This is a genomic window from Nocardia sp. IBHARD005 (assembly GCF_052814245.1).
This window is the reverse complement of record NZ_CP199935.1, coordinates 1,885,686-1,942,383: the sequence shown is the minus strand read 5'-3', so window position 1 is coordinate 1,942,383 and position 56,698 is coordinate 1,885,686. Positions and strand designations below refer to the sequence as shown.

At 64.9% G+C, this 56,698-nt stretch carries 56 protein-coding genes and 1 pseudogene (2 of these 57 only partly in view); 26 read left to right on the top strand and 31 right to left on the bottom strand.

What is annotated here, in order from left to right:
- From ACTWPB_RS09100 to ACTWPB_RS09090, 3 genes are all read left to right on the top strand, one after another.
- Positions 1-156: the final stretch of a hypothetical protein gene (locus tag ACTWPB_RS09100; protein WP_446225228.1), read on the top strand. 459 nt of this gene lie to the left of the window's left edge; only the last 156 of its 615 coding nucleotides appear in the window; the start codon falls outside the window, past its left edge; the stop codon is at positions 154-156.
- Between the two features lie 272 nt (positions 157-428).
- Positions 429-2,057: an Rv0361 family membrane protein gene (locus ACTWPB_RS09095; RefSeq protein WP_446225227.1), complete on the top strand. Its 1,629-nt coding sequence runs from the start codon at positions 429-431 to the stop codon at positions 2,055-2,057.
- A 98-nt stretch (positions 2,058-2,155) separates the two neighbouring features.
- Positions 2,156-3,208 (top strand): fused (3R)-hydroxyacyl-ACP dehydratase subunits HadA/HadB, encoded by a 1,053-nt coding sequence (locus ACTWPB_RS09090; protein ID WP_446225226.1) that lies wholly within the window; start codon positions 2,156-2,158, stop codon positions 3,206-3,208.
- A gap of 30 nt (positions 3,209-3,238) precedes the next feature.
- On the opposite strand, the gene ACTWPB_RS09085 is transcribed toward ACTWPB_RS09090, so the two are convergent.
- From ACTWPB_RS09085 to ACTWPB_RS09070, 4 genes are read right to left on the bottom strand one after another with little or no spacing between them, the layout of a single operon-like run.
- Complete coding sequence (locus tag ACTWPB_RS09085; protein ID WP_446225225.1) at positions 3,239-4,357, bottom strand: BTAD domain-containing putative transcriptional regulator; 1,119 nt, start codon at positions 4,355-4,357, stop codon at positions 3,239-3,241.
- Positions 4,358-4,387: 30 nt separating this feature from the next.
- A complete protein-coding gene (gene fbaA, locus ACTWPB_RS09080) occupies positions 4,388-5,425 on the bottom strand; it encodes a class II fructose-bisphosphate aldolase (RefSeq protein ID WP_446225224.1) in 1,038 nt (345 codons plus the stop codon).
- 51 nt (positions 5,426-5,476) lie between these two features.
- Entirely contained in the window at positions 5,477-5,965 is a 489-nt protein-coding gene (locus ACTWPB_RS09075; RefSeq protein WP_446226278.1) for a zinc ribbon domain-containing protein, read from the bottom strand.
- Positions 5,966-5,979: 14 nt separating this feature from the next.
- Positions 5,980-6,576 carry a helix-turn-helix domain-containing protein gene (locus tag ACTWPB_RS09070; protein ID WP_446225223.1) on the bottom strand — a complete coding sequence of 199 codons (597 nt, stop codon included), beginning with the start codon at positions 6,574-6,576 and terminating at the stop codon, positions 5,980-5,982.
- Between the two features lie 260 nt (positions 6,577-6,836).
- On the opposite strand from ACTWPB_RS09070, the gene ACTWPB_RS09065 reads away from it, so the two are divergent.
- Positions 6,837-7,493 (top strand): DedA family protein, encoded by a 657-nt coding sequence (locus ACTWPB_RS09065; protein WP_446226277.1) that lies wholly within the window; start codon positions 6,837-6,839, stop codon positions 7,491-7,493.
- 33 nt (positions 7,494-7,526) lie between these two features.
- Positions 7,527-8,192: a DedA family protein gene (locus ACTWPB_RS09060; protein ID WP_446226276.1), complete on the top strand. Its 666-nt coding sequence runs from the start codon at positions 7,527-7,529 to the stop codon at positions 8,190-8,192.
- A 1-nt stretch (position 8,193) separates the two neighbouring features.
- On the opposite strand, the gene ACTWPB_RS09055 is transcribed toward ACTWPB_RS09060, so the two are convergent.
- The 3 genes from ACTWPB_RS09055 to ACTWPB_RS09045 all read right to left on the bottom strand — a co-directional run bounded on the left by ACTWPB_RS09055 (position 8,194) and on the right by ACTWPB_RS09045 (position 10,406).
- Positions 8,194-9,285, bottom strand: a complete 1,092-nt coding sequence (locus tag ACTWPB_RS09055) for a glycoside hydrolase family 76 protein (RefSeq protein WP_446226275.1) — start codon at positions 9,283-9,285, stop codon at positions 8,194-8,196.
- 131 nt (positions 9,286-9,416) lie between these two features.
- Positions 9,417-10,082, bottom strand: coding sequence for a TrmH family RNA methyltransferase (locus ACTWPB_RS09050; protein ID WP_446225222.1), 666 nt, complete (start codon positions 10,080-10,082; stop codon positions 9,417-9,419).
- A gap of 21 nt (positions 10,083-10,103) precedes the next feature.
- The gene (locus tag ACTWPB_RS09045) at positions 10,104-10,406 is read right to left on the bottom strand and encodes a DUF4190 domain-containing protein (protein WP_446225221.1); all 303 of its coding nucleotides are present in this window, start codon (positions 10,404-10,406) and stop codon (positions 10,104-10,106) included.
- Positions 10,407-10,478: 72 nt separating this feature from the next.
- Here ACTWPB_RS09045 and ACTWPB_RS09040 point away from each other — a divergent pair, with 72 nt between their 5' ends.
- Positions 10,479-10,925 carry a hypothetical protein gene (locus ACTWPB_RS09040; protein ID WP_446225220.1) on the top strand — a complete coding sequence of 149 codons (447 nt, stop codon included), beginning with the start codon at positions 10,479-10,481 and terminating at the stop codon, positions 10,923-10,925.
- Positions 10,926-10,997: 72 nt separating this feature from the next.
- On the opposite strand, the gene ACTWPB_RS09035 is transcribed toward ACTWPB_RS09040, so the two are convergent.
- The 8 genes from ACTWPB_RS09035 to clpB all read right to left on the bottom strand — a co-directional run bounded on the left by ACTWPB_RS09035 (position 10,998) and on the right by clpB (position 20,241).
- On the bottom strand, positions 10,998-11,996 hold the full coding sequence (locus ACTWPB_RS09035; protein ID WP_446225219.1) for an alpha/beta hydrolase: 999 nt from the start codon (positions 11,994-11,996) through the stop codon (positions 10,998-11,000).
- Positions 11,997-12,167: 171 nt separating this feature from the next.
- Positions 12,168-12,902 carry a lysoplasmalogenase gene (locus ACTWPB_RS09030; RefSeq protein WP_446225218.1) on the bottom strand — a complete coding sequence of 245 codons (735 nt, stop codon included), beginning with the start codon at positions 12,900-12,902 and terminating at the stop codon, positions 12,168-12,170.
- A 1-nt stretch (position 12,903) separates the two neighbouring features.
- Positions 12,904-13,962, bottom strand: coding sequence for a beta-ketoacyl-ACP synthase 3 (locus ACTWPB_RS09025; RefSeq protein WP_446225217.1), 1,059 nt, complete (start codon positions 13,960-13,962; stop codon positions 12,904-12,906).
- Between the two features lie 69 nt (positions 13,963-14,031).
- Positions 14,032-14,595, bottom strand: coding sequence for an orotate phosphoribosyltransferase (pyrE, locus tag ACTWPB_RS09020; protein WP_378764439.1), 564 nt, complete (start codon positions 14,593-14,595; stop codon positions 14,032-14,034).
- 5 nt (positions 14,596-14,600) lie between these two features.
- A complete protein-coding gene (locus ACTWPB_RS09015) occupies positions 14,601-15,359 on the bottom strand; it encodes an SDR family NAD(P)-dependent oxidoreductase (RefSeq protein ID WP_446226274.1) in 759 nt (252 codons plus the stop codon).
- A 171-nt stretch (positions 15,360-15,530) separates the two neighbouring features.
- Positions 15,531-16,733: a hypothetical protein gene (locus ACTWPB_RS09010; RefSeq protein ID WP_446225216.1), complete on the bottom strand. Its 1,203-nt coding sequence runs from the start codon at positions 16,731-16,733 to the stop codon at positions 15,531-15,533.
- Between the two features lie 68 nt (positions 16,734-16,801).
- On the bottom strand, positions 16,802-17,605 hold the full coding sequence (locus tag ACTWPB_RS09005; RefSeq protein ID WP_446225215.1) for a DUF5666 domain-containing protein: 804 nt from the start codon (positions 17,603-17,605) through the stop codon (positions 16,802-16,804).
- 62 nt (positions 17,606-17,667) lie between these two features.
- A complete protein-coding gene (clpB, locus tag ACTWPB_RS09000) occupies positions 17,668-20,241 on the bottom strand; it encodes an ATP-dependent chaperone ClpB (RefSeq protein ID WP_446225214.1) in 2,574 nt (857 codons plus the stop codon).
- Positions 20,242-20,453: 212 nt separating this feature from the next.
- Between clpB and ACTWPB_RS08995 the strand changes: the two genes are divergently transcribed.
- The 4 genes and pseudogenes from ACTWPB_RS08995 to ACTWPB_RS08980 all read left to right on the top strand — a co-directional run.
- Entirely contained in the window at positions 20,454-21,443 is a 990-nt protein-coding gene (locus ACTWPB_RS08995) for an NADP-dependent oxidoreductase (protein ID WP_446225213.1), read from the top strand.
- Positions 21,444-22,328: 885 nt separating this feature from the next.
- Entirely contained in the window at positions 22,329-23,042 is a 714-nt protein-coding gene (locus ACTWPB_RS08990; protein WP_446225212.1) for a DUF6882 domain-containing protein, read from the top strand.
- Between the two features lie 123 nt (positions 23,043-23,165).
- Positions 23,166-23,480, top strand: coding sequence for a WXG100 family type VII secretion target (locus ACTWPB_RS08985; RefSeq protein ID WP_446225211.1), 315 nt, complete (start codon positions 23,166-23,168; stop codon positions 23,478-23,480).
- Between the two features lie 3 nt (positions 23,481-23,483).
- A pseudogene (locus tag ACTWPB_RS08980) lies at positions 23,484-23,924 on the top strand (WXG100-like domain-containing protein); the annotation flags it as partial.
- Positions 23,925-24,322: 398 nt separating this feature from the next.
- Here the strand turns inward: ACTWPB_RS08980 and ACTWPB_RS08975 are convergent.
- The 3 genes from ACTWPB_RS08975 to ACTWPB_RS08965 all read right to left on the bottom strand — a co-directional run bounded on the left by ACTWPB_RS08975 (position 24,323) and on the right by ACTWPB_RS08965 (position 26,032).
- Complete coding sequence (locus ACTWPB_RS08975; protein ID WP_446226571.1) at positions 24,323-25,429, bottom strand: hypothetical protein; 1,107 nt, start codon at positions 25,427-25,429, stop codon at positions 24,323-24,325.
- 93 nt (positions 25,430-25,522) lie between these two features.
- Positions 25,523-25,798 carry a hypothetical protein gene (locus ACTWPB_RS08970; RefSeq protein WP_446226570.1) on the bottom strand — a complete coding sequence of 92 codons (276 nt, stop codon included), beginning with the start codon at positions 25,796-25,798 and terminating at the stop codon, positions 25,523-25,525.
- Between the two features lie 93 nt (positions 25,799-25,891).
- Entirely contained in the window at positions 25,892-26,032 is a 141-nt protein-coding gene (locus ACTWPB_RS08965; protein ID WP_446226569.1) for a hypothetical protein, read from the bottom strand.
- Between the two features lie 385 nt (positions 26,033-26,417).
- Between ACTWPB_RS08965 and ACTWPB_RS08960 the strand changes: the two genes are divergently transcribed.
- The 6 genes from ACTWPB_RS08960 to ACTWPB_RS08935 all read left to right on the top strand — a co-directional run bounded on the left by ACTWPB_RS08960 (position 26,418) and on the right by ACTWPB_RS08935 (position 31,712).
- On the top strand, positions 26,418-28,412 hold the full coding sequence (locus tag ACTWPB_RS08960; protein WP_446226568.1) for a hypothetical protein: 1,995 nt from the start codon (positions 26,418-26,420) through the stop codon (positions 28,410-28,412).
- Positions 28,381-28,839, top strand: a complete 459-nt coding sequence (locus ACTWPB_RS08955) for a hypothetical protein (protein ID WP_446225210.1) — start codon at positions 28,381-28,383, stop codon at positions 28,837-28,839. Before ACTWPB_RS08960 ends, ACTWPB_RS08955 begins: the two co-directional genes overlap by 32 nt.
- Positions 28,840-29,521: 682 nt before the next feature.
- The gene (locus ACTWPB_RS08950; protein WP_446225209.1) at positions 29,522-29,869 is read left to right on the top strand and encodes a toxin-antitoxin system YwqK family antitoxin; all 348 of its coding nucleotides are present in this window, start codon (positions 29,522-29,524) and stop codon (positions 29,867-29,869) included.
- Positions 29,870-29,961: 92 nt separating this feature from the next.
- The gene (locus tag ACTWPB_RS08945; RefSeq protein ID WP_446225208.1) at positions 29,962-30,279 is read left to right on the top strand and encodes an SUKH-3 domain-containing protein; all 318 of its coding nucleotides are present in this window, start codon (positions 29,962-29,964) and stop codon (positions 30,277-30,279) included.
- Entirely contained in the window at positions 30,221-30,481 is a 261-nt protein-coding gene (locus tag ACTWPB_RS08940) for an SUKH-3 domain-containing protein (protein WP_446226273.1), read from the top strand. Before ACTWPB_RS08945 ends, ACTWPB_RS08940 begins: the two co-directional genes overlap by 59 nt.
- A 976-nt stretch (positions 30,482-31,457) precedes the next feature.
- Positions 31,458-31,712, top strand: a complete 255-nt coding sequence (locus ACTWPB_RS08935) for a type II toxin-antitoxin system Phd/YefM family antitoxin (protein WP_446225207.1) — start codon at positions 31,458-31,460, stop codon at positions 31,710-31,712.
- A 121-nt stretch (positions 31,713-31,833) separates the two neighbouring features.
- On the opposite strand, the gene ACTWPB_RS08930 is transcribed toward ACTWPB_RS08935, so the two are convergent.
- The 4 genes from ACTWPB_RS08930 to ACTWPB_RS08915 are packed head-to-tail and all read right to left on the bottom strand — an operon-like array spanning position 31,834 to position 34,861.
- On the bottom strand, positions 31,834-32,610 hold the full coding sequence (locus tag ACTWPB_RS08930) for an ESX secretion-associated protein EspG (protein WP_446226272.1): 777 nt from the start codon (positions 32,608-32,610) through the stop codon (positions 31,834-31,836).
- Positions 32,611-32,622: 12 nt separating this feature from the next.
- Complete coding sequence (locus ACTWPB_RS08925; RefSeq protein WP_446225206.1) at positions 32,623-33,945, bottom strand: hypothetical protein; 1,323 nt, start codon at positions 33,943-33,945, stop codon at positions 32,623-32,625.
- Positions 33,945-34,322 carry a hypothetical protein gene (locus tag ACTWPB_RS08920; RefSeq protein WP_446225205.1) on the bottom strand — a complete coding sequence of 126 codons (378 nt, stop codon included), beginning with the start codon at positions 34,320-34,322 and terminating at the stop codon, positions 33,945-33,947. Before ACTWPB_RS08920 ends, ACTWPB_RS08925 begins: the two co-directional genes overlap by 1 nt.
- Before the next feature lie 14 nt (positions 34,323-34,336).
- Complete coding sequence (locus ACTWPB_RS08915) at positions 34,337-34,861, bottom strand: DUF3558 domain-containing protein (RefSeq protein ID WP_446225204.1); 525 nt, start codon at positions 34,859-34,861, stop codon at positions 34,337-34,339.
- 88 nt (positions 34,862-34,949) lie between these two features.
- Here ACTWPB_RS08915 and ACTWPB_RS08910 point away from each other — a divergent pair, with 88 nt between their 5' ends.
- From ACTWPB_RS08910 to ACTWPB_RS08885, 6 genes are all read left to right on the top strand, one after another.
- Positions 34,950-35,315: a hypothetical protein gene (locus ACTWPB_RS08910; RefSeq protein ID WP_446225203.1), complete on the top strand. Its 366-nt coding sequence runs from the start codon at positions 34,950-34,952 to the stop codon at positions 35,313-35,315.
- A gap of 346 nt (positions 35,316-35,661) precedes the next feature.
- Positions 35,662-37,866, top strand: a complete 2,205-nt coding sequence (locus tag ACTWPB_RS08905; RefSeq protein WP_446226271.1) for a protein kinase domain-containing protein — start codon at positions 35,662-35,664, stop codon at positions 37,864-37,866.
- Between the two features lie 233 nt (positions 37,867-38,099).
- A complete protein-coding gene (locus ACTWPB_RS08900) occupies positions 38,100-39,257 on the top strand; it encodes an FAD-binding oxidoreductase (RefSeq protein ID WP_446225202.1) in 1,158 nt (385 codons plus the stop codon).
- A 29-nt stretch (positions 39,258-39,286) separates the two neighbouring features.
- Entirely contained in the window at positions 39,287-40,045 is a 759-nt protein-coding gene (locus tag ACTWPB_RS08895; protein WP_446225201.1) for an FAD-binding oxidoreductase, read from the top strand.
- 90 nt (positions 40,046-40,135) lie between these two features.
- The gene (locus ACTWPB_RS08890; protein ID WP_446225200.1) at positions 40,136-40,402 is read left to right on the top strand and encodes a type II toxin-antitoxin system Phd/YefM family antitoxin; all 267 of its coding nucleotides are present in this window, start codon (positions 40,136-40,138) and stop codon (positions 40,400-40,402) included.
- On the top strand, positions 40,390-40,794 hold the full coding sequence (locus ACTWPB_RS08885) for a PIN domain-containing protein (RefSeq protein ID WP_446225199.1): 405 nt from the start codon (positions 40,390-40,392) through the stop codon (positions 40,792-40,794). Before ACTWPB_RS08890 ends, ACTWPB_RS08885 begins: the two co-directional genes overlap by 13 nt.
- Positions 40,795-40,797: 3 nt before the next feature.
- On the opposite strand, the gene ACTWPB_RS08880 is transcribed toward ACTWPB_RS08885, so the two are convergent.
- The 5 genes from ACTWPB_RS08880 to dnaK form a co-directional block, all read right to left on the bottom strand.
- Complete coding sequence (locus tag ACTWPB_RS08880) at positions 40,798-41,967, bottom strand: FAD-binding oxidoreductase (RefSeq protein WP_446225198.1); 1,170 nt, start codon at positions 41,965-41,967, stop codon at positions 40,798-40,800.
- Positions 41,968-42,584: 617 nt separating this feature from the next.
- Positions 42,585-42,986, bottom strand: a complete 402-nt coding sequence (locus ACTWPB_RS08875) for a heat shock protein transcriptional repressor HspR (protein WP_446225197.1) — start codon at positions 42,984-42,986, stop codon at positions 42,585-42,587.
- Positions 42,986-44,179: a molecular chaperone DnaJ gene (gene dnaJ / locus ACTWPB_RS08870; RefSeq protein ID WP_446225196.1), complete on the bottom strand. Its 1,194-nt coding sequence runs from the start codon at positions 44,177-44,179 to the stop codon at positions 42,986-42,988. The genes ACTWPB_RS08875 and dnaJ overlap by 1 nt, the downstream gene beginning before the upstream one ends.
- An 18-nt stretch (positions 44,180-44,197) precedes the next feature.
- Positions 44,198-44,764 carry a nucleotide exchange factor GrpE gene (gene grpE / locus ACTWPB_RS08865; protein ID WP_446225195.1) on the bottom strand — a complete coding sequence of 189 codons (567 nt, stop codon included), beginning with the start codon at positions 44,762-44,764 and terminating at the stop codon, positions 44,198-44,200.
- Entirely contained in the window at positions 44,761-46,626 is a 1,866-nt protein-coding gene (gene dnaK, locus ACTWPB_RS08860; RefSeq protein ID WP_446225194.1) for a molecular chaperone DnaK, read from the bottom strand. The genes grpE and dnaK overlap by 4 nt, the downstream gene beginning before the upstream one ends.
- A 208-nt stretch (positions 46,627-46,834) precedes the next feature.
- Here dnaK and ACTWPB_RS08855 point away from each other — a divergent pair, with 208 nt between their 5' ends.
- Both ACTWPB_RS08855 and ACTWPB_RS08850 read left to right on the top strand, forming a co-directional pair.
- The gene (locus ACTWPB_RS08855) at positions 46,835-47,905 is read left to right on the top strand and encodes an MFS transporter (RefSeq protein ID WP_446225193.1); all 1,071 of its coding nucleotides are present in this window, start codon (positions 46,835-46,837) and stop codon (positions 47,903-47,905) included.
- A complete protein-coding gene (locus tag ACTWPB_RS08850) occupies positions 47,790-48,887 on the top strand; it encodes an IS701 family transposase (protein WP_446226270.1) in 1,098 nt (365 codons plus the stop codon). Before ACTWPB_RS08855 ends, ACTWPB_RS08850 begins: the two co-directional genes overlap by 116 nt.
- A gap of 561 nt (positions 48,888-49,448) precedes the next feature.
- Here the strand turns inward: ACTWPB_RS08850 and ACTWPB_RS08845 are convergent.
- On the bottom strand, positions 49,449-49,736 hold the full coding sequence (locus tag ACTWPB_RS08845; protein ID WP_446225192.1) for a hypothetical protein: 288 nt from the start codon (positions 49,734-49,736) through the stop codon (positions 49,449-49,451).
- 288 nt (positions 49,737-50,024) lie between these two features.
- Here ACTWPB_RS08845 and lepB point away from each other — a divergent pair, with 288 nt between their 5' ends.
- Complete coding sequence (gene lepB / locus ACTWPB_RS08840; RefSeq protein WP_446226269.1) at positions 50,025-50,795, top strand: signal peptidase I; 771 nt, start codon at positions 50,025-50,027, stop codon at positions 50,793-50,795.
- Between the two features lie 43 nt (positions 50,796-50,838).
- On the opposite strand, the gene ACTWPB_RS08835 is transcribed toward lepB, so the two are convergent.
- Both ACTWPB_RS08835 and ACTWPB_RS08830 read right to left on the bottom strand, forming a co-directional pair.
- A complete protein-coding gene (locus tag ACTWPB_RS08835; protein ID WP_446225191.1) occupies positions 50,839-51,792 on the bottom strand; it encodes a hypothetical protein in 954 nt (317 codons plus the stop codon).
- A 142-nt stretch (positions 51,793-51,934) separates the two neighbouring features.
- Positions 51,935-53,239 (bottom strand): hypothetical protein, encoded by a 1,305-nt coding sequence (locus ACTWPB_RS08830; RefSeq protein ID WP_446225190.1) that lies wholly within the window; start codon positions 53,237-53,239, stop codon positions 51,935-51,937.
- Between the two features lie 1,090 nt (positions 53,240-54,329).
- Here ACTWPB_RS08830 and ACTWPB_RS08825 point away from each other — a divergent pair.
- A complete protein-coding gene (locus tag ACTWPB_RS08825) occupies positions 54,330-56,477 on the top strand; it encodes an ATP-binding protein (protein ID WP_446225189.1) in 2,148 nt (715 codons plus the stop codon).
- A gap of 23 nt (positions 56,478-56,500) precedes the next feature.
- Here ACTWPB_RS08825 and ACTWPB_RS08820 read toward each other — a convergent pair whose 3' ends face one another.
- On the bottom strand, positions 56,501-56,698 hold the 3' portion of the coding sequence (locus ACTWPB_RS08820; RefSeq protein ID WP_446223330.1) for an IS3 family transposase. Its footprint extends 408 nt past the window's final position; the window shows 198 of its 606 coding nt (coding positions 409-606); its start codon lies off the right edge, out of view — the gene reads right to left on this strand; its stop codon occupies positions 56,501-56,503.

The following is a 56,698-nucleotide window of genomic DNA, read 5'->3' as shown; positions in this document are numbered from 1 at the left end:
AAGCGGGACACGGACCGAGCGGCCGACCCGGTCCGCAGCAGGTGGGTGGACCGCAAGCGGGCCGCGGACCAGGTTCGCAGCAAGCCGGTGGACCCCGAGCCGGGGAAAATGCCGGTACGCCCGGCGCTCGGCCGACCGGCGGACCGGGCACTGTGAGTGGTGGACCGCGACCTGCCGGGCCGGGTGGTGCTCCGCGAGTGAGCGTGCCCGGTGGTGGATCGCCATCCGCCGGTCGGCAAGCAAACGCGCCCGCGAGTCCGGGTGGGCAAGGCGCGGAACAGGATTCAGCTGGTGCCGGGTCGCCGTTGGCTGGGTTGGTGCAAGGGCTGCCCGGCGGGAACCGGGACGACCAGGCGGATTCTTCGTGGCCGAGGCCTCATGACGAGCAGGGCCCCGACCTCGCCGGACCGGACGCAGCGACGACCGCGATGTCGATTCCTGGGCGGAATCCGGCAGCGGGGCGTGGCGGTTCGGCCGATGACCAAACGGTGAAGTTCGGTGGCGCCAAGGCGAAGTCGGCGCAGGCGGATGTGCCGACCGCTGGGATGGACAAGGCCGATCTAGCCGAGGCCTCGGAGGCGAAGTCCGACAAGGCATCCACGCCGAGCGACACGACCGCGCGCGGCTCGATCGCCGGCGCAGCGGCAGCGGGCAGCGGATCCGACGATCCGTCAGATCCGCGGAGCTCGATGTCGACCGCCGATCGCGGCCCTGGCACGCGCGCACACGACGGTGACAGCCACACAAACGGCACGGAAGCTACCGCAGCCGAAGCTGTTTCGAGTGTGTCTGCCGCCGCCGGTCCGAAGGGTGATCCGACTGCCGCTGTAGACGCGGGGTCCGAGGCCGGCTCGGCCACGGCCGCACAATCAGGGGCCGCTTGGTCCGAGGTCGCGGGAGCGGGTGACCCGCGGGGCGACAAACCGGTCGACGTCGACGCGACCGAGAAGTTCCAAACGGCTGGGCCGAAGGTCGGCGGTCCCGCTTCCGAGGATCAGACCGTGGCGATGCGCGTGGCGAACTCGGCGGATGCGCCGACCACCGCCATGCCGGTGCAGCCGAAGACCGCCGGTCCGGGCGGAACCGATCGGGTGGTGCCGCCTGCCGGTGGACGGCCCGCGATGACCCCGCCGCCGAATACGCCGCGTGGTCCGGCAGGGCCACGCCAGGCCGGCCAACAAGGGCCTGCCGGGCCCGGCCAGTTCGGGCAGGGCCAGCCCCCGGCTGGTCCGGCCCAGCACGGGCAGGCAGGCCTCGGCCAGCACGGGCCAGCGGGTCCGGGTCAGCTCGGACCGGCGGCGCGCAATCAGCAAGGACCCCGTCCCGGTGGACCGGAGCAGCTTGGACCTGCCGTTCCCGGACAACAGGGCCCCGACCGGGCGGGGCCGACGGGCCCCGGTCCACAAGGCCCCCGCGGTGCAGCGCAGCAGGGCGTCGAGGAGACGCAGCCTTCGCCGCCGCGCGGACCGGGTGCCCCGCAGCGCACGGGTGGATCGGCACCTTCGCCCGCGGATATCCAGCCGACTCGCCCCGCACAGCAGTTGGCGGAGGGGCAGCGACAGGTGGCAGCGCCCCAGCGAATCGGGACGCCGGGTGAGGCACCCGCGGAACCCGGTGCGAAGCGGTCACAGAAGTGGCTGCTCACCGCCGGTGGCGCCGCGGTGCTGGTGGTCGCCCTGATCGCGGCAGTGGTGGTGTTGATAGGCGGTGCCGACAATTCGCCTGAAGGACAGGTGAAGGCGGTCATCGGGGACTACACCGACGCACTGCGCAGCGGTGATCTCGAGGACCTGCGGGCCAGCACGTGTGGCGAGCTGCACGCGTTCTATCAGGACATCACTGCCGAACAGTTCAAGGGCGTGCACGAGGTCTCGACCGAGCGCGGTTCCATTCCGGTGGTCGACAGCGTGGACGCGGTGCGGATCACCGGCGACACCGCGCTGGCCCAGGCCACGGTGTACACCACGGCGGATCCGTCGAAGCGGACCGCGCGGACGTTCGACCTGCAGCGCACCGACGGTAGCTGGAAGGTGTGCGACCCCGCGGGTACCCCCTGATCGTGCGTTGACCCGTCGTAGCGGACACATCTGACTGCTATGACGGGTCACACATAACTGGTGATCCAGATGGGTAAACAAGTAAAGTTTTCCGGATCATGAGCAGGGAACAGACAGTGGAGCAGCCGGACATCGACGCTGTGGTCCCGGATGCGACGCTGGTTGGTCAGCGCTTCGGGTTCCGCGATCACTACGAAATCGGCCGCGAGAAGATCCGGGAATTCGCCAGGGCGGTGCAGAATCTGCACCCCGCCCATCAGCAGGAAGTCGACGCGCGCAAGCTCGGCTATGACGGGGTGATCGCCCCGCCGACCTTCGCCTCGGTGATCGGCATGACCGCCACCCGCGCCCTGCTCGACACCGTGCTCACCGAGTACGACCTGTCGCAGGTGCTGCAGACCGACCAGGTCTTCGAGCTGTTCCACCCGATGCTGGCCGGCGACCGGATCAGCACCGAGATCGAGATCGAGTCGATCCGTCAGTTCGGCGACAACGACTTCATCAACGTCGGCTTCAAGCTGCGCAACCAGCACGACCAGGTCGCCGTGCAGGGCACCACCACGATCGTGGCCCGCCGCGGCATCGAGGTCGACGCCAATATCGTCGAGGCCGTCGAGAACATCAGCATGCAGCCCCGCCCCGACACCGTCACCGACACCGGCGACGTGCTGATCCGCCGCACCGGCCCCGCCCCCGAGCTGCTCGCGCGCGAACCCGTCGCGGTCAACACCACCCCCGAATTCGACACCCTGGCAAAGGGAACCGAGCTCCCGCCCGCCACCGCCCGCCTGACCCGCGGCGACCTGGCCAACTACGCGGGCGTCTCCGGCGACCCCAACCCGATCCACTACAGCGACCGCGCCGCCGAGCTGGCCGGGCTGCCCACCGTGGTGGCCCACGGCCTGCTCACCATGGGCCTGGCCGCGCAGTACCTGACCGATTGGCTGGGCGACCCGACTGCCATCGAGAAGCTGAGCGTCCGGTTCTCGGGGTTCGTTCCGGTTCCGCCCGCCGAAGCCGGCGTGATCGAGTTCTCCGGAAAGATCAAGTCGGTCGATCCCGGTCGCCGCGCGGCGACGGTGCTGTTGAGCGGAGTTTCCGAGGGCCGCAAGCTCTTCGGCCGGGCAGTGGCTGAGATCCGGCTGACCTGACCGCCGCCCCGGGAATTCAGCGGGCAGCCGCTACGCCACGGCGATAAAGATCAAAACGGTTCCGCCGATACGGATTACGTCCCCATCGGCCAACAGCGCGCCATTGTCGATCGGCACCTCGTTCACATAAACCCCGTTGGCGGAGTGCAGATCCTTGATCAGCAGACCGGCCCGGCTCGGCATGATGTGCGCGTGATACCGGCTGGCCTTCGGATCATCGAGGACCAGTTCGTTATCGGTCATGCGGCCGATCCTGATGCCGCCGTGGGGAATCGGCAGCGTGCGGCCGTCGGCGAAACGCAGATTGCCGTTGCGGATCGACTGCGGCACCTCGGTGACGGTCTCGGTCATCGCCGCGGCCACCTGATCAGATCGCCTGGACGCCAACACATTCAACGGTTCCTGCCGCAGAACCCGCTGCTCCAGCTCGATCAAGGCCGCGCCGGGATCGATCCCCAGTTCCTCGGCCAGCACCCCACGCACCCGCCGGCACGCCTCCAGAGCGTCCGCCTGCCGCCCGGACAGAGACAGCGCGGTGATCAACTGTCCCCACAGCGGCTCGCGCAGCGGATGCTCGTTGGTCATCGACACCAACTCGCCGATCACCGAAGACGCCCGACCGCAGGCGATCTCAGCGTCCACGCGGGCGGAAACGGCGAGTAGCCGTTCCTCGTTCATCGCGGTGGCAAAACCGTCGGCGAACTGCAATCCGGCCAGGTCGGCCAGCGCCCGCCCGGTCCATTCCCGCAGTGCCGCGCCGAAGAGATTGGCGGCACCGGGGTGGTCACCCACGTCGAGACACCTCGAACCCGCTTCGCGCGCGCTCTCGAACCGTCCGAGATCACAGGCGGTATCCGGGATTTCGAGCCGATACCCCGCACCCTCGGTCCGCAATACCTGCGCCGAATCGATCCCCGCATTGCGCAGCGCTTTGCGGATGTTCGACACGAACACCTGCAGACTGGCGGCGTAGGAATCCGGTGGATCCTCGTTCCAGACCATCTCGGCAAGCACAGCAGAAGACACCGCGCGCCGCCTGTTGACGGTGAGCGCGGCAAGAAGAGCGCGCGGCTTGGGCCCGCCGACCGCTACCGGCTCACCGCCGACGAGCAATCGGACGGGCCCGAGCACACGGACATCAAGACTCATGAGCTCGGGCCCCGTTTGCTGGTGCGAAAATCAGGAACCGCTGACGGAGCGACCGGCCGACTTCAGGTCGTTGCAGGCCTCGGCCACGCGCTCGGCCATCGAGGTCTCGGCCTTCTTGAGGTAGCTGCGCGGGTCGTAGACCTTCTTGTTGCCGACCTCACCGTCGATCTTCAGCACACCGTCGTAGTTGGCGAACAAGTGACCGGCGATCGGGCGGGTGAAGGCGTACTGGGTGTCGGTGTCGACGTTCATCTTCACCACGCCGTAGCGCAGCGAGTCCTCGATCTCGGACTTCAGCGAGCCCGAGCCACCGTGGAAGACGAAGTCGAACGGCTGCGCACCCGCGGCCAGGCCGAGCTTGGCGGCCGCGACGCGCTGGCCCTCGGCCAGCACCTCGGGCTTGAGCACCACGTTGCCCGGCTTGTACACACCGTGCACATTGCCGAAGGTGGCCGCGAGCAGGTACTTGCCGTTCTCGCCACCGCCCAGCGCGTCGATGGTCTTCTCGAAGTCCTCGGGCGAGGTGTAGAGCTTGTCGTTGATCTCGGCCTCGACGCCGTCTTCCTCGCCGCCGACGACACCGATCTCGACCTCGAGAATGATGTTGGCCGACTGACAGGCCTTCAGCAGTTCCTTGGCGATTTCGAGGTTCTCGTCGATCGGGATGGCCGAGCCGTCCCACATGTGCGACTGGAACAGCGGGTTCAGGCCGTTGTTCACGCGCTCCTGCGAGATCGCGATCAGCGGACGCACGTAGGTGTCCAGCTTGTCCTTGGGGCAGTGATCGGTGTGCAGCGCGATCGTCACGTCGTAGCGCGCGGCGACGATGTGCGCGAACTCGGCCAGTGCCACCGCGCCGGTGACCATGTCCTTCACACCGAGGCCCGAACCGAACTCGGCGCCACCGGTGGAGAACTGGATGATGCCGTCACTGCCCGCGTCGGCGAAGCCCTTGATGGCGGCGTTGATCGTCTCCGACGAAGTGCAGTTGATAGCCGGGAACGCGAACGAGTGCGCCTTGGCCCGGCCGAGCATCTCGGCGTAGACCTCCGGGGTCGCGATAGGCACAGCAGTGACCTCCGTCTTGTGGGGAACATAAACATTCTGTCAGGCCACACCCTAAATTACAGCGTGTCCGAACACTTGTTTGCATCCGGACACCGCCCTTCCCGGGCGTCCGCAGCTCACACCAGGCGTGGTGTGAGTATCGGTTCCCGCGTCGACCGGGACGGTTTCACCGATGCCCAGAGGGTTTCGGTCAGCGCCTTCCCGTCGGCGGACATTGGTGACCCGGCCCCCTGCGCGGGGGTCCGGGGATCGTGGAAAGCTCTGGTCAGTCGTCGGCCACACGGCAAGATTGATCGCCGCGTTGTGGTCACGGTCGGCTCGAAACCCACACCCGCAGACGAATATCCGATCCGCTAACGTCAGGGTGGGGTTGATCGTCGCGCAGGCCGAACACCGCTTGCTCGACGGATACCACCGGTCCGCGGTGACGACCGTGCCGCTACGCCACGCCTGTTTGTAGGTCAACAGCCGGGCGAAGTCGGCCCATCCGGCGTCGCTGATCGCGCGAGCCACATGATGATTGCCGAGCGCCCCCGCCACGTTCAAATCTTCGATCACAAGCCGGTCGTGGGTTTTGACCAGCCTGTTGGCGACGGGATCACACCGATTCCGGGCAGGGTCACCGACCGGGCGGTGTCGTTGTCGCCGACCCGGACCGTCGACCGTCCGCCTTTGGGGTGTTTGTTGCGGATCCGGAACGATGGCGTGGTCTTGTGCTTCTTCTTGAAGCGGGGGAACCCGACCCGTTGACCCGCGCGCCTACCGGTACGGGAGTCCGAGAACGCCGCCAGGCCGCGTCCGCAGTCCACGGCGGCCTCTTCGAATACTTGCTGGCACACCTGGGTGCGCCACTTCAACCCGGTTACCTGGATCTCTGCGACTCCGTCGGGGCAGACGGCGAAGACTCGTCCAGCGGCTTCGGTCTTCTTCCAGGCGTTGAATGCGTTGATCAGGTCGAACCGGTTCCAGGGGACCGGGTGTTGCGGGTTGGTTTTGCGGTGGTCGAGGGCGGTTCTGACGAAGTGGAGACTTTGGTTGAACGCGAACCGGGACGCACCGGCATGCCGCGCGAGCACGTCGGACTGCTCGACGGTGGGGTCGAGGCAGTATCGGAAAGTGGTGTGGCGGCCCATCATCGAGGAGTGTGACACAGGCCACTGTCGTGATTGAACGCGGACAGCCAGACGGAACCCAGGCTCTCGATCGGTAGGATTCAGGCTCGGGCTGGACGCGGCGGGCACAGTGTCTCGGTGGTGCTCTCAGGAAGGCGAGAGCGGTATCACCGGGTGGCGAGGTTCACCCGCAGGGCACTCATGTCACAGATCGGACCGGTACTGTGGGGGCCGTGACTTTGCTGGCGGTATCCGATGCGGTGACGAACAACCTTGCGTTGACCCAGTTGCTGGACCCGATGTATCTACTCCAGCAAACCTGGCTGAAGAACGCGGTGCTACCGGCCATCCTGGCGATTGTGTTCATCGAGACGGGTTTGCTGTTCCCGTTGCTGCCCGGTGACTCGCTGCTGTTCACCGGCGGCATGCTCGCGGCGCAGCCGGGCTCGACCCTCTCGATCTGGGTGCTCGTGCCGCTGGTGATTCTCACCGCATTCGCCGGCGACCAGTGTGCGTATTGGATCGGCCGCAAGATCGGTCCGGCCATCTTCAAGAAGGAAGACAGCCGCTTCTTCAAGAAGCACTACGTCACCGAGACGCACGAGTTCTTCGAGAAGCACGGCCCCAAGACCATCATCCTGGCCAGGTTCGTGCCGATCGTGCGCACGTTCATGCCGGTGCTGGCCGGTGTGTCGCAGATGAGCTACCGCAAGTATGTGGCGTTCGACATCGTCGGCGCGGTGCTGTGGGGTGGCGGCGTCACGGTGATCGGCTACTTCCTCGGCAATGTGCCGTTCATCCGCGACCACGTCGAAGCGATCTTCCTGCTGATCGTGTTCGTCTCGATCCTGCCCGCGATCATCACGGTCGGTAAGAAGGTGCTCGAGCGCCGCAACGCACCGGCCACGCCGGCGCAGAGCGGCGAGCTGGCGGCTTCGACGAACGAGACGCACTGATCCGGCGTGACCGCAGTACCGTCGACCCTCGCTATGGGTAGCTTCGATCCGCTGATCTCGGCAGGCCCCGCTGTGGTCTGCACGGTGGTGCTCGTTTTCGTCTTTCTCGAATGTGCGTTCATCATCGGACTGTTCCTGCCCGGCGATTCGATGCTGATCACCGCAGGCATCGTGCTGGCCTCGCACGCCAATGGCGAAGCGCAGGTCTGGGCGTTGTCGGTGGGCACAATGCTCGCGGCGATCGCGGGTAATCAAGTGGGTTATGTCGTCGGGGCGCGTACCGGGCATCGCGTGGTGGCGCGCAAGAACGGCCGCTACATCAACACCAGGAATCTGGCCAAGGTCACCGATCTGCTCGAACGGCACGGGTTCCTCGCGGTGCTCGTGGCCCGCTGGATTCCGTGGGTGCGCACACTGTGCCCGATGGTGGCGGGCGCGGCCGGGATGGATCATCGGCGCTACACCGTCGCCAGCACGCTGGGCGCGATCATCTGGGCGCCGGTGCTGTTGTTGATCGGGTATTACGCGGGCGAGTTCCTCGAGCAAGTGCCGTGGCTCATGCCCGCCGTGATCGGCACGCTGATCGTCGGTCTGATCATCGGCACCGTGCTCGGTATCCGGCACTACCGCCAGGAGATGGCGAAGCCGGTCGAGGATTACGACCTCGAGCCCAGCATCACGGCCGACGCCGAGCGCTGAGTTACAGTCCGGCCGCGCTGACCTGGTAGGCCGCTTCCATCAGCATCCAGCCGGACAGCTGCACGGATAAGTCGCGTTCCGGCACAGCCGAGGCCGTCACCGAACCGCCCGCGGTGAACTTGCCCGCGCCCGCGGTGCCGCCGGGAAGCCGGGCCGGTTTGCTCCAGTCGTGCCCGAACAGCGGCTCGCCCTCCACCTCTAGCCGATTGGCCCAGGCGGCCGTGGCCGAGGCTTTGACGATGGCCGCGGCGGTGCGCCGATCGGTGTCGGCCTGCTTGCCCTCGCCCGGCAACATCAGGGCGACCACCGCGAGATAGCGCGCCAGCACGCCGTTGAACAGACCACCGTCACCGCCGCCGCCACCATTGATCACCAGGCGGGTGGTCATGTGTTCTTCCACGGCGGACAGCAGGGTGCTCACCCGTGCGATGTGCCGGGCGTCGTCGTCGGTATGCACGGCCAGCTCGGCCTCCAAACCGAGGACGACACCCTGGCAGTAGCTGAACACGGGGCGTTCGATCTCACCGGAGGGTAGGTGGATACCGTCGAGGATCAGGCCGGATTCGGGGTCACGGAGGGTGGCGTCGAGCCAGTCGGCCATCTCTCGCGCGCGCTCCACGCGGCCGAGGCGTAAGAGCGCGATGCCCGCCGGGCCGTTGGCGGGCGCGTTGAAGAAGTCCGATTTGATCCGCCACGGAATGCCGCCGCCGACCTCTGGTTCCCAGGCGCCATAAAGCTTCTGTTCGAGGGCGAGGAGTCCACTGCGGGCCGAGGTGAGCTCCTGGGTGCGCTCGGCGCGTTCCAGGGCGATGGCCAGCCAGGCCATGTCGTCGTAGTAGCGGTTGGTCCAGCCGGTGATGTTGCGCAGCCGGATGCCGCGGGCGATAGCGCCGATGCGCCTGCGCCGTGCGGGGGTCGGGACGCGGTTGGCGGCGTCGACCGCCACGTCGAGCAGGTGGGCCTGCCACCAGTAGTGCCAGCCCGCGAAGGCCCGTTCGCGGCGGGTCGCCGGCCAGCCGACAACACCCAATTCCGTTCCCGGACAACCCCACAGCATGCGCAGGTGCCGCGAGACGATCGCGGACTCGGCCATATCGGCACGCTCGGACCACAGCGCCGGGGTGGGCACGGATCCGGCACGATCAGAGGGCTGGGGGCGCCGGCCGCTGCGCGAGGTCATGGCTCCATGGTGCCAGGTGGTACCGACAATCCGTGCCCATTCCGTTACCAGGCCGCGGACAGATCGGCGTGTTGACGGATCCAGGCGTGCATGGCGATGCCCGCGGCGACACCGGCGTTGATGCTGCGGGTGGAGCCGAACTGGGCAATCGAAACAGTCAGCGCCGCTGCGTCTTTCGCGTCGTCGCTGACGCCGGGGCCCTCCTGCCCGAACAGCAGCAGGCACTCGCGTGGCAGGTCGGCGGTTTCGAGTGGGACCGCGCCGGGCACGTTGTCGACGGCTACCACCGTCAGCCCCTCGCGCGCGGCGAACTCCCGCAGTTCGGCGAGGTCGCTGTGGTGGACGAGGTGCTGGTAGCGATCGGTGACCATGGCGCCGCGGCGGTTCCAGCGCCGCCTGCCGACGATGTGCACCGCCGCGGCGGCGAAGGCGTTGGCGGTGCGCACAACGGTGCCGATATTGGCGTCGTGGCCGAAGTTCTCGATGGCCACGTGGAACGGGAACCGGCGGGCGTCGATGTCGGCGACGATCGCCTCGCGGGTCCAGTAGCGGTAGGCGTCGACGACATTGCGGCGGTCGCCCTCGGCCAGCAGGACGGGGTCGTAGCGGGCGTCGGTGGGGACCGGGGTGTCGTATTCCTGCGCCCACGGACCGAGGCCGTGCGGGTGCTCGCCCCACTCGGTCGGGCCCGCGACCTCTTGTTCATTCACCCGGCCATGCTAGGTGGGGGCTCAGTAGGTCGAGGAATCGGCCGTCGCCGCCAGGAGGATCACGACACCGATCGTCAGCACGACGTACAGGCCGAGGACAGAGGTCCCGACGATGCCCATGATGTAACCCGCGTTGGCCTGCGAGCGGCCGCCGAACTGTCCGCCGGAGCCATCGATCTCGGCCACGACCTTGCGACCCTTCAGCCAGGCGAATGGGGCGCAGAAGCCGCACAGGGCAAGTCCGAGGATGCCGAGAATGAGGACCGTGTTCGACTCGGGATGCTCGGGCGGGCGTGGGTAATAGCCCTGGGGCGGATAGCTCATCGGCCAAGCGTAATCGCGGCGGCCGCGCGACGCTTACCCTGGAGGAACACCGACTTGCGGGTGGTGAGCGAGATGGATCATGAGCGGGTATTCCGGGCGCTGATCGGCGTCGTGGCGGGGTATCTGATCGCGCTCGCGGTGTGGCTGGCGTGGTTGGCACCGCACGCACCGCCGGGCACGGCGCCGTATCAGGTGATGATCATGGTCGGGTTGTTCGGCTCGGCGTGCGGGATCGCGATGACGTGGGCTTCGATGCCGACGCGGGCGGATCGGCGGTTGCGCAAGCACGGGCTGGAGGGGTGGGCGCGGATCGACGGGGTGCATCCGTTGAGCCGGACCGATCACGCGAGCGAGCTGACCGAGTTCGATGTGGAGCTCACCGTGCCGGGGGCCGAGAGCTATCACGGGACGATCGTGGTGGATGTGATGCCGGTGCACAAGCCGAGAATGGTTGTGGGAGAGACGGTTCCGATTCGCGTCGACCCGCAGGACCGAGATCGGATCATCCTGGTGCTGTGAGGATGGGCCTTGCCCGACCGCACCCTGGCAGCACAGCCCGAATCGAGCGGGAACGGTGCGCGCGTCCAGACGCTATGCGGGTGCGGACCCCGCCGTCTGGACGGATGCGCGTTCAACCGATGGCACGGGCGCTGATTCGAGCTTGGGCTCGGGCGAGGGGAGGCCGACGATGGGACGGCCGCGGCGGAGGGTGCGCTGCCAGCGGAGAGGGTCGAAGACAGCCGGGGCAGTTTCTTCGATAAAGGCGCGGATCAGTTCGACGAAGCGGTTGGGGTCGAAGTGGTGAGGGAAATGGCCTGCGCCCGCGAAGATCTCGATGCGGCTGCCGGGAAAGGCCCGGTGCGCGCGAGCGGCGTGGCCCGACGGGATGACGGTGTCGCGGGTGCCGCCGATGACCAGCGTCGGGAGGTGGGCGGCGAGGTAGCCGCGGTCGAGCATGGTGATCGTCTGGCCGCGGCGGTCGGCGGCAGCGCGGATGGTGCGCAGGAAGGCGTTGCGGGCGCCCGGTTCGGCGAGATGACCGTAGAGGCGGAGCACGTATTCGGCGTCGGGACCGAGGCCGAGTCCACCCGCCGCCGTCACCACCGGAATCGCGGCGCGCACGGCGGTGCGGACCGGCCAGCTGGTGATCGCCATCAGCGCGGGGCCCGCACCCGCCAGGGTCGCGAGCCGGAACGCGGGGTGCACGCCCGCGCCCATCCCCGCCGGGCAGACCAGCGCGATCCGCTCCACCTTCTCGGGGAACTGATAGGCGAACTGCATCGCGACCCCGCCGCCCAGCGAATGCCCGACCACGGTGATCCGCTCGATGCCGAGGATGCTGAGTAGGTCACGCATGCCGTTGGCGTAAGCCGCCACGGCGTAATCGGCGCGCGGTTTGGCCGATTCACCATGACCGAGCAGGTCGGGCGCGATCACGGTGTAGTGCTCGGCAAGCGCGTCGAACACCGGCGCCCAGGTCCCCGAACTGTCGGTGATCCCATGGATCAGCAGCAGCGGCGGCCCGGTTCCCGCCATCCGGAACGCCCGGCGATACCCGTGCACCTCGATGAACTGCGATTCCCCGGTCATCTTGGAAGCGTGCGCGCGGGCTGTTGCATGGTGACGACACCCAGGTAAGCGCCATGTGACGCATACCCGCCTCTCCGCGATATATGGCTCGGAATACGTGGGGTTGGCGTCTTGCGATCGTGATCGGGTCGGTTGGCTCGTGCCCGATGAGTTACCCATGTGCCGGCGAAATCAGTGGTTGCGGTCTCGAAAGGGGCCCGTGAGCAGATATTGCGCCGCGATGTAGGTTGCCAGGATTACGCCTTCGGTGACTCTGCGGGTGCAGTCGTCATTGGCGAAGAGGCGGCGTAGGACGATCAGACCGTCGGAGACGGTGAACAGTAGGGCACCGGCACCGAGCCGACTACGGGGGTCCGAGTTCGGAATGTTCAGGCCCGCGATATTTTTCGCGTCCGGCGCAAGGGCAGGATCCGAAGCGAGGGTCGCAGCGGTGCCAAGGGTCGCGCCGTACGCGGTGAGCGGGATCGTGAGGCTGGGGGCTTTCGCGCGCAGCAGACCAGCCGCGCCCGCCCACGCCACCACTCTGGGCAGGGCGATCTCGGGGCGGGGGCGGGCGCCTCGTTTCCACCACAGCAGCGAGTAGCCGGTTTGCATGACCGCGAACGATGACGCGCCCGCGATGAGGCGGCGGTCGTCGTCGGGGTGCAGGAGCAGCACGTCGCCGACGGTGGCCGCGGCCAGCGAGCCGAGCAGGATCCGGCGTTCGGCCGGATCGAACTCGACACCGCTGGTCACCGCGTCGGCGGCGAGCAGCGGCATCAGCAGCGGCTTGGCGACCCATTGCAGGCGGTCGCGGCCGGTGACGGCACCGAACACAGTGACCGCCCCCGCCGCCAGGTAGGCGTACCTCCACCTTCGTTGCGGCCGTGCGCGGCTGCGCCCATCAGCGGCGCGCAGCTTTCGCATGTCAGAAGCTCGGTTCCTTCGGGGCGGGCGGCAGGGTAACGACCTGGCCCGCGTAGCTCAGGCCGGCGCCGAAGCCGAGCAGCAGCGCGACCTGACCGCCCTTCGCCTTGCCGGTGACCAGCATTTCCTCGATCGCCAGCGGCACCGAGGCGGCAGAGGTGTTGCCGGAGTTCTCGATGTCGTTGGCGATCGGGACGCCTTCGGCCAGGCCGAGGTTCTTCTTCATCAGTTCGTTGATCCGGGCGTTGGCCTGGTGCGGGACGAACACCTCGATGTCCTCCTTGGCCACGCCGGAGGTCTCGAGTGCCGCCGAGAGCGCGCGCGGCAGGGTGATCGCGGCCCAGCGGAAGACCTTCGGGCCTTGCATGCGCAGCGACATCCTGCCGACCGCCTCGACCGCGGGATCGGTGCCCTGCATGGCCTGAGCCTTGTTCATGTACTCGAAGAAATCGACGTTCTGTGCGATGGCTTCGGCGTTCTCACCGTCGCTGCCCCAGACCGTCGGGGAGATGCCGTTGTCCTCGGCCGGACCGACGACGACAGCGCCCGCGCCGTCACCGAAGATCATCGCGGTGCCGCGGTCGGTGGGGTCGAGGCCGACGGTCATCGTCTCGGCGCCGATCACCAGCACGTAGTCGAAGGAACCGGCGCGGATCAGGTCGGCGGCGACGCCGAGCCCGTAGCAGAAACCACCGCAGCCGGAGGTGAGGTCGAAGGCGGCGACGCCGTTGAGCCCCAGGTCGAAGGCCACCGAAGGGGCGCCGTGCGGGGTGAGCTTGAGCCAGCTCGAGGTGCACAGGACGACCGCGCCGATCTTGGATCGATCGATCGGGGTGTTGTTCAGCGCGCGCTCACCCGCGGCCGCGGCGATCGACCGGATCGTCTCGTCGCCACTGATCCAGCGCCGGTTGTGGATACCGGTGCGCTCGAAGATCCAGTCGGGCGTCGAGTCGAGGGTCTCGCACACTTCGGCGTTGGTGACGATGCGCTGGGGACGGTAGGCACCGATCCCGAGCATCGCAACGTTGTCGCGACCTTTGTTAACTGCAATGCTCACCACAGGTGACTCACACGTCCTTCAGACTTTCCGGACAGACCACGTCGTCGTCCGGGTTCGGCGTTGTTCAGGCTAACCCAGGGCGAGATCGTCGAGGCCGAGGATGGATCGATATTCCAGCCCCTCCTCGGCGATCACCTGGTCAGCGCCGGTTTCCCGGTCGACAACGGTGGCTACGCCGACCACGATCGCACCGGCATCGCGCAGCGCGCGCACCGCGGTGAGCGGCGAATTGCCCGTCGTGGTGGTGTCCTCGACGACGAGCACCCGCTTGCCGACGATGTTGGGGCCCTCGATCTGGCGCTGCATGCCGTGCGCCTTGGCCGCCTTGCGGACCACGAACGCGTCGATCGGGCGGCCCGGCGCGTGCATCACGGCCATCGCGACCGGGTCGGCGCCCATGGTGAGCCCGCCGACGGCGTCGAAGTCCCAGTCTGCGACGAGTTCGCGCAGCAGCGAACCGATCAGCGGGGCGGCCTGGTGGTGCAGGGTCGCGCGGCGCAGGTCGACGTAGTAGTCGGCTTCCTTGCCCGAGGACAGCGTCACCTTGCCGTGCACGACCGCGAGCTCGCGCACGAGGGCGGCCAGCTGGTCGCGATCGGCCTTCGTGAGCGCCTGACGTGCTTGGTCGATCATCTAAGTCATGTCCTTCCGCGTGCGTTGAAGAGTCCGCGATTCATGCGGGCCACCAGGGTGCGCGGGATGAAGCCCGCGACCGCGGTGAGCACCTTGTACTGCACGCCGGGCACGCTGATCACCCGGCCGGAGTCCAGATCATGCAGGCACCCGTCGACGACCTGATCGACGTCGAGCCACAGGCGTTTGGGCAGCGAACTCATCTCGATGCCCGCGCGCTGGTGGAACTCGGTCTGCACGAATCCGGGGCACAGCGCTTGGATGCGGACACCGGTGCCCGCTAATCCACCCGCCAAACCCTCCGTGAAGGATACGACGTAGGCCTTGGAGGCCGAGTAGGTCGACCCCCGTCCGGGGATCAACCCGGCCACACTGGCCACATTCACGATCGACCCGGCGGCCGCCGCGACCATCGACGGCAGCGCGGCCCTGGTGAGCTGAAGGACCGAGGTGACGTTGACGTCGAGCTGGGCCTGCAGCTCCGCTGGCGCGAGCGTCCAGAACTCCCCCGAATGCGCGAAACCCGCGTTGTTGACGAGGAATTGGATGCCTTGGGCGGCACGGTCGGCAACGCGGGCGCGGTCGGCGTCATCGGCCAGATCGGCGACGAGAACCTCGGCCGAGGTGGCGAATCGGCGGGCCAGCTCGTCAGCGAGTCCACGCAGCCGTTCCTCGTTTCTGGCGACGAGAACCAGGTCGTAGCCGAGGGCGGCGAGGCGGTGGGCGAAGCCCTGCCCGATGCCGGACGTCGGTCCGGTGATCATGGCGACGGGGCGGTGTACGCCGGGCAGGGGGACCGGCGACTTCGCTGCGTCCGTGCCCGAGAGACTGTCGAACGCGGGCGAGGCTGTGCCGTCTGAGCGCAGGGGACTATCGGTCATCGCGGATCGATTCCGGTCGAGGAGGGTGCCGCGACGGCTATCACGGCAGGTGGATCACTTCGGAACAGGGCCCTGGTACGGGCGGAAACCGGGGTGGAACGGTCCGCCGGCCTGACCCGGTTCCGCGTTGTCGAGCGGTGGCTCGGTGCGGGGACGTGGCTCGGGAACGACGGCCAGCGACGGGCGCTTCGGCGGTTCGCCGAGCGGGCGGCGGCCGGGCGCGGGCTGGTCTTCGAAGTCGGGGTCGTCGAGATCGGGGTCGTAGTCGGCGGGCAGCGCGGGTGCGCGACCACCGATCGGGGCGCGATCGTCTCCGTCGCGGGGTCCACGGGGCGTGGCGGGCTCGTCGTCTTCGAAGAAGCGGGCCGCCGTGCCGCGCGGGGCATAGGGGTCGTCGTCTTCGGTGGGGCGGGCGCCACGATAGGGCTCGTCGTTATCGGGCAGGCGGGCCGCGGCGCCACGATAGGGCTCGTCATCGGAATCGAGTTCGTCGGGGCCGGGGAAACGGGCCCGGCCACGCTCCTCGGCGTCGCCGTATTCCGCACGCCCCGAATCGAATTCGCGATCGTCGTCTTCTTCGTCGTACTCGGGGCGGAAGCCCGGCGCGAGATTGGCACTCGACCGCGGCCGGGTGAATTCGTTCGGCTCGGCCACCGGCGGCAGCACGTGCAGCAGGCCGGACAGGCGGAGCACCACGTCGATCGCGGTCTCCCAGTCCTTGGATCCGCTACCGACGGGAAGCATGCCGAGAGTCCAGTTGCCCTCGCTCCACAGCATCTGCACGGTGTCGGACAGCGACTCGATGAAGCCGACCATCCGCTGATCTACGGCGTGGCGCGCGATCTCCGGATCGGTGGCGAATACCACCCGGTCGCCGATGGCGCCGAGCAGTTCCAGATCATGGTCCTTCGGCGGCGCGGCGGTCTTGAGCCGCATGTCGACGTCGATCTCGGAGCCGATCTGGCGTCGCACGGCCACCAGCGTCGCCGCGTCCTCCAGGTCGAAGAGCACGAACTTCTCGCCCTTGCGAATACCGGAGACCACGTCGACCGCCGAGAGGTAACCGAGCTTGGCCAGCGCGCCACGACGCCACGTCGAGGCGAGCGCGGGCTCCACCGACACGTAGGTATAGCCCTGGGACTTCGCCCACATCTGTCTCGCGTGTCCGGTGCGCTGCCGCTGGACCCGATCGAAATACAGCAGGACTATCGCACCCACGAGTGCGATCGCTGCTAACCCGAACCACATAGCCGTCATCGTCGCCTAGCCTATCCAGCCGTCGCCGTGATTGCCCGGTAGCACCGGGGATTCGACGCGCGGGTCGCTCATCGGGGGCCGCCCGGCAACGCCGTACTGATAATGATCTTGGCGTGGATCGACCCGTCTGGGTTCTTGTCGCCCTGCACCATAACCATGTCGCCGACGGGAAGCTCGCTCGCCTTCGTGCTGGTCAGCGAGATCACCTGGGTGGCATCGTCGATCAGCACCCGCACATCGGATCCGCCGAGGGTGCTCATGGTGATCTCGGTGCCGGTATTGGCGGTGATACTGCCCATGGTGGCGCCGAGATCTTCGCCGCCACCCAGACCGGGCAAACCGGGGAGCCCGCTCGTGCTCGGCGGCACGCCCGGAGTGGTCTGTTTCAGTGTCGGCGGGACGAACAGCTGGGTGGTCGTCGGTGCCGAAGCAGTGTTGTCATCGGAGTTGTTGCCGCTCAGCACGAGCCCGGCCAGCACCCCACCGACCGCGATCAGCGCCAGCACACCCACGCCGAGCGCGATCCACAATCCGGTGTGCCGTTTGGGCGGTTCTTGCTGGTCACCGTCCTGCGGACGCGGCGGATAACCCGGTGGCGGCCCGGCGGGATAGCCCTGGTCATAGCCGGGTGGCGGCGCCTGGTAACCCTGGCCGTAGCCGGGCGGCGAGGGTTGAGCTGCGGGATAGCCGCTTTCGTAGGCACCCCATTGCGCATCGTGCGGTGGCAACGCCTGCGTCGGGTTCGACGGTTGCCCCCACTCGTCGAACGAATTGCCTCCGTACGGCGTGGTCGAGTCGGTGCCCGGCGAACCCAGCCGTTCGGTCGGCGAATCCTCCGGGCGTTGCCCCCACGGATCGTTCGGGTTCGTCATGGGCTCCAGGGTAGGACAGCCCGGTGCGTTTGGGAGGTCCCTACGCACCGGGTGTGGATAAATCACGGGCTGTGGATAACTTCGCGTTCGACGACGAGCTTGTCGGTGGCGTCGTCCACACTCACCGTCACGGTGTCACCGTCGGCGACCGAACCGGAGAGGAGTTCCTTGGCCAGACTGTCGCCGATGGCCTGCTGGATCAGCCTGCGCAGCGGTCGCGCGCCGTAGGCCGGGTCGTAGCCGCGCACGGCGAGCCACTGCTTGGCCTCGTCGGTGACGTCGAGGGTCAGCCTGCGCTGTGAGAGCCGTTTCTGCAGCTGACGCAGGTTGATGTCGACGATCGACTCCAATTGCTCGGCATCGAGCGCGTGGAACATCACCACGTCGTCGAGCCGGTTGATGAATTCCGGCTTGAACGCGCGCCGCACCGCCGCCATCACCTGATCGCGGTCGCCGCCGGCGCCGAGATTGGAGGTGAGGATGAGGATCGTGTTGCGGAAGTCGACCGTGCGACCCTGGCTGTCGGTGAGCCTGCCCTCGTCGAGAACTTGCAACAAAATGTCGAAGACGTCCGGGTGCGCCTTCTCGATCTCGTCGAACAGCACCACCGAATACGGCCGCCTGCGCACCGCTTCGGTGAGCTGGCCGCCCTGGTCGTAGCCGACGTATCCGGGCGGTGCGCCCACGAGCCGGGCCACCGAGTGCTTCTCGCTGTACTCGCTCATGTCGATGCGCACCATGGCGCGCTCGTCGGCGAACAGGAAGTCGGCGAGAGACTTCGCCAGCTCGGTCTTGCCGACGCCGGTCGGGCCGACGAACAGGAACGAGCCCGTCGGCCGGTTCGGATCGGCGACACCGGCACGTGCCCTGCGCACCGCGTCGGAGACCGCCTGCACCGCTTCTTCCTGCCCGACGACGCGCCCCGCGACCTCGGTTTCCATCCGCAGCAGCTTGGCGGTCTCGCCTTCGAGCATCCGGCCGACCGGCACCCCGGTCCACGCCGAAACAACGTCGGCGATGTCGTCGGGAGTCACCTCCTCGTTGAGCATCACGTCACCGTCGGACGCTGCGGCACTGGCCTTTTCGGCGTCGGCGAGCTCCTTCTCCAGGTCGGGAATGCGCTTGTAGCGCAGCTCGGCGACCTTGCCGAGGTCACCGTCACGTTCGGCCCGCTCGGACTCCCCGCGCAGCGCCTCCAGCTGCTCCTTGAGCCCGCGCGCCGAATCGAGGGCGTTCTTCTCGTTCTGCCAGCGGGTGGTGAGCTGGCTGAGCTTCTCGCGGTCGTCAGCCAATTCCTGGCGCAGCTTCTCCAGCCGCTGTTTCGACGCGGCGTCGGTCTCCTTCTCCAGCGCCACCTCTTCGATCTCGAGGCGTCGCACCGCTCGCTCGATCTGATCGATCTCGACAGGACGCGAGTCGATCTCCATCCGTAGGCGCGAAGCCGATTCGTCGATCAGGTCGATCGCCTTGTCGGGTAGGAACCGCGAGGTGATGTAGCGGTCCGACAGCGTCGCGGCCGCCACCAGCGCGGAGTCGGTGATCCGCACGCCGTGGTGCACCTCGTAGCGTTCCTTGATGCCGCGCAGGATGCCGATGGTGTCGGCCACCGACGGCTCGCCGACCAGCACCTGCTGGAATCGCCGTTCGAGCGCCGCGTCCTTCTCGATGTACTTGCGGTACTCGTCGAGGGTGGTCGCGCCGACCAGGCGCAGCTCGCCGCGGGCCAGCAGCGGCTTGATCATGTTGCCCGCGTCCATCGCCGAGTCGCCGGTGCCGCCCGCGCCGACGATGGTGTGCAGCTCGTCGATGAAGGTGATGATCTCGCCCGCGCTGTTCTTGATGTCGTCGAGCACGGCCTTGAGCCGCTCCTCGAATTCACCGCGATACTTCGCGCCGGCCACCATCGCGCCGAGGTCGAGCGAGACAACCTTCTTGTTGCGCAACGACTCCGGGACGTCGCCTTCGATGATGCGCCGGGCCAGACCTTCGACGATGGCGGTCTTGCCGACGCCGGGTTCGCCGATGAGGACCGGGTTGTTCTTGGTGCGCCTGCTCAGCACCTGCACCACGCGCCGGATCTCGGTGTCGCGCCCGATCACCGGGTCGAGTTTGCCCGCGCGGGCCAGCTCGGTGAGGTCGGTGGAGTACTTCTCGAGTGCCTGGTAGCTCGCTTCCGGATCGGCACTGGTGACCCGGCCGCTGCCGCGTACCGCGGTGAACGCGTCGCGCAGGGCTTCCGGGGTGGCGCCGTGCTTACGCAGCAGCTGGGCGATGTCCGAAGCACCTTCGGCCAACCCGACCAGCAGGTTTTCGGTGGAGACGAATTCGTCGCCGAGCTCGGTGGCGAGGCGTTGGGCAGCGGTCATCGCGGCGAGGACCTCGCGGCCGAGTTGTGGTGTGGTGGTGGCGCCGGTAGCACGCGGCAGGCGGTCGACGAGGGCGCCTGCCTCACGTTCGACTGTCGCCGGATCGACGCCGATGGCCTTGAGCAACGGTGCGGCGATGCCATCGGTTTGATCAAGCAACGCCACCAGCAAGTGCGCCGGACGGATCTCCGGATTGCCCGCCGCCGCGGCGGCCTGAAGGGCGGCGTTGAATGCCGCCTGCGTCTTGGTGGTGGGATTGAACGAGTCCACGAATCTCCCTTGTGTGTGTCCGGTATCGACTTGTTCAACGCTCACAAAGTTGAGTCTGTTCCGCTCAACTCTAAGAACTTTCAGCGGACTTCGAAGCCGCGCTTCACGGTACGCCGCGACACCACCGAAGACGATCAATCACTGCATGTCGAACGGCTATCCGCCTAGGATTGCGGTGCCCGGCTCACCCCCGATGCAAGGAGTTCACCCCCATGCGCGCGATCGTGGTTCAGAAGTTCGGTGCCACACCGGAGCTCGCCGATGTGCCGGTGCCGGGCGTAGGTCCCGGTGAGGTTCAAGTGGCGCTCGACGCGGCCGGGGTCAACCCGTTCGACCTGAAAATGGCCGACGGCATCCTGGAGGGCAAGATGCCCACCGACTTCCCGATGATCCTCGGCGTCGACGGCGCGGGCACCGTCTCGGCGATCGGCACCGGTGTCACCAAATTCAAGGTCGGCGACAAGGTGGTCGGCAAGTTCCTGACCGCACCGGCAGGACACGGCAGTTGGGCGCAGTACGCCACCGTCCCCGAGGACGCGACCCTCGTCCCGATCCCCGACGGGGTCACCACAGTGGCCGCCGCGGCACTGCCGGTCGCCGGCATGACAGCCCAGGATCTGGTCGACGCCGCGCACATCCAGCCCGGCCAGACGGTACTGATCGTCGGTGCGACCGGCGGTGTGGGTTCGTTCCTCGTCCAGCTGGCCAATATCGCGGGCGCGCATGTGATCGCCACCGCCCGCGCCGACGCCACCGACCAGGTCGCCCGCCTCGGCGCCGCCGAAACCGTCGACTACACCCAGATCCGCCCCACCGACCCGAATGTCGTCGATCCCGACCCGGCCACCCGACAGGACTCGAGCGTCACCGACGCCGTCCGTTTCACCCATCCCGACGGCATCGATGTGCTCTTCGACGTGATCAGCTCACCGGCAGATTTCGCCTCCCACGCCACTCTGGTCCGTCGAGGCGGCCATGCCTACTCGACGACCTGGGCGGCCGATGAAGCGGCACTGCGCGAAAACGACATCACCGGCGGCAACTTCGAATCCAAAGGGCGTTCAACGGAATTGAGCCGCTTGTTGTCGCGGGTCGCCGCAGGTGACGTGGTGGTTCCGGTGCAGATGACGGTGCCGCTCGAGGCCGCGCCCGCCGTACTCGGCGCGGGCAGTGCACGCGGAAAGACCGTTCTCGCCATCTGATTTCGAGCTCGGCCTGCGACCCCTGGGTCACCGCAATCAGCAGACCAGAGTGGGCGGAACATCTGCGCATCCGCCATTCGGAGCAGGCGACATCCGAGCTAGAGGCGCGGCTTGCCCGCTTCGCTGGAATGGGGAGCGCGGCAGAGGAGCAGGTTGAGATCGATGCGGCGTTCGGCAGCGATCGCCTCGACGACTGACTAGCGACACCCGGTCGGACTACTCGACCCGTGCGTTCCCGCGGACCGGGCTTCGCCCGCACTGCGTTGGACCGAATGGAGCACCCAAGGGTGCCGGTGTCGTAACCATCCCTGCCCGCTTCCCCGCACCGAACCCCGATTTGCGTCCTCGGCCAACACAAGTGGCCCCACGCCTGTTTCGGCGTGTGGCAAGTTGGACCCGGTCGAAGGTGTGCACTCCCGAACCGACCAGGTGCGTACGTGCGAGGCGTACGACGAAGGTTCTCGCAGGAGGCTGGGTGTCAGGGTTGTCTGTCCCTCGGTCGGGCTCTCCGATAACGACCGACAGGAGCGGCCAGGCCCAGGACACGACACAGGTAGCCGGTCGTCCGGGCAGACTTCACCCAGGAAACGACGAAAGCCCGACGCAAGGTGCGCCGAGCCGTTGCATGTAGGATTTCATCCCACGGTGCGAACAGGCTGGTTCTGTTTCGTACCCAGGCCGTTCGGTGAGTTGGCGCTCGCCGGGCGGCCGTTCTTGTTCGTGTGACGCTACACACTCCCGCGCGCACTAGCAACTCGCGAGTTTCCGCCCTGGCCAGTAACTTCCGCGAGAACCTTGTGACTGGTTCACATCGAGTTTCGACAGGGCTGCAGGGGCGGAAAGACCGTTCTCGCGATCCGAATCGCGCTCGGTACGCTCGCCGTCATGTCTGACGTGACTTTGGCGAACCTGCTCGACGATGCCGCTCTGTATTCCTTCGAGCATCAGCTCCATCTCGCCGATGTCGCCGGCGACCGTGGGTGGAGTGTCGACTTGGCGGTCGGCCGGTTCACTTTGACCGGGGACCAGCCGATCGAATGCGAGCGGATGCATCTGCTCGGGTCGGCGGCTCCTGGACCACAGTCCTGGTTGTGGGCGTGGGCTAACCCGACCGGCTACCCGGATTTGGTCACCGGGCTCGCGCGGTCCGTGCGCGACGTCGGAATCCGTTATGGGATCAGTGAACTCGCTGATGCAGAAGTGCCGTTCGCCGTGCTTCCTGGTTCGCCCGATCGGGCCGAGGGCGTGGTGAATGTGTTCATGGACGCGGCCAAGGCGATCTCTGGGGTGTGGACTGCCTACAGCGGGCCGGTCGGTGGCGGGACCAGGGCCGCGTTTCTGATCGAGCATCCGTCGTTCGTGCTGCCCGCGCCCTTCGCGCCGCGCATCGCCCGGGTTATCCAGGAGGGGCTCACCGAGTTCCCTCTCACCGACCGACGCCGCGCGCTCCACGCCTACGCCAATCATCGCGGACTCGGCATCCAGTGGTCTGGCGATCACTCCTTGGCGACGGTCACCGGGCCGGGTCTCACCGGGGAGATCGCCTTCGACGAATTGGCCAGGATGAAGAGCATGGACTTGCGGATGAGCAACGGATAACCCTGTCTCGCAGAACAATAGCCTTAGCCTCGCTAATGAGACATAGCGCACAATAGGGATCCGGTGCGCGGCCTCGTGCGTCCAATATCTCGACAGCATTGTTGGGCGAGGTTGGGATGCGCGATGAGTTCGATCAAGGCCGATCCCGATGCGCTGCGTAGTACGCAGTCCTCGTTCGATTCCGTCGCTTCGACGCTGACTGCGGCGTTGACCACGCTCACCGCCGCGTTGGCTGCTGAGGGTGAGTGCTGGGGTGGCGACGAGATCGGGCAGGCGTTCGCGGGTAACTACACACCGGGTGTGGAGCAGGGCAAGACCTCGGTCGGCAATCTCGCGAAGTCGATGACCCAGCTCGGCACGAACATGGTGACCGTCGCGGACAAATTGGCGGAACAGGACACGGCCAGTGCGGCCGCGTTGAAATCGACAGGGATCTAGTTCGTGGGTATCGAGATCCCCGATTCCCTGCAGTGGGTCGCGAAATACATTCTCGGTGCTGGTGATTGGCCCGAGGGTGACGAGACCGCGATGCGGCGCCTCGCTGATGCGTGGACAACTACGGCGAACACGCTCAACACTATCGATGAGGATGCGGCGCGGGCGCTGAATGCGGCATTGTCGGCGTTGTCGGAGGGCGAGACGCACGATGCGATCGCGGCCTATCGCGACAAACTCTTGGCCGGTGATGAGGCGGCGTTTACCGCGATTCGTAAGTGGTGTGAGAAGCAGGCTGAGCTGCTCGAAGACGGTGCCAACGATATCGAGCACACCAAGCTGGTGATCATCGGCACGATGATCGTGGCGGCGGTCGAGATCGGTGTCGCGCTGGCGACGGCGTGGACCGGTATCGGTGCGGCGGCGGGTGTGGCTGCGCGGGTTGCGGCGCAGTTCGCGGTGAAGCTCGCGATGAAACAGCTGCTGACCAGGATGATCGCGCGGGGCATCGCTAAAGCGGCTGCGAGGGCGGCGTTGCGTGGGGCGGCGTTCGAGGCGTTGGAAGAGGGCGGGATCGACGCACTCGCCCGGACCATCCAGGTCGCCAAGGGTGATCGTTCGATGGATAAGTTCGGTTGGGCCGATCTGGGATTAGCGACCTTCGGTGGTGCTGTCGGTGGCGCTGTCGGTGGTTCGCTGGGTGACAAGCTGGGTGGTGTCGGCGACAACATCAGCTCCGGGCTGGGCAAGCTGGCGGCCAAGTCCGCGGCAGGCGCGGCGACCGAGCTCGGTGCCGATCTGTCCGCGCAGGTCGCGTCGGCCAGTGCGGCGTCTTTGCTGATGGGTCAGGAATTCACACTCGATATCGGTGTGGACACGTTTACCAGTGCTGGTGCGGGTGGGCTGCAGAGCGGGTTGCAGTCCAGCTTGGGCGGCAACGGGGACTCTCCGGCGCCAACGGTTCCCGAGTTGGGCGATACCGATTCGCCGACCAGTCCTGCCGGTACCGACGATCCAGGTTCGTCTACCCCGGGCCAACCGAACAGCACTACTCCCCAGTCGACTTCGCCCGCGTCGACGGGTGCTCCCGGTTCCACCGCACCGGCGTCGGAGGGCGCCCCGTCAACTCCTAATGGGGACAACGCAACCCAACCCTCGGGGGCAGGTTCGCCTTCATCTCCTGGAGACGGCTCGTCATCGAATGACAGCCCAACCGGGGATGGGGGTCCGTCCACTCCATCCGGGGACGGTTCGCCGAGCCCGAGCCCGAGCCCGAGTGCGCCGGGCGACAGTTCGCCAAGCCCCAACTCACCCAGCAACAGTTCACCCAGCGACAACTCGCCTAGTCCGAGCTCACCTGGCGACAATTCGCCGAGTTCCAACTCGCCCGGCGACAGTTCCCCTACCTCGCCAGGCGGCAGCACGCCCAACCCCAGCTCCCCCGGTGAGACCTCTCCCGGCCCGACGTCGCCCGACGACAGCGGAAACCCTTCCAGCACAAATTCACCGGACTCCCCGAGCAACCCGAGCCCTGCGGAGACCAACCCCTCGACACCCGCCGACAACGGAAACCCTTCCAGCACAGGTTCACCGGACTCGCCGAGCAGCCCCAGCCCAGCGTCGACCAACCCCGCGGCACCCACCGGCAACGGCACGCCCTCATCGCCGAGCGACACCGGTACCACGAATCCGAACCCAACCGGATCCCCCAACGGCACAAACCCAACCACTCCGGGCAACACCTCCAACCCCACCAACCAAACCAGTCCGTCGGCGCCCCCCGCGTCCTCGCTCGACCTCCCATCGGTCGATGCGCCCGCGACACCACCTGCGGCGCCTGCCGATTCATCCGCAGCCCAACCAAATCCATCGAGCCCGGCCACCACCCAGGCACCGACCACCGACGACCAGGCACCGACCAGCAGCAACCCGACTGCCTCCACGCCGTCCACGCCCGGGACGATGCCGCAACCAGGCGCCCCGGCGACAACCACACCAACAACGTCCCCGAACATCCAGTCCCCCAGCGACACCACCCGCCAGCCTCAACAAACCGAGGCATCGACAACCAGCGCGGCGACCACCGCCACAGCACCCAGCACCGCCCCCACCGCGACGCCGACCACCACACCACCCACCGCCACAACGCCTCCCAACGCGACACCGTCGACCCCACCCATCAGCGCACCGATCACCCCGGCCACGCACCAATCGCCGACATCGAACACTCCCCAACCATCCACAACCACCAGGCCGACAACCCCCACCGCCCAACCGTCCGCCACCCAGCCGACAACCCCGAACAATCCCGGGTTATCCACAGGCCGCACACCTACACCGAGCGCCCCACCATCCGCTGCGAACCCGGCGACGCCGAACACTCCCCACTCGTCCACAGGCACCAGCCCGACGACTCACACGACACCGCCGTCCACTGCTCGACCGACAACCCCGAGCACCCCACCGGCCAGCCGCACCCCGAACGCACCGAACACGGCCCCCAACTCGCCGACCCCCACAGCGAACGGAACCCACAGCGAGGTTCCGTCGACCACAACAACTCCCGCTGACACGCCCCGACCCACGAACCCCGCGACTCCCACCAACACCACCCCAACGACGCCGCCAACAGACCCACAACTCACCCCACAACACCGCGAAGCCGCCACCCAAGCCCGCCGAGCCCGCGAATCCCTACGCCCCATCACCCCCGCCAACAACCAAGCCCTCCAAGTCAACCCACCCACCGGCCGCCCCTACCAAGCCGCCGACTACCCCAACACCTTCGCCCAACCAGTCCGAGTAGTCCGCCTCACCGTCGCCGTAACCGGCTCCCCCACAACCCCACCCACCACCATCGACACCGTCGCCAACAACGCCCAAACAGCCACCGACCTCGCCTTCAACCAAGGCCACCAATTCCCCCTCGGCGACTGGCTCATGGTCGACACCGTCCCCACCACCAACCCATCCACAGCCGACCTCACCATCAACGCCGACACCACCCCCACCCTGACCGACCTCGCCAACACAGTCCGCACCAGCCTCGGCCTACCCCCACGCGACAACCCCACCCTCACCCCCGACGACATGCACCGCCTCGGCTCCGACATCTCCCGAGCCGACCTCGCCCGCGCAACAATCCCCTCCTGGGCAGACCAACACGCAACCCCCACAACCCAACCCGACAACACAGTAACGACGACCCCCGACACAAACCCCGATACCACCCCTGACCTCGACACCACTGTCGACCTAGACGCAATCCACAACAACCACGCCGAACAAACCCCAGCCGGCCTCTCCCACCACCGCGGCGACCCCACCATGGGCGACCTCCCCCACCGAGTCCCCACCGACCCCAACCGCTTCACCGCCGACACCCACATCACCCCCGACGGCCACGCCGCCATCGGCAACCAAACCCTCACCCCCGAGCAATACGGCGACCTCCTCCGCCGCTCCAACTGGGACGGCGTAACTCCCATCCGCCTCATCGGCTGCGACGCCTCAACCAACGGCTTCGCCAACCGACTCGCCCAACACCTCGGGGTCGAGGTACTCGCGCCGACCCAGCGCGCATGGACCGACGCCAACGGAAACGTCTTCAGCACCAGTGCAGTCAACAATCCCGACGGAACCCGCAGCCCCCGAATTCCACCCGACGGACAGTGGCAGTCACATCACGCCGACGCGACTACTACGCCCCATGGCAACAACCCGAACCCACCGGGCGCCGCCGCATCAAACCTCTCTACCGACACAGCGATCGACCGCAGCGGCGAACCCGCTCCTGACGCGAGCCGGAGCGACGGCCGTCGTGCAGATCCTGAATTCGCACCCACCCCGCGAGACCGCATCATCCATCCGGATGACCCCACATTCAATGAACGTTTCGTCGAGTGGAATCGGCCAACACACCAACCGATCGACCCCGATAATCCGCAAGCACCGCCGAGGCCGATCGACATCCACCCAGAGATATACGCACCACACCGCGACCGTGAACGTGTGCCAGACGGCAATACCCAGCCAGACCAACTCCAGCCGATCGAGAATCCCGATCCCGTACCCGACCCTCTACGCGGTCTACCAGGGCATGACCCGCTACAACCGTGGACGGCGTACCCCGTGCGCAACGAGAACGGGACCCGGACGGTCTTCTTTACCGACGGTGAGGGCAATGTGAAGTGGGTGGAAGCCATTCCGGGCTCACGAAACAACGCCCTTTCCGGTATGGGGAGGTGGTCTGGGTTCAACCCCGATATCAGCTACCCGCTATTGCCTGATGCTCAGTACCGGGTACCAAACTTCCACAACAGCGCAAAATTCCTGGACTTTCACACGGATCAACACGGCCAGACCGATTCGATGTCGGGAGACATCGAGGCGGGTGGACAGAATCCACAGTACCGCGACGATGACAGTAAGCGTGGCGCACAACAACGCGCATATCAGGAAGGCGAGGCCGCATATCCGAGCAACCCGCCGAATCGAATCCTGACTCCCGAAGAAGCTGAGAATGCCCGCGTCAAATGGGCGGGCGGCCACTTGGTCGCAAACGAACTCGGCGGGTTCGGCGAATATTTGAACATGCACGGACAGATGGCAGCATCCAATTCCGGGAATATGCGAGACGGCTGGGTACACGAAGCATCATGGCGCGCCAAAGAAGTCGAGTTGGCCGAATTTTCCTCGGCGGATCATCAAGACGTCCGAAACTACCAAGTCAGGACAGTTCGAGATGCAGATGGAGTGCCCAGCGAAGTCGTAATGCGCTGGCAAGAGGTAACATACGCACGAGACCCCGATGGCAGCGTACGCATGGGACCCGGTAATGAACCAGTTGTAGAGTCCGTGGTGACGAAGGAACGCGCGTATCCGAATAGACCAGAGGTGAATTATGGACCACAAGATCGATACAAAGGTCGCTAGTATCTGCGACGCTGCCAAGCTAGCCGCCCCACCAACTTGGGCCAGTATCAAAATTGATATCTGGGCCAATGTCATGACATACGAGATCGCTTTGTCAGCAAAGAATGAAAAAGGCCTATTCGGTGGCGAGATGCGTCACGTCGACCTTGGCGATCAGGTGCGGGCCTTGCGCGCAGACATGTACGAACAAGAGCGTGGTACGTGGCTATCCGCACAGTTCCTCGTATTCCGCAACCAAGAGCCTGAAGTGTCGTTCAATTACGACAACGACCCAAACTGGTCTCCGGCGCTTCATCCGATGATGCTCGTCCGGGACTTGGAGGCATATCCTCGCATCCCCGAGCACACTCCGCAGTGGCTGCGCGACACGGTCGCCCTCGGCCTAGAACTAGAGCGCGAACATCAAACTCGTCCAGGCAATCAGTAGTCTGGCTGCGATCGACAAATCACGAGGAGGAACCAACGTATGGCGAACTGGCCACTACTCAGCCCGACGGAACAACAGGAAAAGCTCGCCGACATCACCAGAGAGATAGTTCCGACTCTTCCTGTCGGCTGGACGCGGCTAGTCCTCCGTGTCAAAACAATCGGCCTACATTCCGAGTCGGAATCCGGCGTCAAGATGCCCGATGGTTCCGTTCGAGGCTGGTCGTTTCCACCAGAGGTATGGCGAAAGTTCCAGCAACTCCGCAAGGGAATGTATACAGAAGGATACGGCTCATGGGTCGAATTCGAATACGTCGTGGACCCACCCGGCCGATTCACAATAAATTACAACCGGGACGAGGAGCCCCGATTTGAAGCACCGCCTACCGGCCTAGAATTTCAGACCGAGAATGATTGGTTTCCACGAGCAGCCGCCAATATGCCCGAGTGGTTCCGGCGAGGACTGAATGCGAATGGGCACGAGTAGCCCATATTACGGAAAAAATTAGCGCCCAACGACGACTGTTCTCTATTGCCAATCAGTACGGAATGGTTCTCGCGAATTGCGCCGAAACGCAAAACGCTACCGCAGCCAACTCGCAATGTTTCGTAAAATCGGGAAGGACCCCCTTCGTCGCTAACCAAGAATTTCAGCGTCGACTAGAGCCGATAGACGGGGCGCGATGAAGCGAATCGATTGGAATCTTGATGGTAGCGGGATTGATTCTGATGACGACTTATGCATCACATACCAGGGAGAGGTCTTCACCGGTGAAATAGTCGAAACGGGCGTCGACAAGTTGTTGTCACAGCAGTTCTACGTCAACGGAATTCAAGAAGGCCCGGACAGGGAATGGTGGAGCAACGGGAGCCTGAAGTCCGAGGGAGTAATGAAGAACGGCAGGGCGTGCGGAAGCTTTCGCCGCTGGCATGAGAATGGCCTCCTAGCACAGGAGCAGCGATTTAACGACTGCGGCGCCCTCTTTTCTGTCAGCGAATGGGCTGAAAACGGAAACCCCATTGACAAATGATCAGGCGAAATGACTTCTGAAAATCCACGGCATTTCACTTCCCGACTGGGTCATAAATCCGCAAATCAAACTTCTCCCAGTTTCTGCCTCAGATGAACCGGCCAGAGGTGAATTGCATACCGCAAACCCGATACAAAGATCGCTGCGAGAGCAGTACTGAATTACTGGACTGGTTGACAAAATACGGTTGGTCGACCAATCGGGATATTGGAAGTGACGCCGATGAAATGGTTGAACGTTTTACAGGCTACGCTTTTGACGAACGATCCCCGCTTGTTCCAACTCCAGCAGCGCGAGCCGTAATTCACAGCTTGGGGAAACTGAAGTTCAGGCGCGGTTCAGGTATGGAAGATTTTTGGAATTTCGACCTCCCATTTCTTCGCCCTGGAGAGGCTGAGAAATTTCGCTGAACTCAGCGAAAATCTCGGCGAACAGGTCTTCCCCGTAGGCTATGAGCAGCCCGAGCACTCCATACTACTCGTCGATGGGCGGGGTCGATTCTTTCGGTATCACCATACCGGTGCCTATTATTTCGGGAAGGATCAGCTCGAATCTTTGGACAACTATCGGCGATGCATTTCCCCAACCGATGCGGAGGATCTCTTTGCGTGAGGAATATCCAGCTACTGTTGCATCTCTGCTCAACGAGCGGGTTTCCGTGCTTCGACTCCCGCAGAACTCCCACGGAGGAATACCAATGGCTAACTGGCCACCACTCAGTCCGGTCGAACAACAGGAGAAGCTGGCTGATATAACTGAGGGAATCGTTGAATCCCTCCTTGTCGGCTGGACGCGACTGGTTGTTCGAGCCAAAACGGTGGGCCCACACTCCGAATCGGAGACCGGAGTCAAGATGGCCGATGGTTCGGTACGGCGATGGCTGTTTCCACAGGAAGTGTGGCGGAAATTTCAGCAACTCCGCAAAGGTATGTCTATCGAAGACCGAGGCTCTTGGATCGAGTTCGAGTATATTGTCGACCCTCCTGGACGATCTTCTATCAGATACAATCGCGACGAAGATCCACGATTTGAGACGCCACCTACCGCACGACAGTTTGCAACTGAGAATACATGGTTTCCGCGTTCGCCCGACACCATTCCGGACTGGTTTCGACGCGGGTTGGAACAATGACAATGGCGAGCGAGACAAACCGGCGAGACATGGAGGTTTTCAGCCGGGATATAATCGGTTCCGGATTTGCCACGAAAGAATCAATAGCAGGATGCGCCGCAGTGGAGATTGCATAGGTTTGTTCCATTGCGCCCAGCAATTTTCCTATCCCCGACGAGTACCTAGCATTTTTGGAGATTATAGGAAAGGGGGCTGGCACTCTATTCAGAGGAACCGATCTTTTCTTTCCGCGGATTCTTGATTCACGAGACGCGGCCTTGGACACGGCGCAGCGCACGATCGGCCCCGACACGGCCGACCGAAACGGCCCGAACCCAGCTCGGATGTCCCTGACGCCACGGGAGCCTTGGGTGCCCCGACCCTGACCGGTGGCGGTGTCCACGCTGCATTCGGTTCGGAATTTCCGGCCACCTCTATGACATCGCCATACGTAGCATCGGACGCCATCCTTGGGGTATGACCAAGACGATCACCCAGGCTGACCTGAGCAACGGCAGTGTGGGCGTTATGGATGCGCTCGAGGCCGGCGAAGATTTCATCATCACCCGCAACGGGCATCCGGTCGGAGAACTGCGTCCAATCCGCGCGCAGCGGAACGTGACAACAGCGGACCTCAAGGCGCGGCTCGCGCGCTTCGCCGGGACAGGGGACGCTGCGGCGGAGCGGACTGAGATCGATGCGGCGTTCGGTGAGGATCGCCTCGATGACTGAACAGCGACACCCGGTCGGGCTACTGGACAGGTCGGCAGGGGCATCCGGCGGAAAGCCCGTGCTCTCCCGCAGCATCGTGGACATGTCGCCAGTCCGGCGCTATTCGAAAGAATGAAAGCATTCAGTGGGGGAGGTAGGTGCCGGTGCGGGCTTTGGTGGCTGTGGTGGTGAGGATGGTGGCGAGGGTGGCTTGGATTCGGGGTGGGGTGGTGGGTTTGGCTATGAAGGTGGTTTCGCCGTAGAAGACGTAGCGGCCGTCGCCGGGGATGTCGTGGAGCTGGAAGTCGTCGCGGCCTTCGGTGTGGCGGTTGTCGACGCTGGCGTGGGCGTAGACGCCGATGTGGGTGAGGGTGGTGGTGGGTTTGGCCAGGAAGGATTCGAGTTGTTCGCGGGGGGTGGGGTTCCAGTGGTCGCGGACGTGGGGGCGGGGGGCGGCGAGTTCTGCTGCGGTGACGCGGATTTCGCGGCCTCTGCCGGGGGCGACCTTCGGGAGGGTGGAGAGGACGGCAGCGGCCAGGGCTTCGGGAGCCAGTAGGTGGAGGGTCACGTCGCCGGGGTTGGATTCGTCGCCCGGCGCCTGGACGGCCAGGGCCGCATAGTTGTCGCGGGTGCCGCCGTGTGCTCGGATCGTTCTCGAGTTGCCGGAGGCGCCGACAACCTCGACGCGGGCGTGCGGTGCCAGGAGCGCCGCTACCGCGTGGTCGAGGTTGCTGTCGAACTGGGCCTGCAGCGACTCGGCGGCCTTGCGCTGCAGTCGAAGCGTGTCGGAGCGGAAGTCGGTGGTGTGGCGGTGATGCAGGGGGTACGGCAGGACATCACGACCCGCCGCTTCCCACATGGTGCGGAATTCCAGAGCGGTGAGGTGCCAGGTGGAGACGGGAGATCTGTTCTGCTGCATCACGATTCGTGCCTAATCTGCGCCGATAACGGGCGGAACCGTGCGGGGTGGATCACCCAGGCCGGTGAGTTCGTCGCCGTGTTCCTGGGTGATGAGGTAATCGGGGATTCCCTTGGTGGATTCGTCGTCTTTGCCGCCACCCTTGCCTGCGCCGGGGCCCATCATGCCGGGCGCGCCTGAGCGGCCTGCTGCGCCGGTGCCAGCACCTGCCCCGCGGCCCGCAGCAGCGCCACCGGCCGGACTTCCGGGAACTACGCCGCCGGGGGTGCCCGCACTCGGTGAACCTGCGCCGGGTGACCCTGCGCCCGGGGATCCACCGCCGGGTGAGCCTGCCCCACCCGGCGATCCGGATGGAGAACCCGAACCTGGGATGGTCGAGGTCGGGGTTGTTGACGCGGGCGTTGTCGAACCGGGTTCGGTCGACTGGGGGTTGGTCGATTCGGACGTTGTCGAATCGTCGGTCGAGGTGTCGGTGTCCTCGGGCTCGGCGGTCGGGGTGGTTGACGCAGGGGTGGTGGCCGGGGCAGTCGGCTGCTGGGCGGTGGGTTGTGTGGATGCGCCCCGGTTTCCCGGTTGCGTTCCGCCGCCGGGTATTTCAGGGTCGCCGCCGCCATTTTCGATGGCCTTCGGGATGGGGATGACAGGGACGTCGGTGTCGGACTCGTGGATGACCGGGGCATAGACGGTCTGCAGGACGCGAACCGCTTCGGCTTTCGCATTCTGTTGTGCGACGTCGTCATCGCGCCAGCCACGGCCCGTCAGGAAGCTGCGGAGATTCGCGCCACCGCTTCGGTGCTCCGGCGGGTACGGGACCAGGTTCTTCGTCGGCTCGAGACCGGTGCGGAGTTCGTCCAGTTTTCCGCTGGTCAGGGCAGCTGCGGTGGTGACCTTTTGTCCCGTAACGTCATATGCCGCAACAGTTTGCGCGGCAGCGGTTGCGGCCGCGCCTGCCCAGACGTCCGGCGACATGCCGCGCGCGATCTGCTTTCGAAACGTGTCGAGTGACGTGGAGTTACGCGTTGAGATCTCTTTCCAGGTATCAACCAGACCTACGACGGAAGGCACGTTGATTGCATCGACCTTTGCGCGAAGCTGAGCGAGACTGGACGAATCGAACTCGTCGGTTCGGTTCACTACCTTCGGGCGATACGCACCGTCGAACCCGAGGTCGCGAGCGTTCTTGCGGACAGTGCTGCGCTGGTCGTTGAACTTGGTCTGAACGTCGGCGGCATCGGGTGCTTCTGCTTCGCCGTTCCCGGTGACCAAGTCGACAACGTTGCGACGCCAAGTTTCAACGAAGTTGACACCGTCGAGGTGCGAGGTCGGGTTGCCCATCAGTTCACCTGGTCCGCAACGTAATCGAGGGCGTTGGCGTTCTCGATGTCTTTGCCTGCGATGCGGTTGAAGGAAATCTTGAAAACTTCCTGAAGCTGTTGTACCGCTTCGATATCACTCATCACGACCTCGTAGATCGAGTTGGGCTCGCCCTGCGCCTGCGCCCTGAATTTGGCTTCCAGATCCTTGCCCATCTGGAAGTCGCCGAAACCGCTGACGTTCTGAGTTCGGCGAGCTATATCGAGGATCCCGCGAAGGTCTGTTAGGCGCTGATCACATGCCTTGAACATGTGGTACGCCGCCGCTTCATCGTTGAGGTAGATTTCACCAGCCTGTGCTTGCCCGAGCAAATTGCTGTACGGCGTCGGCTCTGCCATCGAAGTTTCTCCTGCTATTTCGGGAAGAGAGGGACGAGTACGGCCCCTGCCCGCTGCAGGTAGTCGCACGGATCATCGAGACCCTTGGCTATCGGCGAGTTCAGAACCTGAAGCTGCACAACACCGCGCGCAGCCGGGAACACCACGTCGCAGTCAAGATTCCTGGTATCGCCCTGTTCCTTGAACTGCCGTCCCTGTCGATCCGCGATGGTGACGTCGGTGAAATCGATGTTTCCCGGTTTCTGCTCGAAGTCCGCGACGGTTTTATCAGCCGAGTAGACAGTCAACGAGTAGTCACGACCTGCCCATCCACAGATCTCCCAACCAGGTTGCGCGTGGCCGCCGAGCCCGGTTTCCTCAGTCGCCGGATCCACCCCCGCCTCCGTCAACGCAGCATCAGAAATCTCCGTGCACGGATTCCACAGAACCGGCTTAGCCGTAGTCGTCGCCCCCTTCGACGTCGACTCCCCCGAGTCACACCCGACCAGCCCGACAACCGCCAAACCGGCAACCACCATCGCCGTACCTGCGCGTTTCATCCCCACCCCTTCCGGCCGAGCACTGCCTTGACCAGGCACATTAGCACGGTCAGCCGACCAGAGCCGGGGCCGCGTAGCTTATGTGAGCATGAGCGAACTTCGACTTTCGGCGCCGTTCGACGGGCGCAATCCCGAGGGCAAACCGGTAGTGAACCGGTCGGCGGTGGACTCCGATATACAGGATCGGGTGCTGTCCTACCTCGAGCACGCGCCGGTGATTCTGAGCGCCCGCAGCCACGACACCGACGAGTTCGACCCCACCCAGCGCGACGTGCCGTTGAACTTCCACACCGATGGCGTATTCGTCTGGCCGGGCGCTGTCCCCTATTACCTGCGCAAGTACGGGCTGCCGCCGGAGCCCGCGCTGGTCCAGCACATCGTCGGCAAGGGGTTCGAGATCGGGGAGGTCGACGAGGGGGCGCGGCAGGCGGCGGTGCAGAAGGTCGTCGGCTGACCCGGGATTTCGAACCCATCCAAGGAGAGGAGCTCTTCGGCTTCTGAGGGTGCGCGGCCGGGGCCGGGCATCTGGGTCGGGGCGGCCAGGCGTAGGCCGTCGAGGGCAATTTCGGTGTTGACGAAGGCGACGTCGTAGGTGGGTATGGATCCCCACCCGGTGCTGGTCCTGAGCACGTTTGCCGTGGCTGATCCCGACTTGTGCCGCGGCCCGTGCCGATCGTTTCGGAGCGATACCCTTGAGCAGGGAGGACTGGCACTGAGGAGATAATGTGGGCCAACCACGATCCCGGGCCGCATCGCGCGCCGCGGCCACGTTATCGCCCGGGGCTGATCTCGAGCTTCCGATTCATGGGCCGATCGACCTGGTCGATTCAGCGGAACAAACCCGCACCGCGCTTGCCACCGCCGTGGCACGGTTTTCCGAGGCTTGGGCATCCGGATCCCCACCCGACCTGTCGGCATACCTGCCCCGTGAACCGGCCCAGCGGCGAACGATACTGATCGAACTGATCAAGATCGACCTCGAGTACCGCTGGCTTCGCTATCACTTTCCCAAACGACTGGTCGACTATCGTGCGGAGTTCGCCGAGCTGCAAGGTGGTCCGCTGCCAGCCGACCTGGTCTACGAGGAATTCCACGCAGTGCGCCGTGGTTCATCCACCCCCGATCCGGCTGAGGTCACCGACGCGGTGACCGGCTCCGAGCTCGTCGGAGCCACCAATGATTACCGCAGCACGATGATTGCTCGACCGAATGCCCAAGTAGTCCTCGACACCATCGATGTCGGACACCGCGTCGAGGACTTCGACCTCTTGATGAGGATCGGGGCGGGCGCCTTCGCCCAGGTGTATCTCGCTCGGCAACAATCGATGCAACGATTGGTCGCAGTCAAGATTTCCCACAATCACGGCACCGAGCCGCAGACCCTCGCTCAATTGGACCACGAATACATCGTGCGCGTCTTCGACCAGCGACTCATTGCCGATGGCGAGCTGAAACTGCTCTACATGCAGTACCTACCGGGAGGCACACTGCTCGATGTGCTGCGCGTGGTGCGCTCGACGCCACCGGAACACCGCAGTGGGCAATTGCTGCTCGATGCCATCGACGAGATGCTGGAGAACAAGGGCGAGGTTCGGCCCACAGAATCAGCTGTTCGGATACGAACCGCCGCATTGACGTGGCCGGAGACCATCGCCTGGTTGGGCCGCCGACTCGCGGACGCTCTGGAACACGCGGCCGAACGGGGGGTATTGCATCGAGACATCAAACCCGCGAATGTGCTGTTGAGCGCCGAGGGGATTCCGAAGTTGGCCGACTTCAACGTCAGCTCCAGCACAGGCGTCAAAGGCACCAATCCCCTGGCCTACTTCGGCGGATCGCTGGCATACATGTCGCCCGAACAGCTCGAAGCCTGCCATCCGGACCTGCCGACAACCGCCGCCGACCTCGACACACGAAGCGACATCTTCGCGCTGGCCGTCATGCTGTGGGAGTTGCTCACAGGCCACCGCCCCTTCGCGGACGAAACGGCCGCAGGCGAGTCGGAGACTTCGCTGTCGCGCATGCTCGAACTGCGGCGCAGACCCGTCGACTCCGAGATTTTGTCGGAACTTCCGCCGGATTGCCCCATGGCATTGCGCCTGGTGCTGCTGAGGTGTTTGTCGCCCCACCGCGAAGACCGCTACTCCAGTGGCACGGAATTGGCCCAGCAGCTCGACTTGTGTCTCGAGGAGCGGGCGCGCGACCTGGTCTATCCGCCGCCGAACAGTTGGCGGGCACGACTTTCACGACTGCCCACCCCGATCCTGTGGTCATCGTCGATGGTCGGCGTCGGCCTGGCTACGGTCTACCTGGCGGTGCACCTTCAGGAACTGATCGCCGAGCGCCTGCCCCCGGCCACCGCCGCGCGGCTATACGACGGCACCATTATTTTCGTCCTCTGTGCCTTGCCGCCGTCCGTTCTCATCTACAGATACATATCGCGCAATTTGCTCGCTGTCCCTCGCGGCTTGCGCGATGGCAGACGCTACGACGAGGGGACGCTCGCGCGGGTGCGGTCGCGAACATTGTTGTGGGGCGACCTGTGTGCGATGAACACCCTGTTGTTCGCGGTGCTCGCAACCGTGACGGGGGTGCTGCTGCTCGTCTGGTTCACCGACCTCCCGGCGCGGATGCTGATCCATGCGGCAACGACCGTTCTGGTGACGGGCACCATCTCGGTCGCCTACACGTTCTTCCTTTCGACGTTCTACATCGTCCGCTGTGTTTATCCCATCTATCTGCGCCACGGCCCCACGACGATCGACGACTCGGACGAAGTTCGGGCGCTGCGCCGAAGAGCCACGGTCTATCTCGCGGTGACGGCGTCAGTGCCGGTGGTCGGGGTTCTGGCAGGATTCAGCGCCCTCGAACCGGAGGAGCTTACGCTCGTGCGCGATTCGGTTCTGGGGTTGTGCGCGGCCTCGGGGCTCGCGTTCGTCGCCGTCTATTGGTTGTTCAGGAAGCTGGACGCAGACCTGCGCGCGCTCGAGCGGGTGGTCGTGTAAATCAGCCCGGCGAACCTGCGCAGCGCGGCGCGGCGACCCCGAACAAGATCACTGACGCGTATCGATGGCGGGGAGATCGCGCTGATCGGGGGTGAGCGGTTTACGATCCGTGCGGCTGGGCAAGGCGTGACGAGCATCCCTGCACCGAGACGGCAGTTTCGGGGGATACTTGGGAGGGCGCCACCGACGGGTGAGCCACATTGCGGCAATTGTGGAGAATGGAGCTTGACGACGTGGATGCGCGTTCGCTTGCGCTGGTCCGCGCCGATTTCCGCGGGGTGACGGAGACACCCGGTGGGTCCGAGCGGCTGATCAGCGCTTTTTACGGTCACCTGTTCGCGCAGGACCCGAGATTGCGTGAGCTGTTTCCGCCTGCCATGGACATGCAGGCCAAGCGGATCACGACGGCGGTGCAGTTCGTCCTCGACCATCTCGAGGACTTCGAACGCGCGCAACGCTTCCTCGAGCAACTCGCCCGCGACCATCGCAAATACGGGGTCGAAGCCGACCACTACGACATGGCCGGACGCGCGCTGCTCGCGGCGCTGCGCACCTTCCACGGCAACCGCTGGACCAGAGAACTCGACGAGGGCTGGCGTGACATCACGCTACTGATCTCGGCGTCGATGGCGATCGGCGCCAACGAGGACACCTCGCAGCCGTACTGGGACGCCACCGTGGTGGGTCATCGGCGGGTGCTCGACGATCTGGCGATCGTGCGGTTGCAGGCCGACGGGCCCATTCCGTTCAAGGCCGGACAGTATGTGCCGGTCGCGGTGCCGCAGCGGCCGAATATGTGGCGATACTTCTCCCCCGCCATCCCCGCGAACCCGTATGGCGAGATCGAATTCCATGTGCGGCGGATCAGTGGTGGCTGGGTGAGTCCGGCGATCGTCAACGACACCAAGGTCGGGGATCGGTGGAAGATCGCCGGGCCACTCGGTGGGTTGCACGTGGACCGGGAGTCGGGGCGCGATGTGCTGATGATCGGCTCCGGCACGGGGATCGCGCCGTTGCGCGCGCAGCTGATCGAGATGAGTCAGCGTGGGATCAATCCGCGCGTGCACTTCTTCATCGGCGGGCGCTATCCCGGCGACCTCTACGACGTGGACAACATGTGGCAGCTCTCGCAATCCAATCCGTGGTTGACCGTGGTGCCGGTGTGCGAGGAACACACCAATCCCTGGTGGTACCCGCAGGATTCGGGCGAGACGCCGATGGGCATGCCGCGTCGCTTGGTCGGTAATCTAGGAGCAGTGGTGACCAGCTTCGGGGCGTGGTCGGACCGTCAGATCCAGATCGCGGGATCGCCGACGATGATCGCCAACACCCGCTACGCGCTCCAGCGGGCCGGTACACCGAGCGAGATCATCGCTGCCGACCCTGTCTGAACCCGCCCTTCACTTCGCGAAAGAGGCCGATGAGCAACGCTTTTCCTGACCCCGCATGGACGGCTACCGTCGTCGGCCACCACCGCCTGCGCCACGACCTCGCCGTGATCCGGCTGATCGGCGATTTCGTGCCGTTCGAGGCCGGCGGTTCGGTGGAAGTGGAGGTGCCGCAGCATCCCGGGGTGCAGCGGCGGTTCTCCCCCGCGCTGCCGCCCTCGCTGGACGGCAAGCTCGAGTTCCATGTGCGGACGGTGCCCGGTGGGTGGTGCTCGAGTTCTATCGTCGCCGACACCAAACCCGGTGACCAGTGGCGAATCAACGCTCCCCATGGGGTTTTCGCGGTTGATCCCGATGCTGTCGAGGTGGTGATGATCGCCGGCGGTACCGGACTGGCGCCGATGCGCGCCCAGATCCTGGACCTGGCCCGCCGCGACACTCCACCGCGCACCTATTTGTTCTTCGGCGGACGCTCGCCGCGCGACCTCTACGCCAACGACATGCTGTTCCTGCTGGCGGGCGAATTGCCTTGGCTTTCCGTCATTCCGGTTGTCGAAAGCCCGGATGATCCTGCGGTGCGCGATGAATGGCATGAGCAGACCCGCTCCGATGTGGGCTTCGGCCCCGACGAAATGCTCTACGGCACCCTCGCCGACGTCGCCGCCGCCCACGGCCCTTTCACCAAACACCAAGTCCTGGTCTGCGGCTCCCCCGCGATGGTCCGCACCACCGTCGACCGCCTGATCGAATCAGGAACTCCCCCGACCAACATCATCTCCGAAGGCGCCTGATAGCTGCTACCCGCACGAACCTCAGCCGCGAAGCTGACTGGGCGAGGTGAACGAGATAATCGGATAATCTGATTCTGATATCATGATTGCATGAAGGAGATCAGTGCGACCGAGGCTGCGCGGGCGTTTGCGCGGGTACTCGATGAGGCCGAGGCGGGTGAGGAGTTCGTCATCACCCGGAAGGGGGTGTGCGTGGCTCGACTGCTCCCGGCGCCGCGCGCCAACGGTGCCGGGCTCAACGGGCTGGCCCGCAAGTGGTCGGGGAAGATCGGGTTGGACGACGAGTTCGAGGCTGCGGTCGATGCGATCGATCAGTACGCGAGCGCCGAGGAAGACAGCGACCCGTGGCAAAGCTGATCCTCGACACCGGCGTGCTGATCGCCAGCGATCGGGGCACAGTCGATCTGACGGACATCATCGACGACAACGACAACGTGGCCGTCGCTTCGGTCGTGATCGCGGAGTACCTCACTGGACTCGCCGGTCAGACCGACCCTGCGAAGCAAGCTAGCGCGCGAGCATTCCTCGCCGAGTTCCGCGCCATCGTGCCGAGCATTCCTTATGACGACGTGATCGCCGAACATCACGCGGAACTGCTCTCGTATGTTCGAGCCGAAGGAACGCCGCGAGGTGCGCACGACCTGATCATTGCGGCTACCGCGCGGGCGACCGGACGGACTGTCATTACCACCGATCGGCGCGCCAAGTTCGGTGAGCTTCCCGGAGTCGAAGCCCTCCTGGTTGGCTGACTCTCAGAACAGGGGGTCGTGGCGGATTGATTGGGCTTGGGTGCCGGCTGCCATCAGGCGGAACTTGGTGGTTTGGACCATCGAGGGGGAGCCGACGATCTGAACGTCGCGGTCGGACCAAGGGCCGTAGCTGGCCACTACCTTGCCGATTTGGCCGGTCATTCGGGGTTCGAGGCCGGGGAGGTCGGGGTGGGGTTCGCCGGAATCGTAGTACCACCAGGGGTTTTCGTCACTTTCGGTGACGGGGGTGACGGTGAGCCATTTGTTGGCGAGGGCGAGTTGGCTCAGGACCTGGAGGTCGTAGAGGTCGCAGGGGTGGTGGCCGCCGACGAACAGGTGGACCTTCGGGTTGACGCGCCGTTGGGCCATCGCCATGATCTGGGCGCGCAGGGGGGCGATGCCGGTGCCGCAGCCGACCATCAGCATCTTGCGCTTGGTGTTGCGTGGCACGCCGAGGCCGCCGAGGGGCGAGCCGAGCGCCCACTGATCGCCGACGGCGGTGTGCGCGACCATGGCGGGGCTGACCCAGCCGCCGAGCACGCCGCGCACGTGGAACTCGATCTCGCCCTGGGGATTGGCGGGATTCGCGGGCGAGAGATAACGCCACATCCGCGGTCGCGAGGGGATCTGCACGCTGAGGTACTGGCCGGCGGCGTACTGCATCGGCACGTCGAGCTGGACCCGAACGATCGAGAGATTACGCAGTACCTCGCGATGTTCGACAACGGTGCCCGTCCAGGTGGCCGGTGTCGTCTCCTTGTCGGCGGCGCTGATCATCGCGCCGCTGATGGTGGCCAGGCCCTCGTCCCACGCGGTGGCGACCTCGTCGGTCCACATCTCCGCACCGGCGAACAACCGCATGGCAGACTTCAGCGAATTGGCCACGGCCACATAGTGAGCAGGTTGCACACCGTACTTGCGGTGGTCGCGCCCGAGCTGGGCCAGGAACGGCAGCAGCTTGTCGGGTTCCTCGAGCCGGTCGAGCGCGTAGGAGATCGCCGAGACGAGGCGGTCGCGCTGGGAGTCCATGGCAGCCGGGAAGTAGTCGCGGACACCGGGGTAGTCCGTGAAGAGGATCGAGTAGAACGACCTCGACAGCTTCTCGGGGCCACCGTCTTCCGCAGCAACCGCCTTGAACGTCGTACGGATCAAAGCGATAGTCCGCGAATCCATATGTGTCACAACCTCGTTTCGCCATCGAACGCTAGCCGCGCCGGCGAGTGACGGGCTGGGAGGACACTCGTCAGCAGCCGATGCGAGAAGTCTAGGCGAGGTTTGCCAGCTTAGGAATCGTACTCTTAAACATCACGCATGTAATTCTTGAAATACCAGGCGGTTCCCAGTAGTTTCCCATGAAAACATACCTGGAGACCGTTAACTGCGGGTGAACACCTGCCGATGATTCCCCAAAATGCCCGGCATACCAGGCAATTGGACACCAACATGCCTGGTAGAGCGACCCTTCCGCTACAACGACAGCCTGCCACGATCCGACGCGCCGGGCCATGACACGCAGGGTAGGCGCACCGGAGTGGCTGGCCGAGAGCGGCGAATCAGCTTTCAACCACACCGAATTCAGCATCCCATCAGCAAACTTTTGGACGTCCATGCTGATAAATCCGCACCTCAGCGCGCCGCAACGCAACTTCCGATCAGCAAGATCACGAATAAGTGAGTTGCTGGAGAGTCACTGGCCGGTCGCCGGGGGTTGACCGGAGACGAGCGAGCCCCCGGCTCGGCATCCACCGCAGTGGATTTCGAACCGGAGGCTCGTCGCAGGCGAATACGGCTCAGCGCCGATGCCGTGGCTGCCACACCACGAGCGCGGTACTGCGTGCCGGCGGCGACAGATCGGGCCGGTAGCCCGCCCGCAACCGCTCCAGCTCCACGCTCATCTCCTCGACGCGCTGCTGCAACGCCTCCACCTGATTGGTGAGTTCGATGATGCGCTTGATGCCGGCGAGATTGACGCCCTCGTCCTGCGACAGGCGCTGCACCTCGCGCAGCACCTCCACATCGCGGGCCGAGTAACGGCGTCCGCCACCCGAGGTCCGTTGCGGGGTGACCAAACCCAGCCGGTCGTAGGTACGCAACGTCTGCGCGTGCATCCCCGCCAGCTGAGCCGCCACCGAGATCATGAAGAACTCGGCACGCGAGGCCGCACCCGAAACAGACTTCGGATCATCTGACATCAAGCACCCGCCCATCCTCCACGCGGTTCGAAGCCACTGGTCCTCTCCGCCTCCTGATAGCGCTTGAGCGCATCGGTGGCGTCGGAGTCGAGCGATTGCGGCACCGCGACCTTCACCGTGACCAGCAGGTCACCGGCGCCGCCTGCCGCACCGCGCTTGGGCACACCACGACCGCGAACCCGCAGGATACGCCCGTCGGCGGTGCCCGCGGGCACCTTCACGCCGACCCGGCCGTCCAGCGTGGGCACGGAAACCGTAGTCCCAAGGACCAATTCGCTGTAACTCACCGGAAGCACCAGGGTGAGGTCGTCGCCCTGGCGGCCGAAGACCTTGTCCTGGCTGACATGCACCGTGACATACAGATCGCCCGAAGGCGCACCGCGCAGACCCGCCTCGCCCTGACCGGCCAGCCGGATCTTCTGCCCATCGCTGACGCCAGGAGGGATCCGGACGGTGATGGTGCGGGTGCGGTTCTGGATACCGGTGCCCGAGCAGTCGGTGCACGGGTCGTCGATGATCGACCCGGTACCGCGGCAGTCGTCGCAGGGCTCGCTGAAACCGAACGCGCCCTGATTACGGCTCACCACGCCCGCACCGTTGCAGTGCGGGCACACGCGCGGGCTGGTGCCCGGCTTGGCACCGCTGCCGTGACAGGTGGTGCACGGCGAGGGACTTGTCATCCGAAGTGGAACGGTGACACCCTGGGCGGCCTCGCGGAAACCCAGGGTGGTCTCGGTCTCCACATCGGCGCCGCGGCGCGGACGAGCCGCCGCCCGGCCGCCGCCACCCCGGTTGAACAGCCCGCCCAGCAGATCGCCGAGCCCGCCGTCGCCCGTGGTGCCGGTGCCACCGGCCTGGCCGAAGATGTCACCGATGTTGAAGTCCTGCGAAAAGCCGCCGCCCGCACCGGGGTTGAACCCGCCGCCACCGTAGGCCCGGCCGCCACCGCCGCCGCCCGCGAACAGGCGGCGCGTCTCGTCGTACTCCTTGCGCTTGGCCGGATCCGACAGCACCGCGTTGGCTTCGCTGACGGTCTTGAACCGCTCCTCGGCCTTGGTGTCACCCGGGTTGGAGTCCGGGTGCAGGTCACGGGCGAGCTTGCGGTAGGCCTTCTTGATCTCGTCCTGCGAGGCGCCGGAGGAGACACCCAGCTCCTTGTAGAAGTCCTTTTCGATCCACTCCCGTTGGCTCACCGGGCATCTCCTCCTTTCCTATTTCTCGTTCGCGTCGGCATCCGCGTCCGATGCCTCCGCGTCGGTTACCCCGACCAACGCGTGCCGAAGCACCCGGTCGCCGAACCGATAGCCCTTGCGCATGACGATACCGATCACCGGGTCGGCGCCCGAACCCTCGTGCTGCACTGCCTCGTGCAGCGTGGGGTCGAACGGGTCACCGGCGGAACCGAATTCGACGAGACCCTGCTTGGTGAGCGCGATCTCCAGCTTGTCGGCGACGGACTTCAGCGGACCGGTCTCGAGGTCGCCGTGCGCCCTCGCCCGATCCAGATCGTCGAGCACCGCGAGCAATTCGGTGACCACCGAGGCCTTGGCGGCATCGATATTGGCCTGGCGGTCGCGCTCGACCCGGCGGCGGTAGTTCGCGTATTCCGCGGTCAACCGCTGCAGATCGGCCGTGCGCTCGGCCAGCTCGTCGTGCTCCGGCTCGACGACTTCGGCCTCGAGGGCGGAGTCCGCCGGGGCGGCCTCCGCGCTCTCGTCCGCGGTGTCGTCCAGGATGTCTTCGACCAACTCCTGCTCCGAGGAGTTCGCCTCGGTCACTTCTTGTCCGTGTCGACCGGCTCGTCCACGACCTCCGCGTCGACGACCTGATCGTCATCGGCCTGGCTCGGGCCCGTGCCGTTGCCGGACTGCGCGTCGGCGGCGGCGGAGGCTTCGTAGATCGCCTGACCCAGCGCCTGCGACTCGGTGGCCAGCTTCTCCACGGCCGACTTCACCGCGGAGATATCGGTGCCTTCCAGCGCCTGCTTGGCCTCGGTGACCGCGTTCTCCACCTTCGCCAGCTGATCGGCGGAGACCTGTGCGCCACCCTCGCTCAGCTTCTGCTCGTTGATGAACTTCTCGGTCTGGTGCACCAGCGACTCGGCCTGGTTGCGGGTCTCGGCCTCTTCACGGCGCGCCTTGTCGTCGGCGGCGTGCGCCTCGGCGTCGGCGACCATGCGCTCGATCTCTTCCTTGGACAGACCGGAGCCGTCCTGGATCTTGATCTTGTTTTCCTTGCCGGTGCCCTTGTCCTTCGCGGTGACGTGCACGATGCCGTTGGCGTCGATGTCGAAGGTGACCTCGATCTGCGGCACGCCACGCGGGGCGGGCGGCAGGCCGGTGAGCTCGAAGGAGCCGAGCAGCTTGTTGTGCGAGGCGATCTCGCGCTCACCCTGGAACACCTGGATCTGCACCGAAGGCTGGTTGTCGTCAGCGGTGGTGAAGGTTTCCGAGCGCTTGGTGGGGATGGTGGTGTTGCGCTCGATGAGCTTGGTCATCACGCCACCCTTGGTCTCGATGCCCAGCGACAGCGGGGTGACATCGAGCAGCAGGACGTCCTTGACCTCGCCCTTGAGCACGCCGGCCTGCAGAGCGGCGCCGACGGCGACGACCTCGTCCGGGTTCACGCCCTTGTTGGGCTCACGGCCGCCGGTCAGTTCCTTGACCAGGTCGGACACGGCGGGCATCCGGGTGGAGCCACCGACGAGCACGACGTGGTCGATATCGGCCACGTTCAGGCCCGAGTCCTTGATCACGGACTGGAACGGCGCACGGGTGCGATCCAGCAGATCAGAGGTGATCTTCTGGAACTCCGAGCGGGTGAGCTGCTCGTCGAGGAACAGCGGGTTCTTGTCCGCGTCGACGGTGATGTAGGGCAGGTTGATCGAGGTGGACTGGCCCGAGGACAGTTCGATCTTGGCCTTCTCCGAGGCCTCACGCAGGCGCTGCATGGCCATCTTGTCCTTGGTCAGGTCGATGCCCGAGGACGCCTTGAACTTGTCGACCAGCCAGGAAACGACGCGCTCGTCCCAGTCGTCGCCACCGAGGTGGTTGTCACCGGAGGTGGCACGGACCTCGACAACGCCCTCGCCGATTTCCAGCAGCGAGACATCGAAGGTGCCGCCACCGAGGTCGAAGACCAGGATGGTCTGCTCTTTGTCGCCCTTGTCCAGGCCGTACGCGAGCGCGGCCGCGGTGGGCTCGTTGACGATGCGCAGCACGTTGAGACCGGCGATCTGGCCGGCTTCCTTGGTGGCCTGACGCTGGGCGTCTTCGAAGTAGGCCGGGACGGTGATCACGGCGTCGGTGATCTCCTCGCCCAGGTAGGCCTCGGCATCGCGCTTCAGCTTCATCAGCGTGCGCGCGGAGATCTCCTGCGGCGTGTACTTCTTGTCGTCGATCTCGACGTTCCAGTCGGTGCCGATGTGGCGCTTGACCGAGCGGATGGTGCGATCGACGTTGGTGACCGCCTGGTTCTTCGCGGGCTGACCGACGAGAACCTCGCCGTTCTTCGCGAAGGCGACGATCGAGGGGGTGGTGCGCGAGCCTTCCGAGTTCGCGACGACGACCGGCTCGCCGCCTTCGAGCACGGCGACGACGGAGTTCGTGGTCCCGAGGTCGATTCCGACCGCACGAGCCATAGTGGTTTCCTCCTGTTTGACGGGCTGAGCGTAGTGGGCTCAATCTTGCCCTCGAGATCTATCGCGAGTCAACCCGAAGTTGAGTCATGGTCGCTCAATGTTGTCGATCGGCATAACCGGTACCAGCGGCGATTCATTCCCGCCGCCCCGAAATATTTCCCGGCCCCGACGCCATTCTTGCCACGAGGGCGCTCAACTGCAGCCTCTGATGCTCGACGTGACCATCGTCAACGTGGCGGTGCCAAGTATCCAGGGCGATCTGCAAGCGGAATACTCGCAACTCGAATGGATCATCGCCGCCTATGTGCTCGCCTTCGCCGCGGTGTTGATCACGGGCGGGCGGCTCGGAGACATCTACGGTCGCAAGCGCGTATTCCTCACCGGCATGGCCGGTTTCACGATCGCCTCGGCAGCGTGTGGGCTGGCGACCGATCCGGCCGTGCTCATCGGGTCCCGCTTCGCGCAGGGTGCGATGGGGGCGTTGATGGTGCCGCAGATCCTGGCGATTATCCAGACGACGTTCCCGAAAGAGGAGCGGGCCAAGGCAATTGCCGTGTACAGCGGCGTCGGCGGTTCTGCCTCAGCGGTCGGGCTCGCGCTCGGCGGCGTGCTGGTGCAGGCCGATCTGTTCGGGTTGGCTTGGCGGCCGATCTTCTTGGTGAACATCCCGGTCGGGATCGCGGGATTCATCGCGGCGTGGTTCGTGATGAGCGATTCGAAGTCGTCTACGCCCCCTCGACTGGACCCCATCGGGATGGTGCTGTCGGTTTCCGCTGTACTGCTGCTGGTGTACCCGTTGACCGAGGGGCGTCGACTCGACTGGCCCGCATGGACTTTCGTGATGATGGCGGCAGCTCTCGCGGTGTTCGCCGGGTTCCTGTTCTACGAACGCGCGCTGACTCGGGCGGGACGGTCGCCGTTGGTCGACCTCGGACTGTTCCGGTCGCGCCCGTTCGCGATCGGGCTGGGAACTTGGTTGTTGTTCTGGATCGCCATGGGTGGGTTCTTCCTGGTGTGGACATTGTTCATGCAGGCCGGACTCGGATGGTCGCCGTTGCGGGCCGGGCTAATACTGCAACGGCATCTGTGTGAGTCGTTGCTGGTAGATCTGGTGCGTGGTGTTGGATCGTGTTGTGGCCGAGTTGGATTCGTTGATGTCGCGGATCGGTGGCCGGTTCGCGCGGTCGGAGCCGCGGGAGCGGGCGCGGGAATACGTGTCGGGGCTGCTGGCCGGGCTGGAGCGCAAGAATGGCTGGACGTTGGCCGAACGTGCTGGTGAGGGCTGTCCGGACGGGATGCAGCGGCTGTTACGCAAGGCCGACTGGGACGTCGAGGCCGTGCGTGATGACGTGCGCGACTATGTGGTCGAACACCTCGGCGACCCCGATGCTGTGCTCGCCGGTGACGAGACCGGTTTCCTGAAGAAGGGCACCAAATCCGCCGGGGTGCAACGCCAGTACTCCGGCACGGCCGGTCGGACGGAGAACTGCCAGATCGGGGTGTTCTTGGCGTACGCGTCGCGGCACGGGCATGCCCTGATCGATCGGGAGCTGTATCTGCCCGAGTCCTGGACCACCGATCGGGAGCGCTGTCGCGGCGCTGCGATTCCCGACGAGGTCGAGTTCGCGACCAAGCCCCGGCAGATGATCCTCATGCTCGAACGCGCGCTGGCCGCGAAGGTGCCGTTCTCCTGGTTCACCGCCGACGAAGCCTACGGCCAAGCCGGCTACTTGCGGGACTGGTGCGAGGACCACGACGTGTTCTATGTGCTGGCCACCCGCCGTGACCAGCAGGTGAGCACCCGCGCCGACCGGCTCGCGCGCGCCGAGGACCTCGTAGCGGAGTTCGGTGACCGCACCTGGCAGCGGTTCTCGGTCGGCGCCGGCGCGCACGGGCCGCGTGAATACCACTGGGCGCGACGCCAGATCGAGGGCACCTGGAAGACCGGGCGCGGGCACTGGCTGCTGGCACGGCGGGCGTTGACGCCCAACAGCAAAGGCGAGCACGAGATCGCCTACTACCTCTGCTACGGCCCCGCTACCGCCAGGTTGGTCGATCTGGCCTGGACCGCGGGATCACGCTGGCACGTGGAAGAGGCATTCCAGCAGGCCAAGGGTGAGGCAGGACTCGATCACTACCAGGTCCGCAGCTGGCGGGCCTGGTATGCGCACATCACTTTGTCGATGCTCGCCCTTGCGTGGTTGGCCGCGTCGAAAACCCTTGCTGCAAAGGGGGAACCAGCGATCTCGACGCGGACATGATCGCTCTCACGGTACCCGAGATCCGCCGTCTGTTGGTCGCGTTCGTACTGACCCCGCAACATAGGGCCGATCACATCTGGTTGTGGTCGAGATGGCGGCGCCGCCGCCAGTATCAAGCCCGGCTGTCTCACTATCGCCGCCGAGGCCACCCTCTCGATTGACCCACGAGTGCCGTTGCAGTATTAGCCCAACGTTTCGTCGACTAATTCACGGCATCACGATCTGCCGAGAATGCGCCGAGAGCTGGGAAATTGACTACGAAGTCCACTACCACTACACATCCGGTGGGCGGCTACTACGCGGGCAAATTGAGTCAAATCAAATGATGGTGGCGGCTGGCGCTACAGCCGACATAGATCGAAATCAGCCAACGTAGCGTGGGCCCCTCTCGATCGCCTGACGGATGAAACAGTTGACAGAAGCGAAGTCGGATTGCGTCGGGGAAACAACTTCCCCGACGCAATCCGTAGTTGGGAACAGCATCTGTCCCCAACATCTTACATCGCCATTAGACCCGCCGTATGGCGAGTACTCCCGCGGCGATACAGCTGTAACTATCGCCTAGTGGTACAGCTTGTTGAAGAAGAACTTCGAACCATCGAGGCCGAATGCATCGCCACGGAGGCAGTCCGTTACGATACCGTTGATCTGGCCGGCGACTACCTGTCGGTCGGCTTCGCACTGCTCCCAGGTGTCGTACGGCGCGCTGTATTCGGCCGAGGCAATCCCGGTTGCACCCAGAATGATCGCAGCAGCCACGAGAGTGGTACCGCCAAGCTTGCGAATCATTTTTCTCCCCTGTTGATCGTATTTTCGCCAGAGCGGATAAATGCCATTCTTAGACGCCATCTGACGTTGATGTGTGTGAATGTCAACCTCAGAGTTCCGCTCACAAACAATCATTTCAGTGGCGCTTCGATCGATCAATGGATGCTCAACCGCCCCGCCGTTGGATCCGGCCGGGGGTCCTTGCTGCACCGGTCTCGTCAATGCGGGAATGCGACTCGGACGCGAGCTGCGTGATTCGCTCAGCTCACCGATTGCTAGGTGCTATATCGCGGTCGGCGACCTTCTGTAGCTGCAGCCGCTGCCCCAAGCGGTCTCAGAATTGGCTCGATGCCTGTGACCTGGGCTACGATGTTCGGTGTGACAGACGAAAGCAGGTCGGCGTCGGTGTCCGATTCGGATGACGAAGGCAAGGTCCGCCGCAAAAAACGCGGAGATAAGAAGCAGCGCCCGTTCTGGCAGGAACTGCCGATCCTGATCGTGATCGCGGCTGTGATCGCGGCTCTGATGGTGACATTCGTCGGCAGACCGTACGTGATCCCGTCACAGTCAATGGAAGACACGCTGCTCATCGGCGATCGCATCTACGTGCAGAAAATCACCTACTACGGCAGTGACCCGGCGCCGGGCGACGTGGTGGTTTTTGTCGGGCCGACGTCGTGGAACGACCACTATAAATCGGTGCGATCCGACAATTCAGCAGTCCGTGGCCTGCAGAATTTTCTGTCCTATTTCGGCCTGGTTCCGCCGGACGAGAACGATTTGGTGAAACGGGTCATTGCCGTCGGTGGTCAGACCGTGCAGTGCTGCGACGCTCAGGGCCGGGTAATGGTCGATGGCAAGCCTCTCGACGAGCCTTACATCAAGAAGGATCACCCTTGGTACACCGACCGGCCCAACGCCGTTTACCCGGCCGGACGAGTGTTCGGGCCAGTCGTAGTGCCAGCTGGCCACATGTGGATGATGGGCGATAACCGCAACGAGTCGCGAGACTCAAGGGCTCACGTCAGCGACGAACTGCAGGGAACTGTCCCGTTCGACAACGTCCGCGGTAAGACTGTCTTCAAGATTTGGCCTCCGAGTAGACTCGGACCGGTGCGATCGCAAGATCCTCAGCGGTGAACGTAGCGAGCGTATTCACCGTCTGAGAACGCCTATCCAGGCGCTATTCCGGCTGGACATCACGGGTTGCAAGCTGGGTGGCAAAATCCTGCCACATATTGGCGCAGGCATTCGCAATCTGTACTACCGCGGATACTTGATGTGCCGGAATAGCCTGAATAGATCTGGTGTCATTTCGACGTTCGATGGTGCCCACGAGAAGGCGAAGTAGCGCCCTTCCTTCCTCGTTAGACCTAATCGATGGGTCACGTCGAAGACTACTCAACAAAACATCCACCGCAGCTGCGGTAGTACTGCCACCGCTAAACTCTGGCGGGGTGGTGACGCGCATTTCATTATGCAACAGTCGAGTCTTTACGTCTTTGACGGTCGCTGGCGACAGTCCCACCGCTCTGGCTACCTCCCGCAAAGAGGAATTCGGATTTGACTTGAATAGCGCAGTTGCATGCAGCCGGGCATCTGTGCTGTCGACTGGCCGCATCTTGCCATCCCGACCCAATCTCTTGTTCAACTGAGGTGCATCCTCAGTTGAACAAGCTCGAATCGAAGCGACAGTCTTTGTCGACAGTCCCACCAACTCCGCGATCATTCGATCAGACCACGTCCCATGGGTATCAAGTATTCGACGGGTGGCCGCTGAGCGATCTTCACGGGACAGCGGTAAGCCCTGCTCGGCGTTAACATAAACAGCTAGCAAGAAGGCCTCGGTTTCAGAGCCCTCAAAAAATGAAACGTCGATGACTGATTCGCCGCGCTGCCGCGCTGCCATTATCCGGTGAGCGCCGTCTATCACCTCCATAGTCTTTCGGTTAACGACAATTGGGGGTAGCGCGGTTCCGGCCTCGACTAACTCTCGAACGTGGCGAATGTCAACGCCATGCACTCTTGGTGAGATGGCGAGTTTCAGGCTATCGATCGATATCGGTTCGGGAAGCGAGCAGCGGCGAGTTTGCATCTTTTTGAAGTCGCCATCAGATCGCGATTCGCGAGGAGTCATGAATTCTCCAAAGGTGACAAATCGTCTGCACCCTGCTATATGTTGAAGCCTATTCAATTGCTGGATGAATCCAGGCGGCTTCAGGCGGTTTCGCGTCGCGAAACAGCAGGCTCACATTCATTACGTCAAACTGGGTGCTGGATTACCGCGCCGATGCCCAGAACTCATCGTCGGTGAAAGGGGAGTTCTCGTCGCTGCCGAGTGGCACAACCGCGGACGGGGCGATTCGGCGTGAGTCGTCTTCGCTGCGGCGACCGATCGGCGGCAACCCGACGAGGCTACTGGTCGCTGCGGTCGCTGTCTGAGATGAATCGCCGCTGACGGATTGCGGGGTGATCTTGGTCCCGTTGTCCATATTGGTTTGGCTGGTACCACCTTGTGCGGCGTTGTGTCCGGGCTCAGGGCTGGCCGCGCCGATCTGGGAACCGTTTCCTTCGCTCCCGGCAGCCCCTCTGCCCGGCGTATCAGTCGCCTGCACGTCGCTGACCGGTTTGGCGGCGCTCGGCTTGTCTCCGCTCGGCTTGTCTCCGGCGCCAGTTTCGGCGGCGCTTCCTGAATCCGCATCATCGGCCCCGAAGCCCAGTTTGACTGCCGCGTCGGCCGAGGCCTTGATGATGTCGTCAAGATCGTTGTCAAGTCCGGACAGGCTGTTGATTAGCGACGGTAAGTCCCCTGTGAACCCCTTGACGGCCCCCAACACCGACACCAAATCCGATGTTGTCCATTTGCTCGGGTCAAATGCTGAGCTTGTGGAGCCGCCCGAGGATGACTTCCCACCGGTACCCGAGCCTCCGCCGGTGTCAGTTGGTTTGCTCGAGCCTCCGCCGGTGTCGGTCGGTTTGGCCGAGTTTCCCGACCCATCAGCGGAGATCGGGGTGCCGGATAGCACCGGTGTCCCTGCGGTGTTGCCTGACTGTTGAGTTGTGGCCAGTGTTTGAAGGTTTGCGGGTGTGCCCTGCCCCGCGCTAGGAGTGGTAGCACCCGGAGAGCCTGCGGCAAGAGTGTCGGAGTTGACGCTCTGACCGTTCATGAGCGCCGAGCTATCTGAACCCGCATCAGTGACGGAGAGGGTTGCAGCTTGCATCTGGATCTCCGAGACGATTGTCGAGGCGCCCGCCGAGGTTGCCGATCGGGCGGTCAACAATTCCGCCAAGCCAGTACTGATTCCCGAACGATGAAATTCCAGCTCCTCGGCAGACAGCTCGGCTCCAGTGACCGACCAGTCCTCGCTGACGATTGCGCCCGCGCCGACCGCGTCGTCCACGCGTCGCAGTAGCACCTGGCGATAGCTGGTCAATGAACCGCCGCCATCGATCAGCTGCTGCGCCAAACCATCAACCGCCCCGGCGGCTCGAACCCCTAGATCCCGATCGCCAGCGATACGGTCGTAGGCGGCCAGATAGGAATCGCCAGACCAGCCCGAACCCGCCGATCTGATGTTCTGCACCGCGGACTCGGCAGCTTCGACGAACGTAGTATTCCGCTCTCGCAACCGTTGCCCCAGGTCAGCGACTTCCCATGGTTTCCACTCATCGCGAACCTGCCTCAGAGTCGGGGTTCCTGCTTCGTCGGAGGCGCTCTTCCCACGTGATTTCATAGCGCACCGGCCACGGCGTTGAGCGCATCGCTGAACTCGGCATCTGTTACCTCGAAGTCCGAGGCACCGCCCCGCGAGGCGGTCGAAACTTGTCGGCACCGAGATCCGAAGCCTGTCCAAACTTCCTCGCATACAGAAAGTCCGGACCCCAGAACCTCCGAGACCAAAGTGCCAGTTCCCGATTCCGCCGAACTTGTCAGTGACGTCACCGAGTCAACAATCGAAAGACCTTCTGTCACGCCAGCGATCGTCTCCATTGACTGCGACAACAGCCGCAGCCGTTCGGGATCAACCAACATATGAACCTCCCCGTCTACCGGTCGAGCGCAAGTCCCGCCAGGGTCGTTCGGACCATCGAGCTGACCCTCCGCATGACCGAGTCCCCGTGTCAGCGAAAGCGGAATCTATTGCCTTACATATGGATTGGACGCGCTGGTCACGAAAGTGGTTCCACCGATTCGCAGTGATCCCAGTCACAGGACCTCGATTGCTGGGAACTGCTTCAGGTTCGGGGCCCGCTAGACCTGACCCACCGGTTGGTACCAGTCGCGTGGCGGACTGGTAGCGCGGACGGTGTCGTAGCCGAAAGACCCGGGTGGCTGAGAGGGCATACAGGAGGCGGACGCTGCAGAGGCTCTCGTGGTCGAAGCGTGTGCCGCGCCACCCAGTCCGGAGAACCGTCGGGTTGCGACGAGTATCCCAACGCGGTCGAGCCAGCACCGACTGGAACGCGTACGCATGCGCGCCCACCTGACGCTTGTTGCCCTTCGCTGCCCTTCAATTCGCGCCGGGTCACGATCGTGCCAATCATTAAGTACATCAACGTATTCCGACGTCATTCCGGGTGTACACCTATGATTCGTGTCTGGAACCACGTGCGTAGCGTAAGGACTGTCGGGAGGGAATTTCTGTGTCGGGGACAGGTGCTCCAGCGCCGTTGGTGGACAGGGTCGATGAGTTGGCGGCGCTGTTGGCGGCCGTTGACCGGTCGGTCGAGCGCCGTGAGGCACGCGTCATCGTTCTCCGCGGTGAGGCCGGTGTCGGCAAGACCAGCCTGTTGACCAGATTCGCGCACGAGGCAGCCGAACGGCACAGCTCCGCCCATCTCCTGACCGGCTATGGGCAGGCGATGCTGAACTCGTTGGCGTCGGACTCATTCCAGGCTGTGCGGGAGTGCTTGAGGTCGTTGGCCTCGTCGGCGCAGCGTTCTGGCTCGGCGTCGCGGTGGCGGCGGATCACGCAGTCGTTCAAGCAGAACGCTCCGGATTGGATCGAATCGGTCCCGGTAGTGGGGCAGGTGCTCGCGGCTGGTGTCCGGACCGGTCAGTCCTACGCGGCCAGCGGTGGCGAGCGGACCGAGATGGACAGTCGGCTCGACCAGTTGCTTCGGCTGATCGAGGACATCGTCACCGACACTCCGTTGGTGATGGTGCTCGATGACCTGCACTGGGCCGACACCGCGACCATCGACCTCCTGACAGCGATCGCGTTGCGGGTCCAAGGTCCGCTGGTCCTTGTTCTGGCGTACCGGTCCGATCAGCTCAAGTCCACCGACCAAACCCATCCGTTGCAGCGCACAGTGTTCAAACTGTGCAGGTACCGGCCCGAGACGCCGGTGATCGATCTGGTGCGCCTGTCGCCGAACGACACCGAGGAATTGGTGCGCCGCACGGTCGCCGGACCGAACATCTCGCCCGGAGCGGTGTCGCGGATCGTCCGGTTGAGCGCGGGCAATCCCCTGTTCGCTGAGTCTCTGGCTAGGGTCGATCAGCGTGGTGGTCACCGCCCGCCCCAGCAGATCACCGCGGTCATCGAAGATCGACTGTCGTACCTGAGCTCCGAGGACCAACGGCTACTCGAAACCGCGGCCTTGATCGGCTACAACTTCGAGGTCGACTACCTGGCACAGCTCATCCGTATCGACGTCGATGATGTGTACGAGCGCCTGCATGTCCTCTTCGACGAACACGACCTGCTCCGTCCCGCCGAACGACGAAACGACTACGACCGCTACCGCATACACCACCCCCTCTTCGCGCAGGTGCTGCGCGAACGAGGGGCAGCCAACGGGCCTCGGTGGCGTCGTCACCACGCCAAGCTGCTCGGAATCCTCGAGGCCGAACAGAACTGGGACGACGAGTTGTTCGTGCGAGCGGCGGCAGTGGCGGTCGAAGCAGCCGACGGCGCGAAAGCCGGACCGCTCGCGCTGCAAGCCGCCCGGCGCCAGTTCGCGCTGGGCGCTGTCTCCAAAGCCCGCGACCTCGCACGCATCGCGGTCGAACACACGCCGAGTTTCGCCTCACACGCCCTGCTCGCCGAATGTCTTTCCGCCGGAGGGGATCACGCCGCTGCCATCGATGCCTGCGTAGCGGGACTCGCGCTGGCAGCCTCGGAGACCGTTGCCGCTGCGGATGTGGCGCATCTGCGGCTGTTGTGGGCGCGGAATCTGCGCATGACCTGCCGCTGGACACAGGCACGACAGGTCCTCGACCAACTGGCGGTCGACTTCCCCGAACCGGGGGGATTGCTCGCCGAGACGCTGAACCTCTACGCCGAGGTCGCTCTGTGCGGGCCGACCCAGGCCTGTGCCCGGTGCATCGAGCTGTGCGACCAGGTAGCGGCGATGACGACCGAGCCCGAAGTGCAATCACGGGCATTCGGGCACCGCGGCCTGGCGCACCTGGCCGCGGGCCAGCCGATGGAAGCCGAGCAGTGGCGGCAAAAGGCGATCGATATCGCCCGCTCGGCCGGCCACCCCTACGCCGAGTACGAAGCGATCCACTGGCTCAGTAAGAAGACTATGGCCTGCATGGAGGTCGAACGCTCCTCCGAACTCCTCACCCAACTCCGGGAGATGTCGCAAACATCCGGGGTGGCCAGCGAGAACCCGCCCCACGTGCGTGACCTGAGCCGGGTACTCGGGCTGAGAGGCGAATTCCCCAACGCCGCGAACGCCTTCGCGGTATTCACCGACATCAGCCAAACCGCCGCCTCGGGGAGGGTTTCGACGACCTTGGCGTGCCAGCTCTCAGAGATCGAATGGCGATGGGGACCGGTCGCCGCAGAGGACGGGACTGCCCCGGAATGAGTTGACTCGCGGGTTGTAGTGGTTCAGGCCGCGAGTGGGGCCTGGTTCAGAATCTCATACTCGACCGGAGTCAGTCGTGACAGGCCACGCTGACGGCGCCGCCGATGGTAGGTCCGCTCGATCCACGACACCATCGCCAGGCGGAGTTCTTCCTTTGTCGCCCAACGTTTTCGGTCTAACACATTGTGTTGTAGCAGCGCGAACCATGATTCCATCGCCGA

What these genes read in the sequence shown, in the direction of transcription:
- ACTWPB_RS09040 (WP_446225220.1), top strand. Translation starts at nt 10,479, where the DNA reads ATGGATCATGAGCGGGTATTCCGGGCGCTGATCGGCGTCGTGGCGGGG.
- ACTWPB_RS09035 (WP_446225219.1), bottom strand. Translation starts at nt 11,996, where the DNA reads ATGACCGGGGAATCGCAGTTCATCGAGGTGCACGGGTATCGCCGGGCG.
- dnaK (WP_446225194.1), bottom strand. Translation starts at nt 46,626, where the DNA reads ATGGCTCGTGCGGTCGGAATCGACCTCGGGACCACGAACTCCGTCGTC.
- ACTWPB_RS08890 (WP_446225200.1), top strand. Translation starts at nt 40,136, where the DNA reads ATGAAGGAGATCAGTGCGACCGAGGCTGCGCGGGCGTTTGCGCGGGTA.
- ACTWPB_RS08880 (WP_446225198.1), bottom strand. Translation starts at nt 41,967, where the DNA reads ATGGATTCGCGGACTATCGCTTTGATCCGTACGACGTTCAAGGCGGTT.
- ACTWPB_RS08910 (WP_446225203.1), top strand. Translation starts at nt 34,950, where the DNA reads ATGAGCGAACTTCGACTTTCGGCGCCGTTCGACGGGCGCAATCCCGAG.
- ACTWPB_RS08845 (WP_446225192.1), bottom strand. Translation starts at nt 49,736, where the DNA reads ATGGCGTCTAAGAATGGCATTTATCCGCTCTGGCGAAAATACGATCAA.
- ACTWPB_RS09030 (WP_446225218.1), bottom strand. Translation starts at nt 12,902, where the DNA reads ATGCGAAAGCTGCGCGCCGCTGATGGGCGCAGCCGCGCACGGCCGCAA.
- ACTWPB_RS09055 (WP_446226275.1), bottom strand. Translation starts at nt 9,285, where the DNA reads ATGGCCGAGTCCGCGATCGTCTCGCGGCACCTGCGCATGCTGTGGGGT.
- ACTWPB_RS09060 (WP_446226276.1), top strand. Translation starts at nt 7,527, where the DNA reads ATGGGTAGCTTCGATCCGCTGATCTCGGCAGGCCCCGCTGTGGTCTGC.
- ACTWPB_RS08955 (WP_446225210.1), top strand. Translation starts at nt 28,381, where the DNA reads ATGGACCACAAGATCGATACAAAGGTCGCTAGTATCTGCGACGCTGCC.
- ACTWPB_RS08960 (WP_446226568.1), top strand. Translation starts at nt 26,418, where the DNA reads ATGGTCGACACCGTCCCCACCACCAACCCATCCACAGCCGACCTCACC.
- ACTWPB_RS08945 (WP_446225208.1), top strand. Translation starts at nt 29,962, where the DNA reads ATGAACCGGCCAGAGGTGAATTGCATACCGCAAACCCGATACAAAGAT.
- ACTWPB_RS09065 (WP_446226277.1), top strand. Translation starts at nt 6,837, where the DNA reads ATGTATCTACTCCAGCAAACCTGGCTGAAGAACGCGGTGCTACCGGCC.
- ACTWPB_RS08925 (WP_446225206.1), bottom strand. Translation starts at nt 33,945, where the DNA reads ATGGGCAACCCGACCTCGCACCTCGACGGTGTCAACTTCGTTGAAACT.
- ACTWPB_RS09090 (WP_446225226.1), top strand. Translation starts at nt 2,156, where the DNA reads ATGAGCAGGGAACAGACAGTGGAGCAGCCGGACATCGACGCTGTGGTC.
- ACTWPB_RS08985 (WP_446225211.1), top strand. Translation starts at nt 23,166, where the DNA reads ATGAGTTCGATCAAGGCCGATCCCGATGCGCTGCGTAGTACGCAGTCC.
- ACTWPB_RS08920 (WP_446225205.1), bottom strand. Translation starts at nt 34,322, where the DNA reads ATGGCAGAGCCGACGCCGTACAGCAATTTGCTCGGGCAAGCACAGGCT.
- ACTWPB_RS08915 (WP_446225204.1), bottom strand. Translation starts at nt 34,861, where the DNA reads ATGAAACGCGCAGGTACGGCGATGGTGGTTGCCGGTTTGGCGGTTGTC.
- ACTWPB_RS08835 (WP_446225191.1), bottom strand. Translation starts at nt 51,792, where the DNA reads ATGACTCCTCGCGAATCGCGATCTGATGGCGACTTCAAAAAGATGCAA.
- ACTWPB_RS08930 (WP_446226272.1), bottom strand. Translation starts at nt 32,610, where the DNA reads ATGCAGCAGAACAGATCTCCCGTCTCCACCTGGCACCTCACCGCTCTG.
- ACTWPB_RS09005 (WP_446225215.1), bottom strand. Translation starts at nt 17,605, where the DNA reads ATGACGAACCCGAACGATCCGTGGGGGCAACGCCCGGAGGATTCGCCG.
- lepB (WP_446226269.1), top strand. Translation starts at nt 50,025, where the DNA reads ATGTTCGGTGTGACAGACGAAAGCAGGTCGGCGTCGGTGTCCGATTCG.
- ACTWPB_RS08995 (WP_446225213.1), top strand. Translation starts at nt 20,454, where the DNA reads ATGCGCGCGATCGTGGTTCAGAAGTTCGGTGCCACACCGGAGCTCGCC.
- ACTWPB_RS08935 (WP_446225207.1), top strand. Translation starts at nt 31,458, where the DNA reads ATGACCAAGACGATCACCCAGGCTGACCTGAGCAACGGCAGTGTGGGC.
- ACTWPB_RS09045 (WP_446225221.1), bottom strand. Translation starts at nt 10,406, where the DNA reads ATGAGCTATCCGCCCCAGGGCTATTACCCACGCCCGCCCGAGCATCCC.
- ACTWPB_RS09010 (WP_446225216.1), bottom strand. Translation starts at nt 16,733, where the DNA reads ATGACGGCTATGTGGTTCGGGTTAGCAGCGATCGCACTCGTGGGTGCG.
- ACTWPB_RS08855 (WP_446225193.1), top strand. Translation starts at nt 46,835, where the DNA reads ATGCTCGACGTGACCATCGTCAACGTGGCGGTGCCAAGTATCCAGGGC.
- ACTWPB_RS09085 (WP_446225225.1), bottom strand. Translation starts at nt 4,357, where the DNA reads ATGAGTCTTGATGTCCGTGTGCTCGGGCCCGTCCGATTGCTCGTCGGC.
- ACTWPB_RS09015 (WP_446226274.1), bottom strand. Translation starts at nt 15,359, where the DNA reads ATGATCACCGGACCGACGTCCGGCATCGGGCAGGGCTTCGCCCACCGC.
- ACTWPB_RS08990 (WP_446225212.1), top strand. Translation starts at nt 22,329, where the DNA reads ATGTCTGACGTGACTTTGGCGAACCTGCTCGACGATGCCGCTCTGTAT.
- ACTWPB_RS08895 (WP_446225201.1), top strand. Translation starts at nt 39,287, where the DNA reads ATGAGCAACGCTTTTCCTGACCCCGCATGGACGGCTACCGTCGTCGGC.
- pyrE (WP_378764439.1), bottom strand. Translation starts at nt 14,595, where the DNA reads ATGATCGACCAAGCACGTCAGGCGCTCACGAAGGCCGATCGCGACCAG.
- ACTWPB_RS08950 (WP_446225209.1), top strand. Translation starts at nt 29,522, where the DNA reads ATGAAGCGAATCGATTGGAATCTTGATGGTAGCGGGATTGATTCTGAT.
- ACTWPB_RS09095 (WP_446225227.1), top strand. Translation starts at nt 429, where the DNA reads ATGTCGATTCCTGGGCGGAATCCGGCAGCGGGGCGTGGCGGTTCGGCC.
- ACTWPB_RS08875 (WP_446225197.1), bottom strand. Translation starts at nt 42,986, where the DNA reads ATGTCAGATGATCCGAAGTCTGTTTCGGGTGCGGCCTCGCGTGCCGAG.